Below are 56504 nucleotides of genomic sequence, written 5' to 3' on the forward strand. Positions count from 1 at the left end.
CGGCGCGGCGCCCCGCGTGCTGTTCGTCGACACCCCGCGGTTTCAGCTGCACGAGCGCTTCCTGCGCGAAACGGGCCTGTTGCGGGGCGGCAAGGCCGCGCTCAACCGCAACTACCGCGCCGCCGACCGCCGCTTCATCCTGGGCACGCTGAGCTGGCAGCCGCAGGTTCAGGGCTTCGTCTACGAGTTCTGGGAAGGCGACCAGCTCACGCCGCAGCTGCTGCGCACCACCGCCACGCAGCTGGGCCGCCACTTTTTCGCCCCGCTGCGGTTCAAGGCCAACGCCACGCGGCACGAGCAGGTGGCCCACGACGCGGGTCTGGCCGCCGTCACCCAGGCGCAGCTGATCGGCCAGCAGGGCTACCTGCCCTTGAACACCGGCCAGGCCGTGGGCCGGCTGCGCCTGGTCGACCGCGTGGACCAGGCCCGCGACCTGGGGCCGCAGGACATCGTGGTGCTGCGCGAGGTGCCGCTGGCCCTGCCGCCCGTGGCCGGCGTGATCACCGAGCGCCCGTCCACCCTGCTCTCGCACGTCAACCTGCTGGCCAAGGGCTGGGGCATTCCCAACGCCTACGTGCACGCGGCCAGCGCGCAGCTGCGCGCCCTGGACGGCCAGTGGGTGCACCTCAGCGTGGGCGACCACGCGCACACGGTGCGCGCCGCCACGCCGGCCGAACGCGAGCAGGCCAGCCGGCGCCCGGCGGTGACCGCATCCCACGCCAGCCGCACCCGCCCGAGCGCGGTGCTTGACCTGCGGTCCACCGCCATCCGGCCGCTGGCCACGCTGCGCCGCGCCGACAGCCGGCAATGCGGGGCCAAGGCCGCCAACCTGGGTGAGGTGCGCGCGGCCCGCATCGCCGGCACCGCGGTGCCCGACGGGTTTTGCATCCCGTTTGGCGCCTATGAGCGCGCCATGCAGGCGTTCGGCCTGCCGCAGCGCGTGGCGCGCATGGCGCAGCAACCCGGCTTTGCCACCGATGCCGGCGTGCGCCGCCAGGCGCTGGCCGGCTTGCGCGCGCAGATCGAGGCCATGCCCGTGGACGCCGCCCTGGTGCGCGACTGGCAATCGCGCTGGGCCACGCAGCTGCGCGGCGCGGGCGTGTTCGTGCGCAGCTCGTCCAGCTCGGAAGACCTGGCGCACTTCAGTGGCGCGGGCCTGTACACCACCGTCCCCCATGTGCGCGGCGAGGCCGCCTTGACCGACGCGGTGCGCAAGGTCTGGGCCTCGGTGTTCAATTTCGAGGCCTGGGAAGCCCGCCAGGCTGCCGGCCTGGCGCCCGGCGACGTGGTGATGGCCGTGCTGGTGCAGACCGCCGTGGACGCCCAGGCCTCGGGCGTGCTGGTCACGCGCGACCCCGTCGGCCGCACGCCGCACGCCACCTTCATCGCCGCCAAGCGCGGCCTGGGCATCCGCGTGGTCGAAGGCCAACGGGTGGCCGAGCAGGTGCTGTACGTCGGGCGCAGCGGCGCCGTGCAGCTGCTGAGCCAGTCCGGCGAAGCCACCCGCTTGCAACTGGCCCCGGGCGGCGGCCTGCGCGAGGTGCCGCTCACCGGCGAGCGCCGCGTGCTCAGCGATGCGCGCGTCAAACGCCTGGCCAGCGTGGGCCAGGCCATCGAACGCCGCTTTGGCGGCCAAGCGCAAGACATCGAGTGGGCGCTGACCGACGACGACCAGCAGGTGCTGCTGCTGCAAACCCGGCCCTTCGTGGCCGCTCCGCATCGCTGAGTGGTGCCACACCGACTTGAGCAGTATGAAGCAGCACCCGATTCAACAGCAACGAGAGCAGATGCATACCCCAAACACCTGGATGACTTGACCATGACCCCGCTCCTTGACGTCGCCCACGCCCTGGCGCAGGCCAGCCAGATCGGCCTGGCGCGGGTGGACGCCCAGATGCTGCTGTTGCACGTCATGGGCCAGCCCACGCATGCGCGTGCCTGGCTCATCACGCACGACGACACCCCCTTGAGCCCCGACCAGGCCGAGCACTGGCAACGGCTGTGCGCCGCGCGCCTGCAAGGCCAACCGGTGGCCTACCTCGTCGGCCACAAGGCGTTTCATGGCCTGCAGCTGCAGGTCGATGCGCGCGTGCTGGACCCCCGGCCCGACACCGAGGTCCTGGTCGACTGGGCGCTTGACGTGCTGCGCACCCGGCCCGGCCGGCCGGCGCCCCGCGTGCTCGACCTGGGCACGGGCAGCGGGGCCATCGCCCTGGCCATTGCGCATGCGATGGCCCCGGCGAGCACCCCCAGCACTGAACCTTTTGCGGCCCGTGCGCCTGACGCGCCGCGCGCCGCCCCTGGGCCGCTGGACGTCGAGGTCACCGCCGTGGACGCCAGCGCCGAGGCCCTCGCCGTGGCGCGCGCCAACGCCGAGCGCCTGGGCCTGCCGGTGCGGCTGTTGCATGGCAGCTGGTACGACGCCCTGGGGGACAGGCACGCCGGCGCCGAAGCGGCGGCCAAGCCACCTACCCCGGCACGTTTCGACTGCATCGTGAGCAACCCGCCCTACATCCGCGAGGACGATGTGCACCTGCCCGCGTTGCGCCACGAGCCGCGCCAGGCCCTCACCAGCGGCGCAGACGGCTTGGACGACATCCGCACCATCGTGGCGGGCGCGCCGGCGTGGCTCGCCCGCGGCGGCTGGCTGCTGCTGGAGCACGGCTGGGACCAGCACGAGGCGGTGCAGGCCCTGCTGCGGGCCGCGGGCTTCGTCGACGTGCAATCGCGCCACGACCTGGCGGACATCCCGCGTTGCACTGGCGGCCGCTGGCCGGGTTGACGCACCGGACGGGCGATTCAGGCCCGCACGCCGCGCGGGCGCCTGGACCCGCGCATTGGCGCCGCCGCAACACCGCGAGTGCAACGAGTTGTTCCCATTTCTTTCAGTATCCTTGCTTTTCCGATTCAGGAACTCAGCTGCGTGAGGAATACTCCACACCGTGAAGCCGCCAGACCGGTGCGCCGCCCTTGTGTCGGCCGCGCCTTTGGCTTTGAATGGCCCTGTTACACCTCGTCGCCCTGAATCCGCCCGCCGCCCGCCATGTCACGTCCTGCCTCGCAACGCCTGAAGATCGGCCTCTCGGCCTGCTTTCAACACGCCGACCCGGAGCGCCCCCTGTTCAAGGGCAAGACGCTTCAATACGTGGAGCAGTCGATCGCGCACTGGCTGATGTCCGCCGGCGCCATGGTGGTGATGGTGCCCTGCCCCACGGGTGAAACCGCGCGCGGCGACGTGTCGCTGGCCCACTACGCCGACTGGCTGGACGGCGTCGTCATGCACGGCGGGGCCGACGTGTGGCCCGGCAGCTATGGCGAGGAGCCGCTGCAGGCGGCCTGGATGGGCGACCGCGTGCGCGACCTGTACGACCTGGCCGTGGTCGAAGCCTTCGCCCAGGCCGGCAAGCCCATCTTCGGCGTCTGCCGCGGGCTTCAGCTCATCAACGTGGCGTTTGGCGGCACGCTGTACCAGGACATCAGCACCCAGGTGCCCGGCGCCCTGGTGCACCGCAACGCCGAGACCTATGACCACCACTTCCACGACATCGACCTGGTGCGCGGCTCGCACCTGTCGCTGCTGTACCCGGGTGTGGCGCGGGCACGCGTCAACAGCATCCACCACCAGGGCATCAAGCAGGTGGCGCCCGACTTTTCGGTGGAGGCCTGGAGCGTGCCCGATCAGATTCCCGAAGCGATCCGGCGCCGCTTCATCCGTGGCCAGGCCTTCATCGCCGCCACCCAGTGGCACCCCGAGTTCGGCTCCATCAGCGAACCCACCCTGGACCCCAACCCCATCCTGCGCGACTTCCTCAACGCCTGCGAACGGGCCAAGAACCGCCCGCTGCGTGGTCACTCGCCGTTCCGCATCCGCGACCGCGCCGCACGGCTGCTGCGCCACGCCCTGCTGCGTCGGCGCTGACCATCGCTTGCCGTGGCGGCCACGGCACCCGACGACGCCGCATGGTCGGCGCATGGTCGGCGCGCCGCGTGACCGAATTTCGGCACCACATCTGCGAGAATCGCGGCCTATGTTCACAGGCATCATCACCGCAGTGGGGCGCATCACCGCCGTCCATGACCTCGGCGCCAGCGCGGCGCATGGCAAACGCCTCACCATCGAGACGCCGCCGGACTACCTCGCCGACGTGGGGCTGGGCGACAGCATCGCCCTCAACGGCGCCTGCATGACGGTGACCAGCTTCGACGCCGACCAAGCCCGGTTCACGGTCGACATCTCCCTCGAGTCGCTGTCGCGCACCACGGGGCTGGACCAGCCCGGTGCCGTCAACCTCGAAAAAGCACTGCGCGCCAACGACCGCCTGGGCGGCCACATCGTCAGCGGCCACGTGGACGGCATGGGCGAGGTGGCGCACTTCGCGCCGGTGGGCGAAAGCTGGGACCTGCGCATCGTGGCGCCGGTCGCGCTGGCCCGCTTCCTGGCCTACAAGGGCTCCATCGTCGTGAATGGCGCCAGCCTCACGGTGAATGCGGTGCGCGACCTGGACGACGGCTGCGAGGTGCAGATCAACCTCATCCCCCACACCGTGCAGCACACCCAGCTGGGCACCTTGAAGGCCGGCAGCCGCGTGAACCTCGAAATCGACACCGTGGCGCGCTATGTCGAGCGCATGCTGCAGGTGGCCCCCGAACTCGCGCGCCCGGCCGCCCCGCAGGCCTGAGCGTCACCCACCGTCCGCCAGCCGGCCGCCCCCATGCCTTGATCCACCGGGCCTGATGCCTCCCGATGTCGCAAGGCGCGGGCCCGCTTACCTCCTCGTTCCCTGGACCCCCATGAGCACTTCAGCCATCCAACCCGTCGCCATTTCGCCCATCGAAGACATCGTCGCCGAGCTCAAGGCCGGCCGCATGGTGGTGCTGGTGGACGAGGAAGACCGCGAGAACGAAGGCGACTTGATGCTGGCCGCCGACCACGTCACGCCCGAAGCGATCAACTTCATGGCCAAGTTCGGCCGCGGCCTGATCTGCCTCACGCTTTCGGGCGAGCGCTGCGACCAGCTCGGCCTGCTGCCCATGACGGCCAACAACGGCACGCAGTTCTCGACCAATTTCACGGTGTCCATCGAGGCCGCCGAAGGCGTGACCACCGGCATCTCGGCCGCCGACCGCGCGCTCACCATCCAGGTCGCGGTCGATGCCAAGCGCGGCCGCGAAGCCATCGTCCAGCCCGGCCACGTGTTCCCCATCCGCGCCGTGAAGGGCGGCGTGCTGATGCGCGCCGGCCACACCGAAGCCGGTTGCGACCTAGCCGCCATGGCAGGCTGCAGCCCCGCCTCGGTGATCTGCGAAATCATGAAGGAAGACGGCACCATGGCCCGTCTGCCCGACCTGCAGCTGTTCGCGGCCGAGCATGGCCTCAAGATCGGGACCATCGCCTCGCTGATCGAATTCCGCAGCCGCACCGAATCGCTGATCCAGCAGGTCAGCACGCGGCCGCTGACCACGCCGTGGGGCGAGTTCACCGCCCACGCCTACCGCGACACGCCCAGCGGCTCGGTGCACCTGGCGCTGGTCAAGGGCCAATGGCAGCCCGAGCAGGACGTGCCCGTGCGCGTGCACGAACCGTTGTCGGTGCTCGACGCGCTCGAGGTCAACCGCGCCATGCATTCGTGGGGCCTGGACACCAGCCTGCAGCACATCGCCCGGCATGGCTTCGGCGTGGCTGTGCTGCTGAACTGCGGCGAATCGGGCGAACAGCTGCTGGCCCAGTTCGCCGGCCAGTCGCAGACCGCCCATGCCCCCGCCCGTGGGCGCATGGACCTGCGCACCTACGGCGTGGGCGCCCAGATCCTGCGCGACTGCGGCGTGCAGCGCATGCAGCTCATGGGCACGCCGCGCCGCCTGCCCAGCATGACCGGCTACGGCCTGGAAGTGACGGGCTACATCGCCAAAGAATGAGGGGTATGGCTGGTTTGCCGTTCATTCGATGACGGCGAACTGGGCATACTCCATTTTTATCAGCACACGCCCGCCTGTGACGCGGGCGTGAGACACGACAGGAAACGAGCATGCAAGGTGCAGACAAAGGGCAAGCCGGCCCGCTCAACGGCAGTGGCATGCGCATCGGCATCGTGCAGGCGCGCTTCAACGAAGGCGTGACCGGCACACTGGCCGACAGCTGCCTGGCCGAGTTGAACCGCCTGGGCGTCAAGCCCGACGACATCACCCACATCACCGTGCCCGGCGCGCTCGAGGTGCCCCTGGCCCTGCAGGCCATGGCGCACACCGGCCGCTTCGACGCATTGGTGGCACTGGGCTGCATCATCCGCGGCGAGACCTACCACTTCGAGCTGGTTGCCAACGAATCGGGCGCCGGCGTCACCCGCGTGGGCCTGGACCACCACCTGCCCATCGCCAACGCCATCCTCACCACCGAAGACATGGCCCAGGCCGTGGCCCGTCAGGTCGACAAGGGCCGCGACGCGGCGCAGGTCGTGGTCGAGATGGTGCAGCACCTGCGCCAATGGCCGGGTGCCGGCCGTGGCACGCGTGCAGGAGAGTCCGCATGAACACCGGCAACCCCACCACGCCGCCCGAGAGTCCCGACGAACCCCTGGACGCCCTGGCCCGCGCCATCGCGGCTGGCGAAGCCCAGGCCGTGCCCCAGCCCGACGGGCGCAAGACCAAGGCCGCGGGCGATGGCCTGCGCAAGGCCGCCACCAAGTCGGCCCGCACGCGCGCCCGCGAGTTCGCCGTGCAGGCGCTGTACCAGCACCTCGTGGGTGCCGACGACGTGGCCGGCATCGACACCTTCACCCGTGACCTGAGCGGCTTCAACAAGGCCGATGCCGCCCACTTCGACGCGTTGCTGCATGGCTGCACCGACGAGTCGGCCGACCTCGACGCCCTCATCGCGCCCCACCTGGACCGTCCCCTGGGCGAGATCTCGCCCGTCGAGCGCGCCGTGATGTGGATTGGCGCCTACGAAATGCTGCATTGCCTGGACGTACCGTGGCGCGTGGTCATCAACGAGTGCGTGGAGCTGGCCAAGTCCTTCGGTGGCACCGATGGCCACAAGTACGTGAACGGCGTGCTCAACACCATCGCCCCCAAGGTGCGCCAGGCCGAGGTCGACAACGACCGCAACCGCCGCGCCTGATCCCCGGCCACGCTGAACCCGTCGCCACCGAACGCCGTCACCGACAAGCGCAGCATGAGCCAGCAAGAAGACGAGACGAACCTGGACCCGCACCTGAGCTTCAGCCCCGGTTTTCTGGCTGCCTCGCCCGAGCTGACCGCCTGGCGCGCCGCCAACACGCGCCCTTGCTGCGTGCTGCAGGTGGGCGGCTTTCGTCCCGGTGGCGAGCCCACCGCCTCGCACCTCGGCCTGAGCCCGGTGATGCGTGCCGACGAGGACTGGCCCGTCGACCTGGCTGGCCAGCCCATGCAGTTCATCGCGCAGCTGAACGTGGCCCAGGCGCCCTGGCGCCCGGCCGCCTTGCAGGACTTGGCGCTGCTGCAGCTGTTCGTGGGCGAGCAGTTCATCGAAAGCGGCTCGGAAGCCGGCACCTACGCCATACGCACCTACCCCAGCCTGGAGGGCCTGGCAGCGCGCGAGCAACCGCCGTTTCGCGAACGCGCCTGGATCGCGCAGGGTGTCGAGGCGCGCTGGCAGGCGCCGCAGGACGATCACCCCTGCTACGACGACGGCGACATGGTCTTGCCCGAGGGCCTGGCGACGTTTCCCGACGAAGCCCACGGCGAATGCCGCAGTGGCACCAAGATTGGCGGTTACGCGACCAGCCTGCAGCACGAGGTGCAGTTCTATCGGTACGAGCTCAATGCCGACGGCGAGTGGTGCAGCTCGCCCCTGGAGCCCCGGTACGTGCTGCAGATCGACAGCGACGGCCAGGCCGGCCTCAACTGGGTCGATGGCGGCATCGTCTACCTGGGCCGGCACCCGCAAACCGGCGTCTGGTCGGCTTGCTGCCAGTTTCACTGAGCGGCCGCGTTGCATGCCCATCTGAGCGGCTGATGACCCAACACCGCTTGCTCAAGGTGTATCAAGAGGTAGTCGTGTGAAAATCGACGGCATTCGCCCCATACCCCATCGTGGCCCGCACCTGAAGGCCTTGCGGTTTCTGTTCACCATTTGACCCCATGTCCCTGACCCTCGCCCGCCGCGCCCAGCGCATCGAACCGTTCTACGTCATGGAGATGGCCAAGCGTGCCGCCGAGGTGGCGCGCGCCTCGGCCGGTGGCGATGCCCCCATGATTTACCTGAACATCGGCGAGCCGGACTTCACCGCGCCGCCGCTGGTGCAGGAAGCGGCCGAGCGCGCCATTCGCGCCGGCCGCACGCAGTACACCCAGGCGCCCGGCCTGCCCGAGCTGCGCGAGCGCATCAGCGCCTGGTATGCGCAGCGCTTTGGCGTGCAGGTGCCCGCGCGCCGCATCGTGGTCACCGCCGGCGCCTCGGCCGCGCTGCAGCTGGCCTGCCTGGCGCTGATCGACGCGGGCGACGAGGTGCTGATGCCCGACCCCAGCTACCCCTGCAACCGCCAGTTCGTGGCGGCGGCCGACGGCGTACCGGTGATGATTCCGGCCACGGCGGCCGAACGTTTTCAGCTCAGCGCCGACAAGGTTGAAGCCGCCTGGGGCCCGCGCACGCGCGGCGTGATGCTGGCCTCGCCCAGCAACCCCACGGGCACCTCCATCGCGCCCGACGAGCTGCGCCGCATCCACGACGTGGTGCGCGCCCGGAACGGCGTGACCTTCGTCGACGAGATCTACCTCGGCCTGTCCCACGACCCGCGCTACGGCCAGACGGCGCTGGCGCTGGACGAGAACGTCATCAGCATCAACAGCTTCAGCAAGTACTTCTGCATGACGGGCTGGCGCCTGGGCTGGCTGGTGGTGCCCGAATCCCTGGTGAACGCCGTCGAGATGCTGGCCCAGCACCTGTTCATCTGCGCCAGCACGGTGTCGCAGTTCGCGGCCCTGGCCTGCTTCGAGCCCGACAGCCTGGCCGAGTACGAACGCCGCCGCGCCGAGTTCAAGGCCCGGCGCGACTTCTTCGTGCCCGCACTCGAAGCCGCCGGCCTGCACGTGCCGGTGCAGCCCGATGGCGCCTTCTACGCCTGGGCCGACTGCACGGCTGCCGCGCGCAAGCTGGGGGTCAGTGGCAGCTGGGACTTTGCCGAAGCCGTGATGCAGCGGGCCCACCTGGCCATCACGCCAGGGCGCGATTTCGGCCAGCACGAAACCGCGCAGTACATCCGTTTCTCGACGGCCAGTTCGATGGCGCAGCTGCATACCGCTGCCGACCGCCTGAAAGCCCTGCTGGCCTGACCCCGACATGACGCCGTCCACCGCTTCATCCGCCGCGTCCACCACCTTGCAGGCCTTGTTCACCCTGCCCGTGCGCATCTACTGGGAAGACACAGACGCGGGCGGCATCGTCTACCACGCCAACTACCTGAAGTTCTTCGAACGCGCCCGCACCGAATGGCTGCGCGCGCGCGGCATTCACCAGCAACACCTGCGCGATGCGCTGGGTGGCGGCTTCGTCGTGTCGGACATGCAGATCCGCTTCATCCGGCCAGCGCGCCTGGACGATGAACTTTTGGCGACCTGCCAGCTCGAAAGCGCGGGGCAGGCATCGCTCGTGGTGCGCCAGCGGCTGATTCGGGCCGCCGATGCGCCGTCACCCGAGCAAGCACCCGCGCTGTGCGAAGCCACGGCACGCGTGGGCTGGGTCGATCTCCAACGCATGCGGCCCGGCCGCCTGCCTGCACAACTTCTCGAGCAGCTTCAACCATGAACCAAGACTTGTCCATCGTCACCCTGTTGTTGCACGCCAGCTTTGTCGTGCAGCTGGTCGTGCTTTTGCTGGTGGTGATCTCCGTCGCCAGCTGGGCCGCCATCTTCCGCAAGTTCGGCTCGCTCAAACGCGTGCACAGCCTCAACGACGAGTTCGAGCGGGAGTTCTGGTCGGGCACCAGCCTGAACGAGCTGTACGCCTCGGCCACGCAGAACGCCAAGAGCGCAGGCCCCATGGAGCACATCTTCGCCAGCGGCATGCGCGAATACCAGAAGCTGCGCGAGCGCCGCATCACCGACCCCAGCACGCTGCTCGACGGCGCCCGCCGCGCCATGCGCGCAAGCTACCAGCGCGAGATGGACACCGCCGAGTCCGGCCTGTCGCTGCTGGCCTCGGCCGGCTCGGTCAGTCCCTACGTGGGCCTGTTCGGCACCGTGTGGGGCATCATGCACGCCTTCACCGGCCTGGGCGCCATGGAGCAGGTGACGCTGGCCACCGTGGCCCCCGGCATCGCCGAGGCGCTGGTGGCCACGGCCATCGGCCTGTTCGCCGCCATCCCGGCCGTGGTGGCCTACAACCGCTTTGCACGCCAGATCGACCGCCTGGCCATCAAGCAGGAGAGCTTCATGGAAGAGTTCTCCAACATCCTGCAGCGCAACCTGGGCGTGCACGCCCAGCCTGCATCGTCGGCCTCGGGCCACTGAGGAGCCGCACATGCCAGGCGTCAGCTCTCGCGGCCGTGGCCGCCGCGCCATGAACGAAATCAACATGGTGCCCTTCATCGACGTGATGCTGGTGCTGCTCATCATCTTCATGGTGACGGCGCCCATGATCACCACCGGCACCATCAACGTGCCGCGTGCCGGCAAGTCGGCCAAGCCGCCCGAGCAGCGCATGGAGGTCGAGATGACCGCCGACGGCAAGCTCAACCTGCGCACCATCGAGAACAACAAGGTGGACGCCGAGGAAAGCCTGGAAGGCATCTCGCAAGCGCAGCTGCTGGCCCAGATCAAAGACGCCATCGACGCCACGCCCGGACTGCCCGTGGCCCTGGCCGCCGACAAGGACATGAAGTACGACGAGGTGATGAAGCTCATGGGCGAGCTGCAGCAGCTGGGCGTCGAACGCGTGGGCCTCACCGTCAAGAAGTGAGCCCTCATCGGGCGGTATCCAACCCCGCTCGATACCCCACCAACGGCAACCGACCTTACTGGCATCCAACCTCCGCAAGCCCCGCACCTCACAATGACCGACTTCGACGCCGATCGCGATCCCTTTGCACCGAATCCGCCACAGGGCACAGGCAAGGCCGTGGGGCTGGCGCTGCTTGTGCACCTGGTCTTGATCGGCGCCCTCACGTGGGGCGTGCATTGGCGCCGCGAGGCGACCCCGGAAGCCATCGAGGCCGAGCTGTGGAGCCCGCAGGTGCAGCGTGCCGACAGCGGCGCGCGCACGCCCCCTCCACCGGCACCGCCGCCTGCCCCGGCGCCCGAACCTGCGCCGCCGCCGGCCCCAGCGCCCGAGCCACCGCCTCCCCCGCCGCCACCTGCACCGCGTACCGATGCCGCCGCCGAGCGCGCCGCGGCGGCCGCTGCTGCAGCGGCGGCTGAAGCCAAGGCCGAGCGCGACGCCGAAATCGCCCTGGCCCAGCGCAAGAAACGCGAAGCCGAGGCCCGCAAACGCGAAGAAGCCGAGAAGAAGGCCGAACAGCGCAAACAAGACGAGGCCGAACGCAAGAAGCGTGAAGCCGACGAGCGCAAGCGCGAGCAAGCCGAACAGCGCAAAAAGGATGAGGCCGAGAAAAAGGCCGAGCAGCGCAAGAAGGACGAGGCCGAACGCAAGAAACGCGAAGCCGACGAGCGCAAGCGCGAGGAAGCCGAGCAGCGCAAAAAGGATGAGGCCGAGAAAAAGGCCGAACAGCGCAAGAAGGACGAGGCCGAGCGCAAGAAACGCGAAGCCGAGGAACGCAAGCGCGAAGAGGCCGAGCAGCGCAAAAAGGACGAGGCTGAGAAAAAGGCCAAAGCCGCGGCGGATGCCAAGGCCAAGGCCGCCGCCGAGGCCAAGGCGAAAGCCGACGCGAAAGCCAAGGCCGACAAGGAAAAAGCCGACAAGGCGAAGGCAGACGCCGCCAAGGCCGAAGCCGCTGCGCGCAAGGCCACCATGGACCGCATGATGGGCCTGGCCGGCAAGGAGAACAGCGGCAGCGGATCCGGCAAGACCGCGGGCAAGGCCACCGCCGACAAGGATGCCGGCCCGTCGGCCGGCTACTCGGCTAAGGTGGCCGCCACCGTGCGGCCGCACATCATCTTCAACGAGAACATCGGCAACCCCACGGCCATCGTCGAGGTGCGCACCGGCGCCGATGGCAGCATCACGAGCCGACGCATCAAGAAGTCGAGCGGCAGCGCCGCCTACGACAAGGCCGTGCTCAACGCGCTGGACAAGGCCGACAAGCTGCCGTCAGACAACGGCCGCTACCACAACCCGCTGGACATCCACTTCCGGCCCAAGGATTGATGAAGGCAGTATGCCACCGTGGTCGTTCATTCATGAACGGCAATGACGGCATACTGCCATCAAATCTTTTCAGCAATGCGCTGCTTCGCGGTGAACATCCCCTCGATGTGGACCGCCGTCATCCTGACGTGCCGCGATGACGGAGCTGGGCGCCTGGCGCGTGAGCGGGCATCACCCATGACGCCGTGCAGGCCTTATGCGCTGGCCACACGCCCTCGCCCGGGTGGTGCAGCCAAGCCATGACTTGCTCATGGTTTGGCTCTACTCGACCCCAGGCGCAGCGGGTTCAATGATCCACCCGGCGCCAGCGTTCACGGCAAACAGCAAGCGGCGTCACCACAACTCACGCGCAGCGTTCAACCGGGTGAACAGCCTGCGGCGCACCGCGGGGATTGCGCTCCGCCTATTCACCGACCGTGCACGACGACGTGAAAGCCCTCCTCGTCGGCGGGCGGCGTGAAGTGCTGCGTGATGGCGTCGAACTCGGCGTCGCTGGTCTGAAACGGGTGTTCGCCCGCGGCGTTGCGGGCGCGCAAGCGCGCCTTGCAGACCTCGTCGCTCACGTCGAGGTGATGCAGCACATGCGGCGCAGACGCGGCCTTGAACAGGCCGCGCATCCAGGCGCGGGAGGCGGGCGTGTTGGCCGGAAAGTCCAGCACCACCGAGGTCCCTGCCTGCAGCACGGCCACCAGGTGATCGGCCAGCGCGGCCCGCAGCCGACCGGTGCACCGCATGTAGTCCGCGATGGCCTTCACCTCGCCCGGGTACAGGCGCGAGAGCCACACGTCCTCGCTGACCAGCACGGTGGCGGTTGGCTGGCGAGCCGCTGCATCAGCGTGGACTTGCCGGCGGCGATCTTGCCGCAGACCAGGTACAGCGTGCCGGGCAGACGCGGCGCGGCGTCGGCGCTCGCCGAAGCCGACGGGGCCGAGGATGGAGTCAAAGGGGTCATGGGCATCTCCAGGTGGGTTGAGGACCCCTGGACATGGACAACCCACCTCCAGGGTGGGTTGTCTGGCTTCACGCTGCAAGCGAACCGCTATCCCACCATGTCTGGGGGGATGCGAATGCTGGAAAGCAGGTGCAGCGTCGCCATGGCCATCAGTGTAGCGAGGGCCTCAGGGCCGCGTGCCCAGCGGTGGCAGCTCGCGCACGGTGGCGGCCGGTGTGCTGTCGGGCACCTGGCTGGCATCGCTGAACTCGGGCGGCAAGGGGTCGTTGACCACCGGGGCGCCCCGCCCCGCCCCGCCGCTGCCGGAATCGATCACGGGTGGCGCAAAACCGCCGTTGTTCAACGGCGTGCCCACGGGCGTGCCGGTGCCCGGCGGCGGTGGCGTGGTCTGCACGGGCGGCCCGGGTGGCAGCGGCGTGGGCGAAGCCACAGGCGGCGGCGCCATGCCGGGCGCTCCGTTCATGCCGGCCGAGGATTCGCCCGAGGCAGGCCCCTGCCAAGGCTGGGTGTCGGTCACCACGGGGGCCGGATCGGCCGGTGGGCGCTGCGCCGCCGGGGTGGAATCGGGCACGTCCTCACTGCCTTTCCCCTCGCCCCGTTGCTTGCCGAACAGCTCGGCCAGCCAGTCGGCAATGCCACCGCCGCCCTGGCCGGTCGGGAAGTCGAGTTTGGCGTCCAGCAAACCGGCGCCCTGGGCCCTGGCCATCAGGTCGCCCACGGCTGGCAAGGCGCTTTGCGCGCCCTGCCCCCAGCGGTCGCTGCGCAGGGTGATGCGCTGGTCGTTGAAGCCGGCCCAGGCCCCCACCACCATCTGCGGCTGCATGAGGATGAACCAGCCGTCGGCGTTGCCCTGGGTGGTGCCGGTCTTGCCCGCCAGCTTGCCGCGCAGGCCCCACTGGCTGCGGATGGCGCGCCCCGTGCCCTTGTCGATCACGCCGCGCATCATGTCGACCAGCTCGCTGTTCAGCGCCGGGTTCCAGGCCTGGTCCGGCTTGGCCGTGGCGAACTCGGCCAGCACCTCGCCGTCACGGGTCGCGATGCGCGTGACGGCCATCATGGCCTGGTACTGGCCGGCATTGGCCAGCGTGGCGTAGGCCTGCACCATCTCCTGCAGCGACACCGGGCTGGTGCCCAGCGACAGCGCGGGCACCGGGTCCAGCTCGCTTTCGCGCACGCCCAGCGCACGCGCCAGGCTGGCCACGCGTTCCGGGCCGACCCGGTTCATCACCTGCGCGGTGATGGTGTTCTTGGAATAGGCCAGACCGTCGGCCAGCGTCATGGTCTGGCCGGTGGGGCCGCCGGCATCACGCGGCTGCCAGACACGCCCGCCCGACAGCGGAATCGTCACCGCTTCGTCAACGAAGGTGTCGCCGGGCTTCAGGCCTTCCTGCAGCGCTGCGCCGTACACAAAGGGCTTGAAGGTGGAACCCGGTTGGCGCCGGGCGGCGGCCACGTGGTCGAAGGCATCGTCCACATAGCCGCGGCTGCCCACCCAGGCCAGCACGTGGCCGTTGCGGGGGTCCTGCGCATACAGGCCCAGCTGGATGCGGGTCTTGTCGGTCTTGAGCTGGCGCATGAACGCCGCGTCGTGCGTGAGGCGGGCCAGGGCCGCCTCGGCGTCTTCGCCCTCGGCCTTGGCCTTGGCGAAGGCCTCGGATTCGCGCACCAGGCCTTGCACCAGATCACCGTCGACGTCCCACGCCTTGGCCCAGTTCTGGTCGGCGATGGTCTGCAGGCGCTTGCCCTGGCGCGCCACGGCCTGGTTGGCCCAGGTCTGCAGGCGCGAGTCCAGCGTGGTGTGGATGACCAGGCCATCGGCGTACAGGTCGTAGTCGTTCGCGTCGGCCCAGTTGATCAGCCATTGGCGCAGCTGCTGCGCGAAGTGCGGCGCCGGGCCCATCAGCTCGGGCTGACGCTCGAAGTCGAGCTTGAGCGGCCGCTTGGCCAGCTTGTCGTACTCGGGCTGCGCCAGCTTGTCGCGCTTGACCATCTGGCCCAGCACGGTGTTGCGGCGGTTGGTGGCGCGCTCGGGGTTCAGCACCGGGTTGTAGTAGGCCGTGCCCTTGAGCATGCCCACCAGCGTGGCCGATTCGAGCAGGCTGAGCTTGCTGGCGGGCTTGTCGAAGTAGGTGCGCGCTGCCATCTCGATGCCGTAGGCGTTGTAGAGGAAGGGCACCGTGTTCAGGTAGGTCTCCAGGATCTCGTCCTTGGAATACACCGCCTCGATCTTGAAGGCCGTGATGGCCTCTTTCAGCTTGCGGTGGATGGAGCGGCTGCGGCCGATTTCCTTGGGGTAGAGGTTGCGTGCCAGCTGCTGCGTGAGCGTAGAGCCGCCCTGCGGCCGGCCCATCAGCGTCCAGATCACCGAGCCGGCCGTGCGGCGCAGGTCCATGCCATGGTGGTCGTAAAAGCGGTGGTCCTCGGTGGCGATCAGGGCGTTCACCACATGGGGCGAGACCTCATCGAGCTTGACCCAGACCCGGTTGGAGCGCTTGTACTCCGTCAGCAGCTTGCCGTCGGCGAACAGCACCTTGGCCGGCACCTCGACCTTGGCGTTGCGCAGGTCGTGGATGCTGGGTGTCAGCGGAATCAGCACCAGGATGTAGAGCACCAGGGCGGCCAGCGCCGCCAGCATGGCCAGAACCAGGGCGCGCAGCCAGCGGCGGCGGCGCGGCGCCTGGGGATCCACCGGGGGCCACAGGCGCTTGAGGGCAGCAGAAAAAGTCATGTTGGAGGTGAGCGCGTGCTGGCATCAACAGCCCGAAAAACAAGCGCGCATGGTGCCACAGCGGCGCCGCATTCTGTTGCGATTTGCAAGGTGCATGAAGTCCAGGGGTATGACCCAGTCTTCGATACTCATGCAATAAGAAATGAGCCGTACTCCCCAACCTGTCTTGCACCTGTGTGCGCCCATGTCGCCGATGCGCCCCATGCCACGCCAGTGCGAACGGTCTGCGCCCGCCTAGAAACCCGCGCCCGGCTGGGCCAGGTAGGCCTGCTCGGCCGGTGTGGAGGCGCGCCCCAGGATGGCGTTGCGGTGCGGAAAGCGCCCGAACTCGGCGATGACGGCGCGGTGCCGCAGCGCATAGTCGTGCGTCATGTCCAGAAAGCCCTGCGACGCCGCATCGCCTTGCCGCGTGAGCTGCGCGAAAGCCGCCACGGCAGCGTCCTGGCACGCCAGGTCTTCGGCATGCTCCAGTGGCAGGTAGAAAAAGATGCGCGCCACGGGTGGCACGCGCGAGTCACCGCCCTGCGCGATCGCCAGCTTGGCCAGCGCCAGGGCCTTGGCGTCGCCCGCAAAGCTGTCGGGCGTGCCGCGCCCGATGTTGCGCGTGAACTGGTCGAGCAGGATGAGCAGGGCCAGCGTGCCCTCGGGCGACTGCGCCCAGGCGTCCAGCTCACCGGCCTTGGCCTGGTTCACGAGGTCGGCGAACTGGTGGCGGATCTCGGCGTCCACCGCATCGGATTGGGTGAACCAGAGCTGGCGCTTGTCCAGCGCCGAGGCATCGCGCAGCGGCACGTCCCCCAACCAGAATTGCAGCACGGACAAGGCCCCTGCGGGCAGGCTGGAGGGATCGGTCAACTGCAACGGCATCGTTTCCATGGGATGTGGCAAAGGGTCGGACAAGCGCGCAGTCTGCCACGCGCCAGGCGCCGTCCGCAGGGGATGGATGGCTTCACCCCGCCGGCCTCGGGTCGGCGTTGACTGTCCGCCTGGTCAGCAGCCAACGGCGCCACCGGGACGGTTCAGCCATGCCGGTGGGCACGGCCCGCTCGCCGCCCTCATCCACCACGCCGCCGGCAACGTCGTCAGCCGTGAACGGCCTCCGCGCTGTGCCGGGCATCGTGTTCCGCGGCACGTTGAAAGAACGCGGCGCTTCACCATCGCTCACGCGACCTCCGCCGTCTGCGGCAGCCACCGTGCGCCGGCGGGCCATCCCGGGCGAGTCCCACGGTCGTCAGGCATCGCGTTCAGTTGAGCCCATGAGAATGGGGTATACATCCACTGCCATTGAATTTAAATCGGCAACAGGCGTATACCCCATTGAATGGTTGCCAGGCGCTGGCAACGGCCGGGCAGCCCAAGGGGCTGGCCCTTGCCGCGGGCTGATGCTCAGTAGCCCTTGAGCTGGGCCATGCGGTCCAGCATCTGGTGCGCGTCGCCAAACAAGGCCTGCAATGCGCGGGCGCGCTTGAGGAACAGGCCGAAGTCCAGCTCGTCGGTCATGCCCATGCCGCCGTGCATCTGCACGCCTTCCAGCGCAGCGCGGTTGGTCGACAGGCTGGCGCGGGCCTTGGCCTGCGCCACGCGCAGCGGCGCGTCGGCGGCCTGCTCGTCCACGGCCTGCAGGCCTGACCAGACCATGGCGCGCGACAGCTCCAGGTCGCAGTACAGCTCGGCCGCGCGGTGCTGCAGGGCCTGGAACTCACCGATCAGCTTGCCGAACTGCTTGCGCTGCTTGAGGTACTCCAGCGTGCGGGCAAAGACCTCGTCGCCGACGCCGACCAGCTCGGCCGCGGTCATCAAACGCCCCACGTCCAGCACGCTGGCCAGCAGCTGGGCCCCGGCCTGACCGCTGGCAATCACGCCATCGGCGGCCACGGCCACGTTCTGCAGTTGCACACGGGCGGTCAGGTGCGCGTCCAGCATCGCCACGCGCTCGGTCTGCACGCCTTGCGCATCGCGGGCCACCCACAGCCAGACCACGCTGTTGGCGTCGTCGGCATCGCGCGCGGCCACCAGCAGCGCCTCAGCGGCGTGGCCGTCGATGACCAGCTGCTTGTGGCCCGTCACCACGTAGCCATCGCCCTGCTTCTTCGCCACGGTGGTCAGCGCGGCGCCTGGACGGGCGGCTTCGTCGATGGCCACGGCCAGCACCGTGTCAGCCGCCGCAATGCGGGGCAGCCACTGCGCCTTCAGGGCCTGGTTTTGACCCTTGTTCAGCACCCAGGCCGCCAGCACGGCGGTGGACAGGTAAGGCAGCGGCGCCAGCGTGTGGCCCAGTTGCTCGGCCACCAGGGCCGCATCGCGCAGCTGCAGGCCCAGGCCGCCCTGGGCCTCGGGCACCAGCATGCCGGCGTAGCCCAGGTCGGCGAAGGTCTTCCAGGCCTCGGGGCTGTAGCCCAGGGCGTCGCCGGTGTCGCGCAGCTTGCGCAGCACGGCAATCGGTTGTTGCTCGGTCACGAAGCTGCGCGCGCTGTCGCGCAGCATGGTTTGGGATTCGTCCAGATTCCAGCTCATGGTGTCTCCTTGTCGGGCAGGCTCGGCTCAGGCGCCGGGCAGCTCCAGAATGCGTTTGGCGATGACGTTGAGCTGCACTTCGGCCGTGCCGCCCTCGATGGAGTTGGCCTTGGAGCGCAGCCAGGTGCGCGGCGTGAAACCGTGGTCCGAGCGGTCGCTCTCCCACTCCAGCGCATCGCCGCCGCCCACGCTCATGAGCAGCTCGAGGCGGCGCTTGTTGAGTTCGGCGCCGTAGTACTTGAGCGCCGACGAGAGCGAGGGGTTGGCCGTGCCGGCGCGCATCTGCACCGAGGCCTGCTGCGTCCAGGCGCGGAAGGCGGCTTCATCCAGCTCGAAGCGGGCGATGTCGGCGCGCAGCATGCCGTCCTGCAGCTGGCCCTGTGCGTTCAGGCCCACCTGCTCGACGGCCGACTGGCTCAGCGTCTTGGTCAGGCCCTGGCGGTCGCCGATGCCGGCGATCATCTCGCGCTCGTGCTGCAGCAGGTACTTGGCCACGGTCCAGCCGCCGTTGACCTCGCCCACGACGTTGTCGAGCGGCACGCGCACGTTGTCGAAGAAGGTTTCGCAGAACGGCGACTTGCCCGAGATCAGCAAAATGGGCTTGGTGCGCACGCCCGGCGAGGTCATGTCGAACAGCAGGAAGCTGATGCCGGTGTGCTTGGACTCGGTGTCGGTGCGCACCAGGCAGAAGATCTTGTCGGCCTTGTCGGCGTAGCTGGTCCAGATCTTCTGGCCATTCACCACCCACTCGTCGCCGTCGCGCACCGCGCGCGTGGCCAGGGCCGCCAGGTCGGAGCCGGCATTGGGCTCGGAATAGCCCTGGCACCAGCGGATCTCGCCGCGCACGATGGGCGGCAGGTGCTCGCGCTTTTGCACCTCGGTGCCGAACCTCAGCAGCGCCGGGCCCAGCATCCACAAGCCGAAGCTGGACAGCGGCGGGCGGCAGTTCAGCGCCGCCATTTCCTCGCGCAAGACCTTGGCCTCGGCCGTGGACAGGCCGCCACCGCCGTACTCCGACGGCCAGCTCGGTGCCGTCCAGCCGCGCTCGGCCATGCGGTCCAGCCACAGCTTCTGCGCCGGGCTCTGGAACTGGGCGTTGCGGCCGCCCCAGCAGGTGTCGTCCTCGCTGCGCACCGGCTCGCGCATTTCGGGCGGGCAGTTGGCCAGCAACCAGGCGCGCGTCTCTTCGCGAAACGCCTGCAATTGAGGGTCTTGATCAATAACGGACATGGTGTCTCCGGCTGAGCCCCCTGACGCGCGCTGACGCAGGGCACTCGGTCTGTGGTGGTGATGGACGCCTGTGCTGCGCAACCGCCGTTGCGCGCCCACGGGCACCGGAGGCTGACTCTGGCACAGCGCGCAGGCGACGGCTGTCGCAGCGGTCACAGAGGTGGTGCGAGCTTTGTCGCTATCCATGGCAGTACGGTCACCTTGCCGATCAAATCGAATCGCAAGCATGGGCATACCCCAACCCGATGCCAAGCATTCCGGGCAAACGCCGGGGTCAAGCGCGGCCGTCTACAATCAATCACCGGGCCCAAGTTTCTTGCGCCTGGTTTTTTTGCGCCCGCACCCCGGTGCCGGCGCGGCCAACCAGCCCAAGCCAAGCGCTCATCGTTGAACCGGCGGCCACCGTTGACCGGCAGCCGCCTTGAAAGGCTTGAGACATGGAAATCTTCGACTACGACCAGGTGCAGCTGCTGCCCCGCAAATGCCGCGTGGACAGCCGATCCGAGTGCGACACCCACGTCACCTTCGGCCCTCGCCGCTTTCGGCTGCCCGTGGTGCCCGCCAACATGAAAACGGTGATCGACGAGTCCATCGCCACCTGGCTGGCGCAAAACGGTTACTTCTACGTGATGCACCGCTTCGACCTGGACACCGTCGCCTTCGTCGCCGACATGCAGGCCAAGGGCTGCTTCGCGTCGATTTCGCTCGGGGTCAAGGCGGCCGACCGCGCCGCGGTGGACACACTGGCCGCCCGGCGGCTGGTGCCCGACTACATCACCATCGACATCGCGCACGGGCATGCCGACTCGGTGCGCGACATGATCGGCTACATCAAGGACAAGCTGCCCGAGAGCTTTGTGATTGCCGGCAACGTGGGCACACCCGAAGCCGTGATCGACCTGGAAAACTGGGGTGCGGATGCCACCAAGGTCGGCATCGGGCCGGGCAAGGTGTGCATCACCAAGCTCAAGACCGGCTTTGGCACGGGCGGGTGGCAGTTGTCGGCGCTGAAGTGGTGCGCACGCGTGGCGACCAAGCCCATCATTGCCGACGGCGGCATCCGCCACAACGGCGACGTGGCCAAGAGCGTGCGCTTTGGCGCCACGATGGTGATGATCGGCTCGCTGTTCGCCGGCCACGAAGAGTCGCCCGGCGCCACGGTCGAGGTCGACGGCCAGCGCTTCAAGGAGTACTACGGCTCGGCCTCGGACTTCAACAAGGGCGAGTACCGCCACGTGGAAGGCAAGCGCATCCTCGAACCCGTGAAGGGCCACCTCAAGGACACCTTGATCGAGATGGAGCAGGACCTGCAAAGCTCCATCAGCTACGCCGGCGGCACCGCGCTGGCCCACATCCGCAAGGTGAACTACGTGATCCTGGGCGGCGACAACGCGGGCGAGCATCTGCTCATGTGAGTGGCCGGACGGCGGGCTGTCGCTGCGGCGCTCTGCAACAGGAGGAAAACGGGCTGGCATGGCCCGTTTTCAAACTTCTGCTGCGCCGGGCGCGCCTGGAATGCGGTCACCCGCGCTGGCCCGCAAGCCGCCTGCCGCCGCGCGCTCGAACAACCTGCTCGCCCGGCCACGCAGAACGAAATCCGCCAGCCGCACGGGTCTGCTGTGGCGCCAATGTCTTGTCCCCCTCAAGCCCACGTGTCCGTCGAGCGCCCCACACCTCCGACAGGCGGGATTCAGGAGCATCCCACGAGAAGGCCCGCAAATCGCCGCGCTGCGGGTCCGTGCGCGCCGGGTGGCACGAAAGGCTCAGGTGTCAATGCGCGGGATCGAGGTACACAACGGGCAGCGGGTGGATAGAATTTGCGCCATTTGTAACCATTTTTCAGGCCATGAACGACTCGAGACTTTCGCTGCCGGCACGTCTGCGCGCCAACCGCCCCTTGGTTCGTTCATTGCTGTTGATCGGTTTGTTCAGCAGCCAGAGCGCCTGGGCGGGCACCTGGACCATCCACTTCACCCCGCAACAAACCCTGGGGACGCCGTCCGTACCCGTCTTCGAATGGACGCCGCCCAGCGGCACCGTGATGGGCGTCCGAGTGGCGTGCAGTGGCACCGTCACGCTGAACCCCTCGAACGGCGTGTATGCCATGCCCACCGGCTTCAACAGCGAAGTCTTTGTGGCCTTCAGCAACGCCCTGGCCAGCCCCTCCAGCGCAACGTTGACGGTGACGCCCGACACCCCGGGTGGCACCGACGTGTGTCGGCTGTACCCCAGTGCACACCTCTATGAGCCTGGCTCTGAGGTCTTCCCCACCTGGGGCGTTCCCTACACGCTCCACCCAGGCTATGTGCGGCTCATCGATGCCGGCTACGACCCAGCCACCGGCTACAGCGTGAACGACTCGAATGTGACGCTCACCAACCTCTTTTTTCAGGAGGACCCCAATGCCTTGGACATCACCACCGCTGCCGGCGGCATTGGCGTGGATCTGCCTGCAAACGGCACCGCCACCACCAACCTGTTCGTGAACGCCAAGACCACAGCCGCCACGGTGGAGTATGCGCTGACCAACCCGCAGCCCACCGATAGCACCATCACCTTCACGGTTCAGGCCACGCCCCAAACCTATCAGGACAATGCCGGCAACACGGCCTACGACCCGGTGGCCCAGGGCCATGAGGCCACCTACAGCACGCCCACCCTGATCACCGTCACCATCCCGGCCGGTGCCAGCTCCGTCAGCGTCCCCATCCCCAACATCCTGCCCGGCTCGCAGGTCACCATCACACCCACCAGCAACCCGGGCACCATCGTGGGCACGCCAACCCTGGTCCTGACCACGCCGCTGCCGCTGACCTCCACCTTCAACACGACGGAGTTCTTTCCCCTGACCAACGTCGTCGCCACCCCGAACACGCCCGGTCCGTTCACCGAGACGGTCCCCACCAACGTGGTCAATTTCAGCGTGCTGCTCGATGTGCCGCCCGTGGTGACACCGCCCACGTCCCCCAAGCCCGTGCCCACGCTGGGCGAAGGGAGCCTGATCGGCCTGTCCGCGCTGCTGGCCATGCTGGGACTGGCGCGCTTTCGCAGGCGTCAGAGCTGACACGGCTTTTTGATGAGGGTGAGGCACCACTCGCTTCGCCCTCACCTGGCTGCGGTGTTTGGCCCTGCCGACCCCGGCGCACTGCAGCCAGCTGCACTGGCCGCAAGGCGCCGAGGAGCGCGATCCACTTGCTTGCTGGCTCAGGTCCACGCGCAGCCCGCGAGGAATGGGTTCGCGCTTCTGTGCACCCACAGCCTGCGGTCGCGCGTGGATCAGTCTGACCCAGGTTGGCTTGCCGCACCCAGGCCCATGCACCTCAACCCTGACGACGCCGCCAGCCCAGGAGGCCCACCAAGGCAGTCAGGCCAAAGAGAGACGGGAACGACAAGCCGGGCACAGGCTGTGGGGCGGTGACCACGGGTATGCTGACTTGACCCACCGGAGTGCACACTTCCAGACCTGGGTTGGCGCCGGCTGAGGCGATCGGCGTGACGCAGAAATAGAGGTATTGACCTTCATCAGACGCGCTGGGGCTGTACGTCACGGCACCGCCGTTCGAAGGGCCTCCTTGCGTCACCGTGCCTTCACTCGAATGGCTCAAGGTGCTGTTGGGGCTTACCACGAATGCGTAGCTTGTGCCTGCGCTGGTCGCATCCTCGGTGTTGTTGTCCAAATCGGCGTAAGTGTAGGTCCCCGTGACCGTGCCCCCCACCAAAGGCGGGCCACTGACAGCAGGCACGGCAGTCGGCACCACGTTGGGGGGCGAGCCCAGGAACAGGTTGACGCTGCCACCGATGGATGGCTTGTCGCCATCGACATCAATGCGGCAGACATTGGGCGCAGTGATGGCAATGCCGTTGACGGTGTTGGGATCGTTGCCCAGCGCAGACGTCACGCGCCAGTACTGCGCCGGCGCCGTTCCTTCGATGCCATGGCTCGGTGTATTCGACGTCGATATCCTCAGAAAATCAAAATCGCCGGCATCCACAGGGTTCCCGGCGCAGTCCAGAAAGGAGAACTTGAAATTTTCGTTGCCGTCAACATCCTGAATGAACAGGACGGAACCTTGCCGAAAAGGAACGGGAGACGAAAAGGACGCGGTTCCCCGACTGATGAACCCCTGGCCCGGAGGGGTTGACGGCGCCCCGATGTTTGCCGGCAGATAACTGGGATTTCCAAAATAATTGGTGCCCGCCCAGACGCCAGCAGTAATCAGGCGCGTCGGCGGATCAACGGTCCACGTCAACGGGTTGCCATTGAAGGCTCCGACAGTCTGCCCCCCTCCAGCCGGCAAGACATCTGCCCCGGGAAGGCCTGTAGTATTCTGGTAGTACCAGTAGGTTGTGCCTACCGCAGGACGAGGAAAAGTGCTGAAACTCCAGCCCAAAAAATAATTCGAATCAGCGGTAACGGTGATCTCTGCCGCGTGCGCACCGTTCAATACACCGATGCATGCCAAGGAAGAAAGCAACACCTCTGCGCAATACTTCATACTTACAACCCCTCGCGTTCGCTGTGCATTTTAAAAGTTGAAATGGCCAAAGGGTCATCGCTGCAGGAAACGGAAAACCATGGCATGGACCACCGCATTCCTTGGATCCTGGCGAGGAGCCATTTTTCGATTATGGGATGAGTTCGCTTCATCAACCGCGCATCGGGCGTGCTTTTGACACACGTTGCCTTTGAATCACATGCAGATGTTCTTGACGGCTACCATCAAGGCGCCAAGAAGCCTCGCTCCGTCTGCGCTCCGGAGCGCGGTCGTGCATGTGGTCCCCGCACTCGAGGTGCTTCTCCTTGGCCTCAGGTTCACGCGGCGCCCCGTGCAAGGCGCTCCAAAGCGAGATTCCGTACAACAATCTTGCAGCCAGTCGGAAAAAGTCCGCCAGTGCTGCTACAATGGCGGGCTTGCCGGAGAGGTGGATGAGCGGTTTAAGTCGCACGCCTGGAAAGCGTGTGTGGGTTAATCCCCACCGCGGGTTCGAATCCCGCCCTCTCCGCCAAATAGACAATTAAATCAATGACTTGCACGTTGTCTATTGATTTGTACCACATAAGAGCCCACATCAAGCAAACGCTGATGTGGGCTTTTTCTTTGCATGAAGGGCCATGACTGCACCTGCTGACCAGCCGGCAAGGTGCTGCCAGACAGCACGAAGGCTGCGCAGGTTGACCCGCTTGAACAGCGCTTCGGCGCTCTCGCTGTAGCGGTCCGCGCAGTCGCGCGTCAACAGGGTGAACTTCACCAGATCCTCCATCACGTCCACTACGCGCTCGTGGTGCGGCGACGGCCTTGGCCACCGACTGGTTGGGGATGGTCGGCACGCGCATCCACCTTCACCGACCAAGTCTGCCTGACCCAGCCAATTTCGACTGCACCCGATTTGCGACACCGCCCAAGTGACCGTCCCCGCTGCCCGTCATCCGCAGCGCCCCCCTGGGCCCACCCTGGGCACTTGGAGCTTGTGTCTGCTGGGCGCGCCAGACGTGCTGTTCAAGCACTCCGACCCGCACGCAATCTGGCGGGTCGCGCCAGATTCGCGCAGGTGAGCAGCGCCCCGCTCTCCCGCTACAGGGCGATGGGCAAACCGAGGTGGTCGCGCAGGGTTGACCCGGCGTAGCGCTGGCGGAACAAGCCGCGTGCTTGCAGCCGCGGCACCACCTCGTGCACCACGTCGTCAAAGCCCCCCGGAAAGTACGCCGGCATGATGTTGAAGCCGTCGGCGGCCTCGGCCTCCACCCAGCGCTGCATGTGGTCGGCGACATCGTCCGCGGTGCCCACGACGATCTGGTGGCCGCGGCTGTTGGCCACCTGGTGGTACAGCTCGCGCAGGGTCAGCTTCTGCGCATGCGCCAGCTCCAGCAACAGCTTGCGGCGGCTGAAGGCGCCGTCCACGGGCAGCTCGGGCACCGGGCCATCCAGGGGATAGGCGCTCACGTCGGCATCCAGCTCGGCGCCCAGCACGTAGTGCGCCTTGCTCTCGTCGGTGAACGACTGCAGCTGAGCCAGTTTGGCCCGCGCCTCCTCGCGCGTGCGGCCGATGATGGGCATCAGGCCCGGCATGACTTTGACCGCGCCTGCATCGCGGCCCGCTGCCACCACCTGCTGCTTGATCGCGGCGTAGAACGCCTGGGCTTCGCGCAGGTTCCATTGCGCCGTGAAAATGACTTCGGCAAAGCGCGCCCCCAGCGCTTGCCCGGGCCCCGATGAGCCCGCCTGCACCAGCACGGGTTCGCCCTGAGGGCTGCGCGTCACGTTGAGTGGCCCGGCCACCTCGAAATAGCGTCCCTTGTGGTTCAGCGTGTGCAGCTTGGATGTGTCCATGTAGATGCCGCGTTCGGCATCGCGCACATAGGGCTGCGCGTCCCACGAGCGCCACAGGCCTTTGACCACCTCGACGAACTCGTGCGCGATGGCGTACCGCTCGTCGTGCGCCGGATGAGTGGTACGCGTGAAGTTGATGGAACCGTCCTGCACCGTGGTGACGATGTTCCAGCCGGCCCGCCCGCCCGAAAGCAGGTCCACAGACGCCAGGGCGCGCGCCAGCGCATAGGGCTCGCTGTACGTCGTCGAGCCGGTCGCCACCAGGCCGATGCGCTGGGTCTGCGTGGCCAGCGCCGCCAGCACCACCAGTGGATCGGGCCGGGTGATCATGGACGGCGGCGAGTCGGCCGTGGTCACCAGCCGGTCGCCGAAGAACACCATGTCGAAGCAGGCCGATTCCGCCAGCCGGCTCATGCGCGCAATCAAATCAAAGTTCTCGGTGCCGCTTTCGGCACCCGGCATGCGCCAGCCACCGGCATGGTGACCGGCGGCCAGCAGGAACAACCCCAAATGCATATCACCCTTTCGTCCACGCAAAAAGCGGGGCTTGGCCCCGCTGCATCTCACAGCCTGTGTGTCAGCGGGCGTTGGCCACGCTCACCGATGCGTTCAAAACGCCCTGCGCGATCTTGTGCATCTCGCGCACCTTGTCGGTGGTGGCGGCCGCCCCCAGCGGTTCAGGCTTGACCTGCACATGGACCAGGGCCTGTTGCACCTCGGGGTCGGCCAGGGCTTCCAGCACCCAACGCGTGAGCTTGTCGCGCACCGCTGGCGGCAGGCCCGTGGGCGCGGTCCAGAAGAACGAGCCCCCCATGGCCGCCGTCCACTGCGGGTAGCCCTGGCTGGCGACGGACGCCACCCCCTTGACCCCTTCTGGGGGCTGATCGCTGCCGAAATAGGCCAGGGCTTTCAGCCGCCCCTCGCGCACGAAGGTCGTGCTCAACGGATCGATGACCAGGTCGACGTGGCCCGCCACGGCATCGCTCACCGCGGGCGAGCTGCCTTTGTAGGGCACATGCACCAGCTGGATGCCGGCCAGCTGCTGGAAGTACTCACCGGCCACATGGCCCGGCGTGCCGACGCCTGACGTGCCAATGGTGACCTTACCCGGGTTGGCCTTGGCATAGCTCACGAACTCCTGCAGGTTCTTGGCCGGAAAGCCGGGGCGCACGGCGAAGGTGGTGATGCCGTTGCCGATGAAGGCGACCGAGTCGAACGACTTGATCGGGTCGTAGTTGACCTTGATGAGCTGCGGCGCAATCGCCAGGTTGCCGATGGACGCGTTGAGCAGCGTGTAGCCATCGGGTTTGGCCTGGGCCACGTGCGCGGCGCCGATGGTGCCGCCCGCACCGGCCTTGTAGTCGATCACGAAAGGCTGGCCGGCTTTGTCCGATACCTTCTTGGCGATCAAACGGGCCACGTTGTCGTTGGTGCCGCCCGGCGGGTACGGCACGATCACGGTCACGGGTTTGCTGGGGTAAGCGGCTTCGGCCAGCACGGCCAGCGGCGACATCGCCAGCACGGCAGCGGCGGCAAGGAAAACTCGGCGCATGGGTCAACAATCTTGTCAGTCAAAAGAATGACGGCAAGTGTCTTGAAACCCCGCCTGCGCGTGAAGCGCGACTTTGGCACGAGCTCATGCGAAAACCAACTATGCAGATCGGCTGTTGCAGCATGAGCTATGTTCACTAGCAGTATCAGCCAATTGTCGTTGTCAAGAAATCGATCAGCAAACCATACTCCATCCACCTATAGAGATGATCAACGCTCGATTGCCCCATTCAGGCTCAGCCCCGCCAAGGGGCTGCGGCTGACAGCCCGACCGAAGCGCTTGAGCAGGAGACCGCGTGGTCAAGGACCAGGGCCAAGTGGTCACAACCGCCCTGCTCCGTGTTGCGACCGGCTGCAGTCTGTGTGAGCGCATGCGGCATCAGGCGCATCCTCGGGCGGCGCAATGGCTGGCTTCATCGCCTCCATGCTCCAACGTGCCCCTCGCGCCGACGCAGCCGGGCCATCAGAAGGCAAGCCCCTTAGGCATGGCCTGCGCAACCGGTGGCTGGTCGTGCGTCGCCCGCCGAGCCGCCGCGCGCTCACGGTCAGCCGCCCCGCCCAGCCTTGGGGGCTCTGCGTCGCCCGACCAGCGCACCGCAGGGCCAAGCTACCATGTGCGCCCTGATCGCTCTTCCCCCTGGCTTCACGCATGTCCACCCTGATCTCCCATCTGCAATCCATCGTCGGAACCCCTCACGTGCTGACCGAAGGCGACCTCTCCGCGTACGAACAGGATTGGCGCCGCCGCATCCATGGCAAAGCCCTGGCCGTGGTGCGTCCGGGCTCGACGGAAGAAGTGGCGCAGGTGGTCAAGGCCTGCGCGGCGGCCGGCGTGTCCATCGTGCCCCAGGGCGGCAACACCGGCATGGTCGAAGGCTCGGTGCCCGACGAAAGTGGCCAGCAGGTGGTGCTGAGCCTGACGCGCATGAACGCGGTGCGCAAGATCGACGCCGCCAACCTCACCGTCACCGTCGAAGCCGGGGTGGTGCTGCAAAGCCTGCAGCAGATCGCGGCCGAAGCCGGCTTTCTGTACCCGCTCAGCCTGGCGGCCGAAGGCAGCTGCACGATTGGCGGCAACCTGGGCACCAATGCGGGCGGCACCGCCGTGCTGCGCTACGGCAACACCCGCGAACTGTGCCTGGGCCTGGAGGTCGTCACCGCCCAGGGCGAGATCTGGAACGGCCTGTCGGGCCTGCGCAAGGACAACACCGGCTATGACCTGCGCGACCTGTACATCGGCAGCGAGGGCACGCTGGGCGTGATCACCGCCGCCACGCTCAAGCTGTTTCCGCAGCCGGCGGCCAAGCTCACGGCCTTTGCCGCCGTGCCCTCGATGGAAGCGGCCGTCGAACTGCTGGGCCTGGCCCAGCGCGAGCTGAGCGCGGGCCTGACCGGCTTCGAGGTGATGAACCAGTTCTCGCTGCAGCTCACCGATCAGCACTTTCCAAACCTGCGCATCCCCTTCACCGCCGACCACCCCTGGTGCGTGCTGCTCGAGAACTCCGACAACGAATCGGAAGCACACGCCCGCGAGCGCTTCGACCACGTGATGGAGCTGGCGCTGGAGCAAGGCCTGGTGCTGGATGCCGTGATCGCCGAGAGCGTGGCGCAAAGCAAAAACCTTTGGCACATCCGCGAGAGCATCCCCCTGGCCCAGGCGCAAGAAGGCCTGAACATCAAGCACGACATCTCCATCCCGGTGTCCAACATCCCGCGCTTCGTGGCCGAGACCGACGCCCTGATCGCCGCCGCCACCCCCGGCGTGCGCATGGTGGACTTCGGCCACCTGGGCGACGGCAACCTGCACTACAACGTGCAGGCGCCGCTGGGCGACGATGGCGAGGCCTTCCTCAAGCGCGAAGAAAAGCGCATCAACACCATCGTCTACGAGCAGCTGATGAAGCATGGCGGCTCGATCTCGGCCGAGCACGGCGTCGGCAGCCTCAAGGTGCACTCGCTGCCCAAGTACAAATCGCCCGTGGCCCTGCAGCTCATGCGGCAGATCAAGCAGGCCCTCGACCCCCAGGGCATCATGAACCCGGGGCGCGTCCTCGAGGCTTGATGACCAGCAGTATGCATGGGTTTTCGATGCACGCCGAACGGAAAATCATGCATACCCCATGCCATGCGAATCAAACGCATTCAACAGATGCATGGCTTCTGCACGGGGGCATGCGACGGACACGCCCAGAAGCCGGCAAGCCCATCACGACCGAAGGCCCATGACCGCATGGCGCTCGACATCTCTGGTGCAAGGCGGGCAACCGAACCGCCTTGCACCGCAAACCGGCCTCATGCCACCCGCAGCACGCGCCCGCTGGCCTTGCTGATCAGCACGCGCTGCCGGTCCAGGCGCAGCCATTGCTGATCGCGCCCGGGTGCCCGCAGACCCTGGCGGCGCCAGTCCAGCGTCACGGCACGCGCCAGCTGACCCCGCGTCAGGCGATCCCCCGTGCGCACGCCGTGTGCCGCCACGACGCGGCCCGGGCGGTGGTCAACCGGCTTCAGGCGGTCAGCCTGAACCAGCACGGGGGTGAGCACGATGGCGGAACGGCCTCGATCCTGGGCGTGGGCCTGGGCCGCGGTGGTGCCCAGCATGGCCGCCAGGGCCAGCGTCACGGCCATGCGCACGGTGTTCAACGACATGAGGTTTCCTTTCAGCGGCCGCCCTACGGCCATGGGTGAATCCTCGTGCCGCTGCGTCAAGCCGCGCTGAACCTGTGCAAAGCGCCGGTGAAGCTGTGCAAACCCGCTGCGCTCAGGCGCCGGCCCTTGTGGCCTGACGTGCGGGCCCGCACATCGGGCCGCGACGGCAACCGTCACGGGCTGGACGGATCCGCCAACCCGAGCGCACCGCATCCCTGGCCGGCACACGCAGACAACAGGGCTCCGCAGGGTGAGAAACGCTGGACCCGCGGCCCGCTGACGTGGATGGCGCCGTTGAACGACGCGGGGCCATGAGCGGCGCAGTGAGGGGCATGGAGCAAGGTCGCACGCCAACGGCGTCGGCATGCCTTGGGCCACACGTTTGGGGAAACACAACGCCTGCAGCGGCAAGGCAACTCAGGCCGCCTCCCACATGTTCGCCTCAAGATCATTGAGTATGCCGCCACTTCCGTTGACCAAACAACGGAGAAACAGCAATACCCCTTCAATCAAGTTTGCCGACGGGCAGAGGATCGGGCAATCGCGGCGTTGATTTCGGCAATCGAGCGCTCGATGGCGTCGTCGTCGAGGTCATCGTAGCTGGAGTCGACTAGGCTGGCCTGGATGGTCGAGGCAAACACGTCCTCGCTGATCAGGTCGGTGGTGATGCTGTCCAGGTGCGAATCGACCACCGTGGGCATTTGCCACTCGGCCGAGATGACGGTGACGTTGTCGCCCGTGCTGCCCCCGCGCACCAGGGCCAGCTCCACGAGATCGGGCACGGCTTCCGACACCGGCTTGCTGGCCAGCTGGCCGGCGATCTCATCGTCTTCGACGGTGCCCCACAGGCCATCCGAGCACAGCAGGAAGCGGTCGCCCTGTTGCAGCTTGATAGGACCGCCGACGTCGAACACCGGCCGGCTGGGCGAGCCCAGGCAGGTGAACAGCACGTTGCGGTTGACGTTGCCCAGCTTGAACACGCCGCTGGCCTGCTGCTCGGCATACGAATGGTCGCGCGTGCGGGTCAGCAGGCTGCCATCGCGCACCACGTACAGGCGCGAGTCGCCACAGTGCACCCAGGTGACCTGGTTGTCCTGCAGCAGGCAGGCGACCAGCGTGGTGCGGGGCGAGTCGAGAAACCCGCGTTCGGCCGCATACCGGATGATCTGATGGTGCGCGGCCAGCAAGGCAGCGCCCAGGAACTCTTCGGGATTGGCCACCGTGGGCTTGGCATCGCGCTGGAACATGGCCGACATGGCCTGCAACGCCAGCTGAGCCGCCACTTCGCCCTCGGGGTGGCCCCCCATGCCATCGGCGAGCACGAACAAGGCCGCTTCGCGCGTGTAGCAATAGCCCATGCGGTCTTCGTTCTTGTCGCGGCCGCCGCGGCGCGTCAGCTGAAACACAGAGAACTTCATGGGCCTGCCACCGTGGATGAAAATGACTGGATCTGCTGGCGGCCGCCTCAGCGGCCCAGCACCGTGGCGCCGCTGCCGCCGCGCTTGACCACGCTGTCGAACTTGAGCCGCATGCGCTCGCCCATGGTGAGCTGCGTGTAGCGACGCTCGCCCTCGCGGCCCAGCTCTTTCTGCAGCGCAAAGACCGACTGCGGCCGGGACAAGGGGTCGAGTGACATGCACCACTCGACGACCTCGATCAGGTTGTCCGAGTAGACGTCGCGCAGCCGTGTCAGCGAGAGGGCCAGGCGGTCCTTTTCCTGGCGTTGCGGCGCATCGTTGGGCGGATAGCCCTGCATGCAGGCGTAGATGCAGGCGCCGATGGCATAGATGTCGGTCCACGGGCCCATGGTCGCATCGCGGCGGTACATCTCGGGCGCGGCAAAGCCGGGCGTGTACATGGGCCGGGTGAAATGGCCTTCCTTGTTCAGCACCTCGCGCGCGGCGCCGAAGTCGATCATCACGGCGCGGTCGTCGTCGGTGATGAAAATGTTGGCCGGCTTGATGTCCAGGTGCAGCATCTTGTGCTGGTGCACAATGCGCAAGCCGCGCAGAATTTCATCGAACAGGGAGCGAATCGTGGATTCGCGAAACACCTTTTTCTTCTTCAGCTCGCGCGCGGTGACGATGAAATCCTGCAAGGTGGCGCCTTGCAGGTAGTTCATCACCATGTAGACGGTTTCGTTTTCGCGGAAGAAATTCAGCACGCTCACCACAGAACCGTGCGAGATTTGCGCCAGCGACCGGCCTTCTTCAAAAAAACTTTTCAAACCCAGGCGATAGAGCGAGAGCTTCTCGGGCAACACCTGCGGCACCAGCTGCCCGGCGTCCCGTGTGGCCAGGGCCGACGGGAGGTATTCCTTGATCGCCACCTGCTGGCCATCCTTGTCGATGGCCAGGTACACCACCCCAAATCCCCCCGAAGAAAGCTTGCGGATGATGCGATATCCACCGATGAGCGTGTCCGGCGGCAGCGGAGCTGGTTTGACCTTTGACATAATTTGACCCACTCGACGCGAAGTTGCCGATTTTTTGACAACTTTGCACAAGAATCTACGCGCGCGTTGTCCCGGCATGGAATGCCTGGGCAGGCAAAGAACTGGGTGAATAGGAAAATGGCAGTTTACAGCATGACCGGATATGCCAATGTGCAAAAAAGCACCGCATCCGGAACCGAATCCAGCGCCGTCAACGCCCAGCAAATCGGGCTGGAGCTGCGCTCCGTCAACAGCCGTTTTCTGGACATCAGCTTCCGCCTGCCGGACTCGGCGCGCCACCTGGAGGCCCTGTTCCGCGATGCCCTCACCCGCTCACTGCGGCGCGGCAAGGTCGAGCTGCGGCTGACGGTGAACCGCTCGCGGCAAGACGGCCCGGAAGACCCGTCCGCCGCCCACATGCACCGCCTGGCCGCGCTGCAAAACCACGTGCGCAACTGGATGCCCGACGCCAAGCCGCTGTCGGTGGCCGACGTCCTGCGCCTGTGCTCGGCCGATGACAGTGCCGAGGTGTCGATCGAGGCCGACGACGCCACGGCCCTGGTGCAAGACGCCATTGCCCAGCTCAAGAAGGCCCGCGCCAGCGAAGGTGAGCGCCTCAAAAGCATCTTGCTGGCCCAGGTGGGCCAGTTGCGCGAGCTGGGCCTGCGGGCGCAGCCGCTGATCCCCAAGCTCGTCGAGCAGCAGCGCGAGCGCTTCCTGCAACGCTGGAACGAGGCCCTCAAGGTCGGCAACGGCGCGCCATTGCCCGAGGCCGCCAACGACCGCGCGCTCGCCGAGGCGACGGCCTATGCCATCCGCATCGACGTGGCCGAGGAACTCAACCGCCTGCAGTCGCACCTGACCGAAATCGAGCAGCTGCTGGGCAAAGGCGGCGAGATGGGCAAGCGCCTGGACTTCCTGATTCAGGAGCTGCACCGCGAAGCCAACACGCTGGGGTCCAAGTCCGCCGCGCTGGAACTGACCCAGATCTCGGTCGACATGAAGGTGCTGATCGAGCAGTTGCGCGAACAGGTGCAGAACCTGGAGTGAGCGCCCAAGGCCTGCGCCCTGCAGGCCACCGAGGCGCGTCCCCACACCTGTTCAACCGGATGGTCAGGTGTGGAGCCCGAGCAGCAGCAACGCCTGGAACCAGGTCTCCCGCGCCAGGAACTGCGTTTTTCGCCACAGGCCCACATAGCGCGTGTGGGGCGTGGGCGCGGGATGCGCATCCAGCCCCAAACGGCGCGCCAGGGTGACCGCGCGGCGCATGTGCAACGGGTCGCTGACCAGCAGGATCCGTTGCGCCCCGGCTGCCTGCAGCAGCGGCTTGGCCAGGCGCAGGTTGTCGGCCGTGGTGCGCGACTGTGTTTCGACCCGCATGACTGCCGGCGGCACGCCCTGCGCCAGGGCGTGCTGCTGCGCCACCTGCGCCTCGCTCAGCCCCTGCCCCGACGAGCCGCCCGTGAACACCAGCAAAGGCGCCACGCCGCGCTGGTACAGCTGCACGCCGTGGTCGATGCGCGCCGCGAACACCGGGCTGGGCCCATGGCCCTGCACCGCCGCGCCCAGCACCACGATGGCATCCGCCGCCTGCGGGTCATGCAGCCCGGCATAGCGCCAGATCGAGGCCGCCACGGCGGCCACCCACAAGGCCAGCGCCAGCAGCAGGCAGGCCAGCCAGCGCACGGCGCGCCGTGGCCACGGGGACGTTGTTGAAGGGCTTGGTGATGCGCTCATGCAAAAGAAAAGGTGAAGCCACGTGCGCGCGCGCTGCACACGTGTAGGGTTGACAGAACCACGGTGCCACCGGCCCGGCTGCCCGCGATGCATGCCCGCTGCAGCGGCTTTCGAGATCTGGCCTCGTGGCCAAAGCTCCCGCGCGAGGCGCAACCGCGGCCCATGAAAAAAGCCGCATGGGCGGCTTTTTCAGTCATCTGGCAGCAGTATGCCAGGCGATTCGTTTATCAGCCAAAGTTCTTGGCCGCAAACTCCCAGTTCACCAGCTTTTCGAGGAAGGTCTCGACGAACTTGGGACGCAGGTTGCGGTAGTCGATGTAGTAGGCATGCTCCCAGACGTCCACGGTCAGCACAGCCGTGTCGCCCGTGGTCAGCGGCGTGCCGGCGGCGCCCATGTTGACGATGTCGACGCTGCCGTCGGCCTTCTTCACCAGCCAGGTCCAGCCCGAACCGAAGTTGCCCACGGCCGAGGCCACAAAGGCCTTCTTGAAGTCGGCGTACGAGCCCCACTTCTTGTTGATGGCGTCAGCCAGCGCACCCGTGGGCTCGCCGCCGCCATTGGGCTTCATGCAGCTCCAGAAGAAGGTGTGGTTCCAGATCTGGGCGGCTTGGTTGTAGATGCCGCCCGAGGACTTCTTGATGACGTCTTCGAGTTCCATGTTTTCGAACTCGGTGCCCACTTGCAGCTCGTTGAGCTTCACCACGTAGGCGTTGTGGTGCTTGTCGTGGTGGAACTCCAGCGTTTCCTTGCTGTAGTGCGGTGCCAGGGCGTCGTGGGGATAAGGCAGCGGAGGCAAAGTGCGTTCCATGTGGAATCCTCGTGGTTGGGTTTTGGAGTTGGCGCGGCGTGAGCCGCCTGGCCTGAGCCAGGCAACGCTGGCCGACCCGGTGATTCTAGGAACTTACAGCGGCCCCATGACGGACGCGGTTACGAAATGCGCCGCCATCGTCCCGCTGACCACCGCGCCTGCGGCGCATCGGCCTACAGCAGGCGCGGCTGCGTGACCGAGAGGTCGACATGGCCGTCCGCCACGTGCGCCCGCACGGGCGTACCGGGCCGCAGCTGCGCCACGTGCGACAACACCTGCCCTTGCTCGTCCACCAGCAGGCTGTAGCCGCGGTCCAGCACGTGTTGCGGATCCAGCAGGCTCAGGCGCAGGCCGATGCGCGTCAGCGCCTCGGCGCGCCGCTCCAGATCGCGCCCGCGGCCATGCTGCAGGCGCTCGTCCAGCCGCTGCAGGCGATCCTCGGCCCGGCTGGCCTGGGTGCGAACGGCCTGGTCCAGCCGGCGGGCCAGTTGGTCCAGCCGATGGCCCTCGCGCTCGCGGTGGCGCTGCACACCATGGCGCAGGCCGGCCTGCGCCTCGGCCAGCCGCAGGCGCTGGCCCTGCAGCCATTGCGCGGGCCGCGCCAGGCGCGACGCCGCGCCGTCCAGGCGCTGGGCCTGCTGCTGCACGCGCCGCTCCAGGGCGCGTGACAAACGCGTCTGGCAGGCCTGCAGCTCGCGCCACAGGGCTTGGCGCGAGGCGCTGACCAGCTCGGCCGCAGCCGTGGGCGTGGGGGCACGCACATCGGCGACGAAATCGGCGATGGTGAAGTCGGTCTCGTGCCCCACGCCGGCGATCAGCGGCACCGGGCTGCGCGCGATGGCGTGGGCCAGGTGCTCGTCGTTGAAGGCCCACAGGTCCTCCAGGGAGCCGCCCCCGCGCACCAGCACAACGACATCGATCTGGGGGTATGCCGGGTTTTGCGATGAATCTGCATCGGCAACCGCCTGATACAGCGACTCGAGCGCAGCCTGGATGGAGGCCGGCGCCTCGGCACCCTGCACCCGCGCCGGCGCCAGCCACACCGGCACGTGCGGTGCGCGGCGGCGCAAGGCGGTCAGCACATCGTGCAGGGCGGCGGCGCCCAGCGAGGTCACCAGGCCGATGCCGCGCGGCATGGCCGGCAGCGGGCGTTTGCGGTCGGCGTCGAACAGGCCCTGGGCCTGCAGCCGCGCCTTGAGCTGCAGGAAACGCTCGTACAAGGCGCCCTGCCCCACGGGCCGCATGCGCTCGACCACGAGCTGCAGGTCGCCGCGGGCCTCGTACACCCCGAGCCGGCCCTGCAGCTCGACCGAGTCGCCATCGCGCGGCGCGAAGCCCAGGCCCTGCGCCGCGCGCCGGAACATGGCGCAGCGCAACTGGCCCTGGCCGTCCTTGAGCGTGAAGTAGCAGTGCCCGCTGCCTGCGCGGGAAAACCCGGACAGCTCGCCGCGCACCGACACCGCCCCGAACCGCATGGCCAGCGCCTGGTCGGCCGCCTTGCACAAGGCCCCCACCTCCCAGACCACGGGCTTTGTCCCCCAAGCCTCAGCCATGAGAAACCGCTCCGCAGGGCCGGCCCAAGGCGGTTTTGTCATCCAAATGTCGTAATGGCAAGGCGTACAGCGCCATGGCAGGCGCGGCAGGCACCGTGAAACACTCCACAGCCGTCACACCACTGTCAACGCCCCCCAAAAACACGGGGGAAGTGACGGGTTTACATGGTAACCCATTGATTTTAAACATTTTTTATTTGCTTAAATTTTCATCATTCTGTCGCCAACCGTGTATTGGCGTGCTTTTGGCGCTCACCGACTCGGCTTGTTCACAAAGTTATCCACAGATTTTGTGGGCGACCGCGGGCGTTTGCGGTGTGAAACACGGGTGCTGCGCCCGACCCCCGATTGTCGGCCATGCGGGGCCGTCGCCCGCCTGAGGCGCCCAGCGCCTGGGCCATAATCGCCGCTGCTTTTCGTTGCCAACCCCCGCCTGGGAGCTCTCAACCTTGTGGTCCATCATTCAAGCCGCTGGCTGGCCAATCTGGCCCTTGATCCTGTGTTCCGTGCTGGCGCTCGCGCTGATTGTTGAACGCTTCCTGTCCCTGAAGACGGGCAAGGTCGCGCCCCCCAAGCTCGTGGATGAGGCCATGACCGCCAGCCGCAACGGCGTGCCTGGGCCCGATGTGGTGACGCAGCTGGAGCAGCATTCGGTGCTGGGCGAGGTGCTGGCCAGCGGCCTGCGCCTGCTGAACGCCAACCCCAAGGCCAGCGACGAGACCATCCGCGTCACGCTCGAGGCCGCCGGGCGCCGCGCCGCCGCCAAGCTTGAGCGCTTCCTGCCCGCGCTGGCCACCATCGCATCCGCAGCGCCGCTGCTCGGCCTGCTGGGCACGGTGATCGGCATGATCGTGATCTTCGGCTCGCAGGCGCCCACGCAGGGTGCGGCCGTGAGCGGCAACCCGGCCGAGCTGGCCCATGGCATCTCCATCGCGCTCTACAACACCGCCTTCGGCCTGGTGGTCGCCATCCCGGCCCTGATCTTCTGGCGCTACTTCCGCGCCCGCGTTGACGGCTACCTGCTGACCATGGAGCTGTCGGCCGCCCAGTTCGAGCGCCACCTGATCGCGCTGCGCAACGCCGGGGGGCAGAAATGAACTTCAGGCATGGCTCGCGCGAGGAGCCCGAGATCAACCTGATCCCCTTCATCGACGTGTTGCTGGTGATCCTGATCTTCCTGATGCTGACCACCACTTACAACAAGTTCACCGAGCTGCAGCTGACCCTGCCCACGGCCGACACCGAGGCCATGAAAGACCGCCCGCGCGAGATCATCGTCACCGTGGGCGCCGACGGCCGCTACATGGTGAACAAGCAGGTGCTGCAGGGCCGCAGCGCCACCGAGCTGGGCTCGGCCCTGGCGATTGCCCACCAGGCGCTGGGCGCGGGCAAGCCGCCCGTGCTCATCATCAGCGCCGATGCGCAGACGCCGCACCAGGCCGTCGTCACGGTGATGGAAGCAGCGCGCAGCCGCGGCCTGTCGCAGATCACCTTTGCCAGCCAGGCCAGCGGCCGCGCACGCTGACCCACAGGGGTATGCTCAAGCTGGCGTTTGGAGATGAACGACCGTTGATGCATACCCCATACACCCCTCGGCATGCCCGAATCCCCTGACTTCAGCGCCGCCGCCCGCCGAGAGGCGCACTGGCGGCGCGTCTGGCAATCGCGGACCTGGCCGGCATGGGCCTGGTGGCCGCTGGCGCAGGTCCATGGCGGCCTGGTGCGGCTGCGTCGCCTGGCCTACGCGACCGGCCTCGTCCGGTCCGAGCGCGTGGCCTGCCCCGTGCTCGTCATCGGCAACGTCTTGGTCGGCGGTGCCGGCAAAACCCCGACGACGCTGGCGCTGGTGCAACACCTGCAGGCGCGCAGCGTGCGTGTGGGCGTGGTCTCACGCGGCCACGGCCGCGAGGGCCATGCCCAAGCCGCCCTGGCCGTGATGCCCTCCTCGGATGCCCGGCAGGTCGGCGACGAGCCGCTGTTGATCCACCTGCGCACCGGCGCGCCCGTGTTCGTGGCCCGCCAGCGGGCCGCTGCCGCGCGTGCGCTGCTGGCGGCCCATCCCGACACCCAGCTCATCGTCTGCGACGATGGCCTGCAGCACCTGGCGCTGGCGCGCGATCTGCAGCTGTGCGTGTTCGACGAACGTGGCGTGGGCAATGGCTGGCTGTTGCCGGCCGGTCCCCTGCGCGAGCCCTGGCCGGTGGCCGTCGACTGGGCCCTGCAGATTCACGACGCCGGCCGCAGCCCCAGACCACTTCCCCCCAGCGCGGCTCCGGTGTTTGCCGCCACCCGCCAGCTCGCGCATCACGCGCTGGACGCCCGCGGCCGGCGCGTGCCGCTGGCGGCCCTGGGCCAGCGCGCGGTGGTCGCCTTTGCCGGCATCGCCAAGCCCGAGGTGTTTTTTGCCGCCCTGCGCGCGCAGGGCCTGGTGCCGGCGCGCGAAATCGGCCTGGGCGACCACGGCAACGCCGACGAGCACGCCGAGCTGGCCGCCCTGTTGCGCCAGGGGGTTCACGAGGCGGCTGCCGCCCCGAAGCCGCCGCTCCGCGCTGCCGCGGGCCATCCGGGTGAGCCGGGCCTGCACCAGGCTGCACGGACCGAGACGGTCATGGACACCGACACCAGCGCCCGTGATGCCCAACCCCTCGATGCACGCGACGCCCCGCCAGGCGGTGACCTCGTGGGCGGCGTAGGAAATCCGGAGTATTCATCCAATCTCGTTTTTTCAACAACGGAGATTGATCCATACTCCTCATCACCAGATTCAGAAGCGCCGATTCTGCTGTGCACCGAGAAAGACGCCGTCAAGCTCTGGCCCCGCTACCCGCAGGTGCTGGCCGTGCCGCTACAGCTGTCGCTGCCGGCCGAGCTGCTGGCCGCCGTCGACGCCCGCGTGGATGCCTTGATGCGCCGCGGGTGAACCCCGACCGACTGCCGGCGCTCGATGGGCGCGCCCGGCGCTGGCGGCCCCACGCCATGGTCTCCTCAGCGTCATCACCGCCCGCCATAGGCGCATCCAGCCCCGCGAGGAGGAGGTGCCCATCGCCCTGCAACGGCTACCGCCGCGCCTGCCGGGCAGCCTCGCTCCGCGCATCGTCGCGCCCGGGACGGCTGCCTTCCCGGTGTACGCCAGCGCGCCCAACGCCAGCCCCCGACCAGCAGCCAGCCCAATGCCGGAATCACGCGTTTCATGGTTTCCCCTGGTTTCAAGCCCCGTGGCCACGAGGCCAAGCCCGGTGACAACGAGGATCACCGGGGCCCACCGGTAAAATTGCCCCATGGATCCCAAACTGCTCGCATTGCTGGTCTGCCCCGTGACCAAGGGCCCGCTCGACTTCGACGCCGAGCGGCAAGAGTTGATTTCTCGCAGCGCCCGCCTGGCCTACCCGGTGCGCGATGGCATCCCCATCATGCTCGAGGTGCAGGCCCGCGCCGTGAGCGAGGACGAGCTGAGCGCCCTGCCTGCTCGCACGCCGCTCGTGGGCTGAGGCATGCGGCGTTTCCTGCCCCTGGCGGCGGTCAGCCTGTTCGTCCTCTTCATCTGCCTGGGCAACTGGCAGGTGCAGCGCTACTTCTGGAAGCAGGACCTGATCGCCCGGGTGGACGCCCGCGTTCACGCCGCCCCCACGGCCGCACCCGGTCCCACCGCCTGGCCGGCGCTGGTGCCCCAGCAGTTCGAGTACCAGCCGGTTCAGGTCAAAGGGCAGTTCGACTTTGACCACCAGCTGCAGGTGCAGGCCTCCAGCACGCTGGGGGCCGGTTTCTGGGTGCTGACCCCCCTGAAAACCGAAGCCGGCTGGTGGCTGTGGGTCAACCGCGGGTTTGTGCCGCCGGCCCGCGAGATGGGCACGCCCATGACCCAGCCCAGCGGCCTGGTCACCGTGCAAGGGCTGATGCGCGTGACCGAACCCAAAGGCGGCTTTCTGCGCCACAACGACGCCCAGGCGCAGCGCTGGTTCTCGCGCGATGTGGCCGCGATGACGGCGGCCCGCGGCCTGCCCGGCGATGCGGTGGCGCCCTACTTCATCGACGCCGCCGCCAACGCCAGCGCCAAACCCGGCGAGTGGCCCGTCGGCGGCCTCACGGTGATCCGCTTTGCCAACAACCACCTCGCCTACATCTTCACCTGGTACACCCTGGCCTTGATGGTGCTGGGCGCATCCTTCTATGTCTGGCGCCAGGATCGCCGTGGCCCCGCGCCCGACGATTTCGACGATGCCCGCTGACCCCGGGGGTGGCGCACCGCTGGCCGACACGCGTGTGCGGACCGCATCCACCGCTTCGGCAACGTTCGGCACGCGGGCCGGCAAGCCGCCGCTGACCTCCTCGGGCATCGACCACAGCACCCAGATCAAGAACCTGCAGCAGCTGGTGCAGCTGCGCTGGCTGGCGGTGTTCGGGCAGCTGTTCACCATCCTGGTGGTGCACTTCGGGTTCGGCATCACCATCCCCATCGAGCAACTGCTGTTCGTGGTCTGGCTGCTGGTGCTGTTCAACGTGCTCAGCATGCTGCGCCTCAAGGCGCCCATCCGCGTGACCAACGGCGAGCTGCTCGCGGCCCTGCTCGTGGATGTGGCGGCGCTGACGGCCGAGCTGCACCTGGTGGGGGGCGCGGCCAATCCCTTCGTGTTCCTGTACCTCCTGCAGGTCATGCTGGCCGCCGTGCTGCTGCCGCGCTGGGGCGCCTGGATCGTGGTGCTGATCACCGGCCTGTGCGTGGGCGGCCTGGCCCGGCTGGCCCACCCGCTGCCGCTGCCCAACGACCCACGCGACGGCTTGTCCAACCCCTATGTGGCGGCGGTGCTGGTGTGCTTCGGCCTCATCGCGGCGCTGGTGGTGTTCTTCATCGTGCGCATCGAGGCCAACCTGCGCGAGCGCGATCAACTGCTCATCCAGGCCCAGCGCCGCGTGCTGGAACAGGACCACATCGTGCGCATGGGCCTGCTGGCGACGGGCGCCGCGCACGAGTTGGGCACGCCGCTGTCCACGCTGGCCGTCATCCTGGGCGACTGGCGCCACCTGTCGCAGATCCAGGCCGATGCCGACCTCATCCAGGACGTGACCGACATGCAGGAGCAGGTGGCCCGGTGCAAGTCCATCGTCACCGGCATCCTGCATTCGGCTGGCGAGGCGCGCGGCGAGTCCTCGCGCCGCACCACGGTCTGCGTGTTCCTGGACGAGGTGGTGGCCGACTGGCGCCAGCGCCGCCCGGACAACCGCCTGGTCTACGACAACCGCTTCGGCGCCGACCTGCCCATGGTGTCGGACTCTGCGCTCAAGCAGATGATGGGCAACGTGCTGGACAACGCCCACGAAGCCTCGCCCCACATCGTCTGGCTGAGTGCGGAGCGCAGTGGCGACGACCTGGTGCTGGCCGTGCGCGATCAGGGGCCTGGCTTCGCCCCGCAGGTGCTGGAGCGCCTGGGCACGCCCTACCAGTCCACCAAGGGCCAGCCAGGACGTGGCCTGGGCCTGTTCCTCGTGCGCAACGTGGTGCACAACCTGGGCGGCACCCTGGAGGCGCGCAACCTCACCCAGGGCGGCGCCCTGGTCCAAATCACCCTGCCGCTGGCAGCGATTGCGCTCGATGCGCATGATGCACCCCATGAGTCCTGAAGTCCCCACCCATGACGGCCCGCCACAGGGCCCCGTCGACGAGCGTCGCTTGATGATCGTGGAAGACGACGCGGCTTTTGCGCGCACGCTGGCCCGCTCGTTCGAGCGCCGCGGCTACCAGGTGCGCCTGGCCGCCAGCGCCGAAGCCCTGCAGGCCGAGCTGGCCTACTACCGGCCCACGCACGCCGTGGTGGACCTGAAGCTCAACGGCGAGGCCTCGGGCCTGCAATGCGTGCAGATCCTGCACGAACACCACGCCGACATGCTGATCGTCGTGCTCACGGGATTTGCCAGCATCGCCACGGCGGTCGAGGCGATCAAGCTCGGCGCCTGCCATTACCTGGCCAAGCCCTCGAACACCGACGACATCGAAGCCGCGTTCGGCCGCACCGAAGGCAGCACCGACGTGCAACTGACCAACCGCACCTCGTCGATCAAGACGCTGGAGTGGGAGCGCATCCACCAGACCCTGGCCGAAACCGGGTTCAACATCTCGGAAACCGCGCGCCGCCTGGGCATGCACCGGCGCACCCTGGCGCGCAAGCTGGAAAAGCACCAGGTCAGCTGAGCGCCGCTGGCCATGCTCACTGCAACGCACGGCCGTTGAGCGCATCGTCAAGCCCAAAGAATGGGAGTATGACCGCACGCCCGTTTGAAAAACAACGGGTATTGCTGCATACTACCCGCCTATGGCACAAGCGTGGCGCAGTGCGTCAGGTCTGCCGCGCAGCCCCCAACAGCGCCAGTCCGACGTGGCGAGGCCGCAGCCGCCCACCCGGGCGCACGCAGGGCGCGGCCTGGACAGCAAGCCCGCGCGCTCGCCCATGTCGCCCACCGTCCCTAGAATCAAAACGCCCGGCTGTGTTCACCGCGTGGTCGCCGCGCCGGTCCTTCCCCGTTTCAGGAGCACCTTCATGCGCCGATTGACAGCCCAGGACTTCCACCCCGAACTGCTCGAACTCTACGACGGCTATGTGCACGGGCGCCTCAGCCGCCGCGACTTCCTCGACCGGGCGTCGACCTACGCCGTGGGGGGCCTCACCGCCGCGGGCATCCTGGCATCGCTCAGTCCGGACTACGCGTTGGCCCAGCAGGTCAGCTTCACCGACCCCGACATCGTGGCCGAGTACATCCGCTACCGCTCGCCCAACGGCCACGGCGACGTGCGCGGCTACTTGGTGCGCCCGGCCAAGGCCAGCGGCAAGCTGGCGGGCGTGGTGGTGGTGCACGAGAACCGCGGCCTCAACCCCTACATCGAAGACGTGGCGCGCCGCGTCGCCAAGGCTGGCTTCGTGGCCCTGGCCCCCGATGGCCTCAGCTCGCTGGGCGGCTACCCCGGCAACGACGAACAAGGCCGCACGCTGCAGCAGCAGGTCGATCCGCAGAAGCTGATGAACGACTTCTTTGCCGCCATCGATCACCTCAAAGCCAGCGCGCTCACCACCGGCAAGGTCGGCATCACGGGGTTTTGCTATGGCGGCGGCGTGTCGAACGCGGCCGCGGTGGCCTACCCCGAGCTTGCCGCGGCCGTGCCCTTCTACGGCCGCCAGGCCAAGCCCGAAGACGTGGCCCGCATCCGGGCGCCGCTGCTGCTGCACTTCGCCGAGACGGACCCCAACGTCAATGCCACCTGGCCAGCCTACGAAACGGCCCTGAAAGCCGCCGGAAAAACGTACGAAGCGCACATCTACCCCGGCACCCACCACGGCTTCCACAACGACTCCACCCCGCGCTACGACCAGGCCGCCGCCACACTGGCCTGGGACCGCACCCTGGCCTGGTTGCGCCGCTACCTGGCCTGAGCGAGCCGCCGCCGTGCGTTGTGGCAGAACGTGCAGCGCAACGCCTTCGGCAGAGCGAGTCCTGTCGGTTCGCCGTCAGGAGTGCTCATGAGGGCCCCAGCTGAGGCCGCGAAGTTGGGCACGGCATCACCGGATCCGGCATCACGTCGGCATTTGATCGGGTGACACGCAGCGACCGAACTTTGCGCGGGCGCTTCATTGGCGCAGCAGGGCGTCAGGGCCTGACTCCCCACAGAGGGCGCTGCAGGACAAGCGCGGCTGCGCGCCGGTCTTCCCCCGTCTTGACGCAGGCCTGGGTGTCGGCATTTTCAAGTTTGGTAGCAGTATGCACACCTTCCCGTTGATTGAAAAACGGAAAAGCATGCATACTGCCAATCACCTTCCAAAGCCTGCGGGCACATCCTGAGCGAAACGCCGAAACGCCAATGCGCGGAGGCGTCCTGCACCACTGCCCGCCTCGGCAGGCGCGCGTCCCGCCCACGGAATCGCCGGGGCGACGCGCGGCAGCTGCCCACCACGCATCGGCGCCGCTAAGCCGCGGCGGCGCTGCTCAAGCGCCGCTGCACCCAGCGGGTTGCCGCCCCCAGCACGGGCAGCTTGGTGAAAATTTCATCCAGGGGATCCCAGAAGTCCCGGTGCACGGCGACCAGGCCCTCGGCATCGAACTGCAGGTAGCTGGTGCCGCAGATGGTCATGGGCCGACCGGACTGGCGCTGGAACCGCAGCTCCCACAGCAGGAAGGCGTCGTTGCCCTGGGCCACGCCCTGGTGGACGGCGAACCGCGGTTGGTCGAGTTGTTCAAACATGTGGGCAAACACGCGCTCGATGGGCGCCCGGCCATGCACCTCGTTGAACGGGTCCTTGAACAGGGCGTGCTCGCCATACAAGGCCAGCAGCGTGGCCAGGTTGTCGGGCCTCAACACCTCGTAGGCGTGGGCCAGGCGGATCAATCGGGGATCGGAGATGGCACTCCTCATCGGTTTCAGACTCCAGTGATGCGGCGGACGGCCGAGAAATACCAGGCGTCGGGCAGGCAGCGCAGCAACCGCACCCAGCGCGTGAAGCGGCGCGGGAAATTCATCTCGAAGCGGCCCTGGGCCCAGCCTTGCAGGATGTGGCGGGCCGCCTCGTCGGCCCCGATGAGGGCCGGCATGCGGAAGGGGTTCTGCGCCGTCAGCGGCGTCTCGACAAACCCCGGGTTGATGATGGACACGCCCAGGCCCAGGCCGTGCAGGTCCAGGTAGAGGTTTTCCGCCAGGTTGTTGAGGGCCGCCTTGGTGGGACCGTAGGCCAGGGACATGGGCAGGCCGCGGTAGCCGGCCACCGAGCCGACCAGCGCCAGATGGCCTTGGCCAGCGGCCAGCAGCATGGGCAGCACGGCGTCCAGCAGGTGCAGCGCGCCGCCGTAGTTCACGGCCAGGTGGCGCTGCATTTCGGCCAGGTCGAACTGCGTGGCCCGCAGCGGCTGGTAATGGCCCGCGCAGTAGAGCACCAGGTCCGGCGCCCGGCCCATATGGGCCTGCACCGCCCGGGCGGCCGCAGCCACGGCGGGGCCATCGGTCACGTCCAATGGCAGGGCCAGGCAGCCCTCGCGGCCACGCACCACCTCGCGCAGCGCATCCTCATGGCGCGCCGAAACCACCACGCGTGCGCCCTGTGCCTGCAGGGCCTCGGCCGTGGCGCGCCCGATGCCCGAGGAGGCCCCCAGAACCCACGCCGAGCGGCCCCGCCAATCGACCAACGGCGGGTTCAACCCGCGCGAGCGCAGCGGCATGGCCATCACTCCTTGACGAAGGCCAGCGTGACGTCGCCCAGGTGCAGGCCGAACTTGCTCATGGCCGTGCGGTTGAGCAGGATGCGCTCGTCCATGAGGAACATCCAGTCGTCCATGTGGACGTTCCAGACCCGGCCGTTCACGGGCAGGGCCAGCACATACCGCCAGCGGATGGCGTTGCCCGCACTCTCGCCCTGCGCCTCGCCCACCACGTCATCGGCCCGGCCGCTGTAGCGGCCATCGCCCAGATGCCGGATGTGCCAGACACGCTGCTGCGTGCTGCCATCGCTGTAGACGAAATGCTCGTCCAGCGTGCCCTCGTTGCCCTGCCAGCTGCCGGTCATGCGCACGGTGAAGCGCTTGACCACCTGGCCCGAGCGGTCGGTGAACATGCCGTGCGCGGTCAAGGGGCCGTTGAAGTACTGGCGCAGGTCCAGCCGGGGCTGCTCCTGGGCGTAGTCCTGGATCGAGGGGCCGGCGCAGCCCGCCAGCGACAACGCGGCCGTCACCCCCAGCGCCGCGCGGCGCAGCAGAGACATGGAACGGGACAAGGACACGGGGCTCATGGTTGCCTCCAGGACGAATGCAGGCGCTCGGCGCGCCAAAGCAGCGCAGCCGCCGCCAGCTTGAACAGGCAAGGCAGGCCGCCATAGGCCCAGGCCAGTGCCTGCAGGCTGGTGGGGTCGCCCGCGCCGCTGCGGTAGCCGGCGACGGCCAGCAAGGGCAAGGCCAGGCCCGCGGCCAGGGCCAGGTTCAGCTTGCTGGCGCAGGTCCACCAGCCCAGGTAAAGCCCTTCGCCGCGGCCGCCCTCGCCGGCTTCGTGAATCACGCCCGTGAGCAGCGCGCCCGGCAGGGCCAGGTCCGCCCCCAGGGCCAGCCCGCTGGCCAGGCAGATCACGGCAAACACCATGCCGTCGCCCGCGCCCAGCCAGGGCGTGAAGCCGAAGGCCAGCACGCTCGCCAGCATGCCCACCCGCCAGCTCGGCGCCAGGCCCCACCGGGCCACGGCCTTCACCCACAGCGGCAAGCCCAGCACGGCGGCGCCGAAATAGCACAGCAGCAGCACCGGCTGCAGCTTGGGCATCTGCAGCTGGTCGGCGACGAAGAAAGGCAACAGGGTGGCGGCGATCGCCGCGGCCACGCCATTGAGCATGAAGACAGCCAGCAGCCGCCGAAAGCCGGCGTTCGACCATGGCGAAACGGTGTTGGCAGTACCCGGCACCACCGATGTCACGACAATCGCTTTGAGCCGATACAGCCCTGCCAATCCCAGCACCAGGCCCAAGGTCAGCACGGCAGTGGTCGCATTCAGGCCCAGCCAGACCGGCAGTGCGCTGGCCAGCAGCACCCCGGCCAGCGCGGCGCCCTCGCGCCATGCGGTCACGCGCGCCCGCCAGCCCGGCTCGCCGCCCCAACGCGTGCCCCAGGCCTGGTGCACGATGGTGACGAAGCTGTAGGCCAGCGTGCACACCAGCAGGCTGCAGGCCAGCCACCCCAACAGGGCAGCGTCGCCCTTCGCCGGCGGATGCCACAGCGCGCCAAAGCCCAGCGCCATGATCAGGCTGCCCAGCGCAGCGGCCCCCCAGGCGGGGCGCACACCGCGGCGCAGCAGCCGGTCGGCCAGGCGGCCGATGGCGGGGTCCACCACGGCGTCGAACGCGCGCGTGGCCAGCAGCACGGCCCCCAACCCCGCCAGCGGCGCACCCGCGACGCTGGCGTAGTGGTAAGGCAGGTTCACATACAGCGGCAGCGAGACGAAAGCCAGCGGCGCGGCCAGCCCGCCATAGGCCAGCCCGGTGCGCCAGGGCAGCGTGTGAACGGGGGCAGCGTGCGGGCTCATGGCCAATTCGGATGCGGTCAGCCCAGGCCCAGCAGCGAGGTGCGCATGGCGGGCGCCGAGGTCTGGGGCGACAGCCAGATGCCGAAGAACAGGCGCGTGTACTCGGCATCGCGCAGCTGCGCCGTCTGTTGGCCGTTGTGGAAGAAGCGCACCTCGCCCTGGCCGTCGTGCAGGCCCAGCAGGCGGTCCTGCGCCTGCACATCCGGGAAGGCCTGCTTCATCAGCGTTAGCCATTGCCGGCTCTGTGCGTCGGTGAAGCTGCCCACCCGGCGCATTTCGGCGATGGAGCGCTCGGCAATGGCCAGGCCCTCCAGCTTGCGGTCGTAGACCAATTCCAGCGCAAACGGGTGGCGCTCATAGGCTTCGGGCTGGAACTCGGGGCCGGCCCACAGCCGCCCCTCGTAGACGCGCAGACCGAAAAAGCGCAGCACGCCCGTGCCCACCAGGCGCGCAGCCGGCAAAGCGCTGCGCAGTTCGGCGGGCGGGGCTGGGGTGGATGGCGCGGCGTGAAGGGCGTTGGGCATGGCGATCAGGGTTGGGGTGAGGACGCAGGCCACGCCCCAGGCCAGGGCTTGGCGACGCGCACAGGGTTGCGGGGCGGTCATGGCACGGGCTTGCGCAGCGTGAACTGCACGACATCGGTGTTGCCAGTATCGAACGCGGCCTCGCAGTAGGCGAGGTAGAAGGTCCAGGTGCGCACGAAGCGCTCGTCGAACCCCAGGCTGCGCACGGCTTCGAGGCGGTCGTTGAACGCCTGGTGCCAGCGCCGCAGCGTCTCGGCATAGTCGCGCCCGAAGGCCATGCGCCCCTCCACCACCAGGCCGGCGCGGCGCGCCTCTTGCTCGAAGGCCGGAATGCTGGGCAGCAGCCCGCCCGGGAAGATGTACTGCTGGATGAAATCGGTGGACCGCAGGTAACGCGCGAACAGGTCTTCGCGCAGCGTGATGGTCTGTATGCAGGCCAAGCCGCCCGGCTTGAGGCAGTCGCGCAGCATCTCGAAGTAGCCGCGCCAGTATTCGCGCCCCACCGCCTCGAACATCTCGATGGAGACGATGGCGTCGAACGGCTGACCCGCGTACAGCGCAGGCAGGTCGCGGTAGTCCTGGTAACGCAGGTCCACGGCATCGGCCAGGCCGGCCTGCTGCATGCGGCGCTGGCCCCAGGCCAGCTGCTCGCGCGACAGCGTCACCCCCGTCACCCGGGCGCCAAACGACCGGGCGGCGGTTTCAGCCAGCCCGCCCCAGCCGCAGCCGATCTCCAGCAGGCGCTGGCCGAACTGCAGCTGCACCTCGTCCAGGGCGCGTCTGAACTTGGCCTGCTGAGCCTGCTGCAGGTCGGCGTGGCGCAGCGAGGCGCCAGTGCGCCCCTCGAACCAGGCTGCGCTGTAACTCATGCCGGGGTCCAGCCACAGGCGGTAGAAATCGTTGCCCAGGTCGTAATGGGCGTGGATGTTCCTGGCGCTGCCGGCCCGGCTGTTGCGTTGCAGCAGGTGACGCAGCCGGTAGCCCAGCCGGCCCCACCAGCTGCCGTAAATCAGGCGGTGCATGTGGTCGCGGTTGACCATGCACAGCCGCAGCAGCGCGGCCAGGTCCGGGCTGTCCCACTCACCGGCGATGTAGCCCTCGGCCAGGCCGATGTCACCAGCTTTCCAGGCGCGCTCGAGCGCCTGCCAGTGGTGCAGCACGCAGCGCGCGTCGGCAGGGCCGGCCTGCTGGCGCGGCAGGTGCCGCTGCGGGCCGCCGGGCAGCTGCAGATCCAGCTGTCCATGCGGCAGGCGTTCCAGCAGGTTCAGCACGCGGCGCGCAGGCGCAGGCATGCGGGGCGGCGCAGCGGTGGCGGGGCTCAGCAGGGGTGCGGCGGTGGTGTTCATCGTGTGACGAAGTGCTTGGGCTCTGAGGGTTTGCCATGGAACGGCACGCGCTTGGCCCAAAGGCGCAGCGCCTGCCAGTGAATGCGGGCGACGACTCCGAGCGTCATCAGCGGCATGCCGAAGAAGGCACGGCGCACGGTGGCGGCCCCCAGCGGGTGCAGCACGCCGGCCACGCCGGTCTGCAACAGCGGGCCATGCTCGTCGTGCAGGTCCACGCGGGCCAGGGTGCGGTCCTCGCCCCGCTCGAAGCGGAAGCGGTACTCGCCCCGCACCTCGCAAAACGGCGAGACATGGAACTGCTTGCATGCAATCTGCTCGCGGCCCCAGGCCAGGTCGGGCCCGGCCAGCAGGTAGGCGTGGCGTTCGCCAAAGGTGTTGTTGACCTCGGCCAGCACGGCGGCCAGCGAGCCATCGGCGCGGTGGGCATACCAGAAGCTCACCGGCTTGAACACGTAGCCCAGCACGCGCGGGAAGGTGTGCAGCCAGACTTCGCCATCGGCGTCGTCAATGCCCTCGCCGCGCAGCAGCTGTTCGAACCAGGCCAGCGCATCGGCCCCGCCCTCGCCATGGTCGCGGTCGTGGAAGCTGATCCAGCCCCACCGGTTGCGCCTGAGCACGGCCTGAGGCTGCGCGCGCAGGCTGCGCATGGGCAGCATGAGGAAGTAGCCGGGGTAGCGGAAGGCGTGCTCGACCGGCCGCAGCCGGCGGTGCCAGACCTGACCAAACCCGATCAGCGGCCGTGCGTTCATGCGGCCCCCTTGAGGGCGGGGCGTTGAGCCAAGCTCGGCAAGGCATTCAGCAGGCCCTCCGCCGCCTCCACGCCGGCGCGCAAGCCATCTTCATGGAACCCGTAGCCGCACCAGGCGCCGCAGAACCAGGTCCGGCGCACCCCCTGCAAGTCCCCCACCCTGGCCTGGGCCTCGATGGCCGCCAGGTCGAACACCGGGTGGCTGTAGGCGATGCGCGCATGAACCTGGCGGTCGTCGATGGCGCGCACCGGGTTCAGCGACACCACCACCGGCTGCTGCCAGGGCAGCGGCTGCAGGCGATTGAGCAGGTAATGCAGGCAGACCCCGGCCTGATCCTGCCTGCGATCGGCCGCGCGCTCGTAGTTCCAGGCCGCCCAGGCGGCCTGGCGGCGTGGCAACACGCGGGCATCGGTGTGCAGCACAGCCTCGTTGGCCTGGTAGCGGATGGCGCCCAGCACGCTGCGCTCCTGCGGCGTGGCGTCGTTGCCCAGCAGTCGCAACGCCTGGTCGCTGTGGCAGGCCAGCACCACGGCATCGAACTGCTCCGTGCCATGGGCCAGTTGCAGCAGCACGCCATGCGCCGTGCGGCGCAGGCCCAGCACGGGCGCGTTCAGGCGCGCCTCATGGCCACCGTGCTGCAGCGCGGCCACCAGGCGCCGCACATAGTGGCGCGAACCGCCGCGCACCGTGTGCCATTGCGGCCGGTGGGTGATCTGGATCAGACCGTGGTTGTGGCAAAAGCGGATCAGCGTGGCTACCGGAAAACGCAGCATCTGATCGGTGGGGCAGGACCAGATGCAGCCCATCATGGGCAACAGGTAGTCCTGCCGAAAGGAGGCGCCGAACCCGTGCGCGTCGAGGAAGCCGCCGATGTCACTGTGCAGCGCCGCGTCGCTCCCCGCCTCGGCCAGGCGCGTGGCCAGGCGGTTGAAGCGCACGATGTCCGCCAGCATGCCCACAAAGCGCGGCCGCAGCAGGTTGCGCCGCTGCGCGAACACGCCGTTCAGCGAGCTGCCGCTCCACTCCAGCCCAGCCCCGCCATCGGCATGGGGCACCTGCACGGAAAACGACATCTCGGCTTCCGCCGTCACCACCTGCAGGTCCTGGAACAAGCTCGTCAGCAGCGGATAGGTGCGGTGGTTGAACACCAAAAAGCCGGTGTCCACGCCCTGGCTCACACCGTCCAGCGTCAGGTCGACGGTGTTGGCATGGCCGCCGAAATGCGCCCCAGCCTCCAGCAGTGTCACGACATGCTGACCTGGGGCCGTGGCCAGGCACCGAGCGGCCGACAGACCCGCAATCCCCGACCCGATGACAGCAATGCGACACATGGGAGAGCCTTTCCTGAAGGAGTCAGCACATCTATACGAAGAAGATCAGTATGTGAACTGATGAGTTCAAATTATATACAGATCATACTCAATACGGACTACGTGGTATCGACCCTAACCCCAGAGGTCTAAAATCACCCCCATGACAAGTCGCTCCATCAAAGAACAGATACAGCGCGTGCGCGAGCAGGCCATCGTGGCCGCCGTCAACCGGCTGCTGGCGACCAAGGGCTACGACGCGATGACGGTGGACGAGGTGGCCGCCGAGGCCGGCATGGCCAAGGCCAGCCTGTACAAGCTCTTCACCTCCAAGGAAGAACTGGCGGGGGCCGCCATGGTCGGCGTGCTGGACCGCGCCCTCGCCTTTGTGGACGGCCTGCGCGAGGCGGCCAATCAGGCAGCCGAAACAGGCACACCCACACGTGCGCTGGACCAGCTGAAGGCCGTCACCCGCTGGGCCATGCAGACGCAGCTAGAAGGCGAAATGCCCTCATTGCCGGCGCAGAACTCCACCCTCAGCGCCTCGCTGCAATCCAACGACGCCTACATGGACCGGCTGATCGCCCTGAGCAACCGGCTCAGCATCTGGATCGCCGAGGCGCAGACCAGTGGCCAGCTGCAGGCCGCCCTCCCCGCCGAACTGGTGCTCTACACGCTGTTCGCGCGCGCATGCGATCCCGTGGTGGCCCTGCTCAAGGAGTCCGGCCAGTACACGCATGCGCAAATCGTCGACTGGGTGTGCAGCACCACCTTCGATGGGCTGGCAGCCCCTGCTTCGCCGGTGTAGAACAAAGCCCGCTGCGTTGCGGGCCACACGTTGAAACGGCGGGCGTGCCAGCATCGTCGGCCTACTCGCGAAACGCCAAGATGGCCCCATGGGCACTTGCCACTTTCGGCCATGGAGTATGGCGTCATCACCGATGGTTAGGAAACGGCAATCCATGCATACTGCCGCCCAACACGCCATCCGTGAGCATGATTTTCCGAGTTGCCTGGATGGCACTCAAACTCATCAAACCGCGCTGATGGGCCCAGTGTCCAAGCGTAGGTTTGAATTTCTCCGCCTTGGCGAGTTCTGCGTCGGCGTTCGAACACGGCGACCGGCGATGCAGCGCCGGCGATCAGGCCCGCTCACGCGGTGCTGGATGCCCTCGCGCTGCGGCATGGGTGCATCGCCCAGCATGGCAGCACGATAGGGGCGCCGCAGTAGTGCGTGACTCCGTGCTTGCGAATCAGGTCGAAAACGACCACGGTGTCGATGCGGCGCAGGCATACGCTCGGTCCACAGACAAACGCAAGGGGCGGGCAGGCCTTGAACTGGCGGCGCGTTGGCGATAGCCATCGATAATCGTGACTTATCTTCTTTTAAATCAAGAGGTTACGATGGCTTAATCGATAGCTGGCGAGGGTCCCCCGAAGGACCCAATTTCACTCCCACTCGATCGTCGCCGGCGGTTTGCTGCTCACGTCGTAGGTCACGCGGTTGATGCCGCGTACCTCGTTGATGATCCGACTGGACACTTTTTTGAGCAGCGCATAGGGCAGTTCGGCCCAGTCGGCCGTCATGAAGTCGCTGGTCTGCACGGCGCGCAGCGCGACCACGTAGTCGTAGGTGCGGCCGTCGCCCATCACGCCCACGCTCTTGACCGGCAGGAACACGGTGAAGGCCTGGCTGGTGAGGTCGTACCAGGTCTTGCCCGTGGCTTCGTCGCGGAAGTTGCGCAGTTCCTGGATGAAGATGTCGTCGGCACGGCGCAGCAGGTCGGCATACTCCTTCTTCACCTCGCCCAGGATGCGCACGCCCAAACCCGGACCGGGGAACGGGTGGCGGTAGACCATCTCGGGCGGCAGGCCCAGGGCCACGCCCAGTTCGCGTACCTCGTCCTTGAACAGGTCGCGCAGCGGCTCCAGCAGCTTGAGGCCCAGCTGCTCGGGCAGGCCACCGACGTTGTGGTGGCTCTTGATCGTGACGGCCTTCTTGCTCTTGGCACCGCCGGACTCGATCACGTCCGGGTAGATGGTGCCCTGGGCCAGGAAGGTCGCGCCCTTCACGCCGTTGCCGCCCGCCTTCAGCTTGGCAGCCTCTTGCTTGAACACGGTGACGAACTCGCCGCCGATGATCTTGCGCTTGGCTTCGGGGTCGCTGACGCCGGCCAGCTTGCCGAGGAACAGATCGCTGGCGTCGACGCGGATCACTTTGGCGTGCAGCTTGCCTTCGAACATGTCCATGACCATGTCGCCCTCGTTGAGGCGCAGCAGGCCGTGGTCCACGAACACGCAAGTCAGCTGGTCGCCGATCGCGCGGTGGATCAAGGCCGCGGCCACCGACGAGTCGACGCCGCCCGACAGCCCCAGGATGACCTCTTCATCGCCCACCTGCTCGCGGATCTTGGCCACGGCTTCCTCGATGTGGTCCTTCATGATCCAGTCGGGGTTCGCGCCGCAGATCTCGCGCACGAAGCGCTGCAGCATGGCCGCCCCCTGCACGGTGTGCGTCACCTCGGGGTGGAACTGCACGCCGTAGTAGCCACGCGCCTCGTCAGCCATGCCGGCGATCGGGCAGCTGCCGGTGCTGGCCATCAGCTTGAAGCCGGGCGGCAGCTCGGTCACCTTGTCGCCATGGCTCATCCAGACCTTGAGCATGCCGTGGCCTTCGGCCGTGCTGAAGTCTTCAATGCCGTCCAGCAGACGCGTGTGGCCGTGGGCCCGCACTTCGGCATAGCCGAATTCGCGGTGGTCCGAGCCCTGCACCTGACCGCCCAGCTGGCTGGCCATGGTCTGCATGCCGTAGCAGATGCCGAGCACGGGGATGTTCAGCTCGAACACGGCATCGGGTGCACGGTCATCGACCTCGTACACGCTGGCGTGGCTGCCCGACAGGATCACGCCCTTGAGCTGGCCATCGGCCGCGAACTCGCGCACCCAGTCGCTGCTCACGTCGCAGGGGTGCACCTCGCAGTACACATGGGATTCGCGCACGCGACGCGCGATCAGCTGCGTGACCTGGGAGCCGAAATCAAGGATGAGGATTTTGTTGTGTTGCATGGCGAGTCTGCGGCCTGCCGCAATCGGTGAATGAAATGAGTATGGCCTTGTTGCCGTTGATGAACCAACGGCAACAAGGCCATACTGCCTTTGACGGACTCAGTCAGCGCGGTAGTTCGGCGCTTCCTTGGTGATCTGCACGTCGTGCACGTGCGACTCGCGCACGCCGGCACTGGTGATCTCGACGAACTCGGCCTTGTTCTTCATCTCGTCGATGGTGGCGCAGCCGCAGTAGCCCATCGAAGCCCGCAAGCCACCCGCCATCTGGAAGATGATGGCGACGACCGAGCCCTTGTAGGGCACGCGGCCTTCGATGCCCTCGGGCACCAGCTTGTCGGCGTTGGGGTTGCCGGTGCTGCTTTCCTGGAAGTAGCGGTCCGCGCTGCCTTGCTGCATGGCGCCGATGGAGCCCATGCCGCGGTAGCTCTTGTAGCTGCGGCCCTGGAACAGGATGACCTCGCCCGGCGCCTCTTCGGTGCCGGCGAACATGCCACCCATCATCACCGTGCTGGCGCCGGCCGCGATGGCCTTGGCGATGTCGCCCGAGAAGCGGATGCCGCCGTCGGCGATCAGGGGCACGCCGGTGCCGTGCAGCGCCTTGGCCACGTTGTCGATGGCCATGATCTGCGGCACGCCCACACCGGCCACGATGCGCGTGGTGCAGATCGAGCCCGGGCCGATCCCGACCTTGACCGCGTCGGCACCGGCTTCAACCAGCGCGCGCGCCGCATCGCCCGTGGCGATGTTGCCGCCGATCACCTGCACCTGCGGATAGTTCTGCTTGACCCAGCGCACGCGCTCGATCACGCCGCGGCTGTGGCCGTGCGCGGTGTCGACCACGATGGCGTCGACGCCGGCTTTCACCAGCAGCTCCACACGCTCTTCGGTGCCTTCGCCCACGCCCACGGCGGCGCCCACGCGCAGCCGGCCCGAGTCATCGCGCGCTGCATTGGGGAAGGTGGTCTGCTTGGTCAGGTCCTTCACGGTGATGAGGCCGCGCAGCTCGAACTTGTCGTTCACCACCAGCAAACGCTCCAGGCGGTGCTTGTTCAGCAGCGCCTTGGCTTCGGCGGCCGGCGTGCCTTCCTTCACGGTGATGAGCTTGTCGCGCGCCGTCATGATGGCCGACACGGGCTGGTCGTAGCGCGTCTCAAAGCGCAGGTCGCGGCTGGTCACGATGCCGACCACCTGGCCGCCGTCGATGACGGGAAAGCCCGAGATGCCCAGCTCTTCCGACAGGCGCAGCACGTCCAGCACGGTTTGCTGGGGCGTGACCACCACGGGCTCGCGCACCACGCCGGACTCGTAGCGCTTCACGCGCGAGACCTCGGCCGCCTGCTCTTTGGCGGTCATGTTCTTGTGCACGATGCCGATGCCACCCTCTTGCGCAATGGCGATGGCCAGGCGCGCTTCCGTCACCGTGTCCATGGCGGCGGACACGAGCGGGATGTTGAGCTGGATGTTGCGGGTGAACTGGGTGGCCAGAGAGGCGTCCTTGGGCAGGACTTCGGAGTAGGCCGGGACGAGGAGGACGTCGTCAAAGGTGAGCGCTTTGCCGAGGAGGCGCATGGGTGAAAGCTCCAAAAACGCGATTTTACCCGGGTCTACCCCAGGGGCGCCAAGCCCGGTCGCCGCATGACCCCTGAAGGGCCTCACGCGCGATGCGGCTTCACGCCACACACTCAGGCAGTATCGG

Annotated in this window: 49 protein-coding genes, 1 tRNA gene and 2 pseudogenes (1 of these 52 running past the window's edge); 27 read left to right on the top strand and 25 right to left on the bottom strand. The window is 67.8% G+C overall.

From position 1 onward, the window contains the following. The 13 genes from CCO03_RS10600 to tolA all read left to right on the top strand — a co-directional run. Window positions 1-1726: the 3' portion of a PEP/pyruvate-binding domain-containing protein gene (locus tag CCO03_RS10600; RefSeq protein WP_087280873.1), read on the top strand. Its footprint begins 272 nt before the window's first position; the window shows 1726 of its 1998 coding nt (coding positions 273-1998); its start codon lies off the left edge, out of view; its stop codon occupies window positions 1724-1726. 93 nt (window positions 1727-1819) lie between these two features. Further along, window positions 1820-2782, top strand: coding sequence for a peptide chain release factor N(5)-glutamine methyltransferase (gene prmC, locus CCO03_RS10605; RefSeq protein ID WP_087284545.1), 963 nt, complete (start codon window positions 1820-1822; stop codon window positions 2780-2782). Between the two features lie 261 nt (window positions 2783-3043). After that, window positions 3044-3919: a gamma-glutamyl-gamma-aminobutyrate hydrolase family protein gene (locus CCO03_RS10610; RefSeq protein ID WP_087280875.1), complete on the top strand. Its 876-nt coding sequence runs from the start codon at window positions 3044-3046 to the stop codon at window positions 3917-3919. Window positions 3920-4028: 109 nt separating this feature from the next. Beyond that, on the top strand, window positions 4029-4679 hold the full coding sequence (locus tag CCO03_RS10615; RefSeq protein ID WP_087280877.1) for a riboflavin synthase: 651 nt from the start codon (window positions 4029-4031) through the stop codon (window positions 4677-4679). A 112-nt stretch (window positions 4680-4791) separates the two neighbouring features. Then, a complete protein-coding gene (ribBA, locus tag CCO03_RS10620) occupies window positions 4792-5916 on the top strand; it encodes a bifunctional 3,4-dihydroxy-2-butanone-4-phosphate synthase/GTP cyclohydrolase II (RefSeq protein WP_087280880.1) in 1125 nt (374 codons plus the stop codon). A gap of 110 nt (window positions 5917-6026) precedes the next feature. Further along, window positions 6027-6527, top strand: a complete 501-nt coding sequence (gene ribH / locus CCO03_RS10625; RefSeq protein WP_087280882.1) for a 6,7-dimethyl-8-ribityllumazine synthase — start codon at window positions 6027-6029, stop codon at window positions 6525-6527. Further along, window positions 6524-7117 (top strand): transcription antitermination factor NusB, encoded by a 594-nt coding sequence (gene nusB, locus CCO03_RS10630; protein WP_087280884.1) that lies wholly within the window; start codon window positions 6524-6526, stop codon window positions 7115-7117. The genes ribH and nusB overlap by 4 nt, the downstream gene beginning before the upstream one ends. 54 nt (window positions 7118-7171) lie before the next feature. Next, on the top strand, window positions 7172-7960 hold the full coding sequence (locus tag CCO03_RS10635) for a DUF1963 domain-containing protein (RefSeq protein ID WP_087280886.1): 789 nt from the start codon (window positions 7172-7174) through the stop codon (window positions 7958-7960). A gap of 158 nt (window positions 7961-8118) precedes the next feature. After that, window positions 8119-9309, top strand: coding sequence for a pyridoxal phosphate-dependent aminotransferase (locus CCO03_RS10640; protein ID WP_418236017.1), 1191 nt, complete (start codon window positions 8119-8121; stop codon window positions 9307-9309). A 7-nt stretch (window positions 9310-9316) separates the two neighbouring features. After that, window positions 9317-9781, top strand: coding sequence for a YbgC/FadM family acyl-CoA thioesterase (locus CCO03_RS10645; protein WP_087280888.1), 465 nt, complete (start codon window positions 9317-9319; stop codon window positions 9779-9781). After that, the gene (gene tolQ / locus CCO03_RS10650) at window positions 9778-10485 is read left to right on the top strand and encodes a protein TolQ (protein ID WP_087280890.1); all 708 of its coding nucleotides are present in this window, start codon (window positions 9778-9780) and stop codon (window positions 10483-10485) included. Before CCO03_RS10645 ends, tolQ begins: the two co-directional genes overlap by 4 nt. 49 nt (window positions 10486-10534) lie before the next feature. Beyond that, a complete protein-coding gene (locus CCO03_RS10655) occupies window positions 10535-10933 on the top strand; it encodes an ExbD/TolR family protein (protein ID WP_236903773.1) in 399 nt (132 codons plus the stop codon). Between the two features lie 93 nt (window positions 10934-11026). Further along, the gene (gene tolA, locus CCO03_RS10660; RefSeq protein ID WP_087280895.1) at window positions 11027-12298 is read left to right on the top strand and encodes a cell envelope integrity protein TolA; all 1272 of its coding nucleotides are present in this window, start codon (window positions 11027-11029) and stop codon (window positions 12296-12298) included. A gap of 407 nt (window positions 12299-12705) precedes the next feature. Here tolA and CCO03_RS10665 read toward each other — a convergent pair. The 5 genes and pseudogenes from CCO03_RS10665 to CCO03_RS10685 all read right to left on the bottom strand — a co-directional run bounded on the left by CCO03_RS10665 (window position 12706) and on the right by CCO03_RS10685 (window position 19722). Continuing rightward, window positions 12706-13250 (bottom strand): annotated as a pseudogene (locus tag CCO03_RS10665) (P-loop nucleotide/nucleoside kinase family protein). Between the two features lie 166 nt (window positions 13251-13416). After that, on the bottom strand, window positions 13417-15978 hold the full coding sequence (locus CCO03_RS10670; protein WP_087280897.1) for a penicillin-binding protein 1A: 2562 nt from the start codon (window positions 15976-15978) through the stop codon (window positions 13417-13419). A gap of 234 nt (window positions 15979-16212) precedes the next feature. Then, on the bottom strand, window positions 16213-16845 hold the full coding sequence (locus tag CCO03_RS10675; RefSeq protein WP_087284549.1) for a DUF924 family protein: 633 nt from the start codon (window positions 16843-16845) through the stop codon (window positions 16213-16215). A 519-nt stretch (window positions 16846-17364) separates the two neighbouring features. After that, a complete protein-coding gene (locus CCO03_RS10680) occupies window positions 17365-18492 on the bottom strand; it encodes an acyl-CoA dehydrogenase family protein (RefSeq protein WP_087280899.1) in 1128 nt (375 codons plus the stop codon). A gap of 27 nt (window positions 18493-18519) precedes the next feature. Continuing rightward, window positions 18520-19722, bottom strand: a complete 1203-nt coding sequence (locus tag CCO03_RS10685) for an acyl-CoA dehydrogenase family protein (protein WP_087280901.1) — start codon at window positions 19720-19722, stop codon at window positions 18520-18522. Between the two features lie 437 nt (window positions 19723-20159). Here CCO03_RS10685 and CCO03_RS10690 point away from each other — a divergent pair, with 437 nt between their 5' ends. Both CCO03_RS10690 and CCO03_RS10695 read left to right on the top strand, forming a co-directional pair. Then, window positions 20160-21137 (top strand): GMP reductase, encoded by a 978-nt coding sequence (locus CCO03_RS10690; RefSeq protein WP_087280902.1) that lies wholly within the window; start codon window positions 20160-20162, stop codon window positions 21135-21137. Between the two features lie 431 nt (window positions 21138-21568). Next, window positions 21569-22786, top strand: a complete 1218-nt coding sequence (locus tag CCO03_RS10695; protein WP_087280904.1) for an IPTL-CTERM sorting domain-containing protein — start codon at window positions 21569-21571, stop codon at window positions 22784-22786. A gap of 256 nt (window positions 22787-23042) precedes the next feature. Here the strand turns inward: CCO03_RS10695 and CCO03_RS19755 are convergent, their stop codons facing one another. After that, the gene (locus CCO03_RS19755; protein WP_169717465.1) at window positions 23043-24197 is read right to left on the bottom strand and encodes a hypothetical protein; all 1155 of its coding nucleotides are present in this window, start codon (window positions 24195-24197) and stop codon (window positions 23043-23045) included. A 442-nt stretch (window positions 24198-24639) separates the two neighbouring features. On the opposite strand from CCO03_RS19755, the gene CCO03_RS10705 reads away from it, so the two are divergent. Next, window positions 24640-24729 (top strand) — tRNA-Ser (locus CCO03_RS10705). A 153-nt stretch (window positions 24730-24882) separates the two neighbouring features. Here the strand turns inward: CCO03_RS10705 and CCO03_RS10710 are convergent. The 3 genes and pseudogenes from CCO03_RS10710 to CCO03_RS10720 all read right to left on the bottom strand — a co-directional run. Beyond that, window positions 24883-25063 (bottom strand): annotated as a pseudogene (locus CCO03_RS10710) (arsenical resistance protein ArsH); the annotation flags it as partial. Window positions 25064-25295: 232 nt separating this feature from the next. After that, window positions 25296-26567, bottom strand: coding sequence for an LLM class flavin-dependent oxidoreductase (locus CCO03_RS10715; protein WP_087280908.1), 1272 nt, complete (start codon window positions 26565-26567; stop codon window positions 25296-25298). 61 nt (window positions 26568-26628) lie between these two features. After that, window positions 26629-27603 (bottom strand): Bug family tripartite tricarboxylate transporter substrate binding protein, encoded by a 975-nt coding sequence (locus CCO03_RS10720; RefSeq protein WP_087280910.1) that lies wholly within the window; start codon window positions 27601-27603, stop codon window positions 26629-26631. Window positions 27604-28251: 648 nt separating this feature from the next. Here CCO03_RS10720 and CCO03_RS10725 point away from each other — a divergent pair. Beyond that, window positions 28252-29664, top strand: a complete 1413-nt coding sequence (locus tag CCO03_RS10725; protein WP_087280912.1) for an FAD-binding oxidoreductase — start codon at window positions 28252-28254, stop codon at window positions 29662-29664. 230 nt (window positions 29665-29894) lie between these two features. On the opposite strand, the gene CCO03_RS19760 is transcribed toward CCO03_RS10725, so the two are convergent. The 3 genes from CCO03_RS19760 to CCO03_RS10740 all read right to left on the bottom strand — a co-directional run bounded on the left by CCO03_RS19760 (window position 29895) and on the right by CCO03_RS10740 (window position 32703). After that, window positions 29895-30248 carry an RcnB family protein gene (locus tag CCO03_RS19760; RefSeq protein WP_157667637.1) on the bottom strand — a complete coding sequence of 118 codons (354 nt, stop codon included), beginning with the start codon at window positions 30246-30248 and terminating at the stop codon, window positions 29895-29897. A 509-nt stretch (window positions 30249-30757) separates the two neighbouring features. Beyond that, entirely contained in the window at window positions 30758-31666 is a 909-nt protein-coding gene (locus CCO03_RS10735; protein ID WP_087280916.1) for a PP2C family protein-serine/threonine phosphatase, read from the bottom strand. Between the two features lie 47 nt (window positions 31667-31713). Then, a complete protein-coding gene (locus CCO03_RS10740; protein WP_087280918.1) occupies window positions 31714-32703 on the bottom strand; it encodes a serine/threonine protein kinase in 990 nt (329 codons plus the stop codon). Window positions 32704-32820: 117 nt separating this feature from the next. Here CCO03_RS10740 and CCO03_RS10745 point away from each other — a divergent pair, with 117 nt between their 5' ends. Beyond that, window positions 32821-33732 (top strand): YicC/YloC family endoribonuclease, encoded by a 912-nt coding sequence (locus CCO03_RS10745; RefSeq protein ID WP_087280920.1) that lies wholly within the window; start codon window positions 32821-32823, stop codon window positions 33730-33732. A gap of 63 nt (window positions 33733-33795) precedes the next feature. On the opposite strand, the gene CCO03_RS10750 is transcribed toward CCO03_RS10745, so the two are convergent. The 3 genes from CCO03_RS10750 to xseA all read right to left on the bottom strand — a co-directional run bounded on the left by CCO03_RS10750 (window position 33796) and on the right by xseA (window position 36781). After that, window positions 33796-34419 carry a YdcF family protein gene (locus CCO03_RS10750; protein WP_087280922.1) on the bottom strand — a complete coding sequence of 208 codons (624 nt, stop codon included), beginning with the start codon at window positions 34417-34419 and terminating at the stop codon, window positions 33796-33798. 227 nt (window positions 34420-34646) lie between these two features. After that, on the bottom strand, window positions 34647-35228 hold the full coding sequence (locus tag CCO03_RS10755) for a superoxide dismutase (RefSeq protein WP_087280924.1): 582 nt from the start codon (window positions 35226-35228) through the stop codon (window positions 34647-34649). A 173-nt stretch (window positions 35229-35401) separates the two neighbouring features. Further along, window positions 35402-36781, bottom strand: coding sequence for an exodeoxyribonuclease VII large subunit (xseA, locus tag CCO03_RS10760; RefSeq protein WP_087280926.1), 1380 nt, complete (start codon window positions 36779-36781; stop codon window positions 35402-35404). Between the two features lie 449 nt (window positions 36782-37230). Between xseA and CCO03_RS10765 the strand changes: the two genes are divergently transcribed. The 8 genes from CCO03_RS10765 to yghX all read left to right on the top strand — a co-directional run bounded on the left by CCO03_RS10765 (window position 37231) and on the right by yghX (window position 44199). After that, window positions 37231-37878, top strand: a complete 648-nt coding sequence (locus CCO03_RS10765; protein ID WP_087280928.1) for a MotA/TolQ/ExbB proton channel family protein — start codon at window positions 37231-37233, stop codon at window positions 37876-37878. Continuing rightward, window positions 37875-38306, top strand: a complete 432-nt coding sequence (locus CCO03_RS10770) for an ExbD/TolR family protein (protein WP_087280930.1) — start codon at window positions 37875-37877, stop codon at window positions 38304-38306. The genes CCO03_RS10765 and CCO03_RS10770 overlap by 4 nt, the downstream gene beginning before the upstream one ends. 72 nt (window positions 38307-38378) lie before the next feature. After that, window positions 38379-39701, top strand: coding sequence for a tetraacyldisaccharide 4'-kinase (gene lpxK / locus CCO03_RS10775; RefSeq protein ID WP_087280932.1), 1323 nt, complete (start codon window positions 38379-38381; stop codon window positions 39699-39701). A gap of 358 nt (window positions 39702-40059) precedes the next feature. Then, a complete protein-coding gene (locus tag CCO03_RS10780; RefSeq protein ID WP_087280934.1) occupies window positions 40060-40269 on the top strand; it encodes a Trm112 family protein in 210 nt (69 codons plus the stop codon). A gap of 3 nt (window positions 40270-40272) precedes the next feature. Beyond that, the gene (locus CCO03_RS10785; RefSeq protein ID WP_087280936.1) at window positions 40273-41007 is read left to right on the top strand and encodes an SURF1 family protein; all 735 of its coding nucleotides are present in this window, start codon (window positions 40273-40275) and stop codon (window positions 41005-41007) included. Next, entirely contained in the window at window positions 40997-42397 is a 1401-nt protein-coding gene (locus CCO03_RS10790) for an ATP-binding protein (protein WP_087280938.1), read from the top strand. Before CCO03_RS10785 ends, CCO03_RS10790 begins: the two co-directional genes overlap by 11 nt. Further along, window positions 42387-42965, top strand: a complete 579-nt coding sequence (locus CCO03_RS10795) for a response regulator transcription factor (RefSeq protein ID WP_087280940.1) — start codon at window positions 42387-42389, stop codon at window positions 42963-42965. The genes CCO03_RS10790 and CCO03_RS10795 overlap by 11 nt, the downstream gene beginning before the upstream one ends. Before the next feature lie 346 nt (window positions 42966-43311). After that, window positions 43312-44199 (top strand): YghX family hydrolase, encoded by an 888-nt coding sequence (gene yghX, locus CCO03_RS10800; RefSeq protein WP_087280942.1) that lies wholly within the window; start codon window positions 43312-43314, stop codon window positions 44197-44199. Window positions 44200-44729: 530 nt separating this feature from the next. Here yghX and CCO03_RS10805 read toward each other — a convergent pair. From CCO03_RS10805 to CCO03_RS10840, 8 genes are read right to left on the bottom strand one after another with little or no spacing between them, the layout of a single operon-like run. Next, a complete protein-coding gene (locus CCO03_RS10805) occupies window positions 44730-45176 on the bottom strand; it encodes a nuclear transport factor 2 family protein (protein WP_087280944.1) in 447 nt (148 codons plus the stop codon). 5 nt (window positions 45177-45181) lie between these two features. Beyond that, window positions 45182-45973, bottom strand: coding sequence for an SDR family NAD(P)-dependent oxidoreductase (locus CCO03_RS10810; RefSeq protein ID WP_087284550.1), 792 nt, complete (start codon window positions 45971-45973; stop codon window positions 45182-45184). 5 nt (window positions 45974-45978) lie between these two features. Then, complete coding sequence (locus CCO03_RS10815) at window positions 45979-46539, bottom strand: DUF3833 domain-containing protein (RefSeq protein ID WP_087280946.1); 561 nt, start codon at window positions 46537-46539, stop codon at window positions 45979-45981. After that, entirely contained in the window at window positions 46536-47813 is a 1278-nt protein-coding gene (locus tag CCO03_RS10820) for an MFS transporter (RefSeq protein WP_205690289.1), read from the bottom strand. The genes CCO03_RS10815 and CCO03_RS10820 overlap by 4 nt, the downstream gene beginning before the upstream one ends. 17 nt (window positions 47814-47830) lie before the next feature. Further along, the gene (locus CCO03_RS10825) at window positions 47831-48418 is read right to left on the bottom strand and encodes a hypothetical protein (protein WP_087280950.1); all 588 of its coding nucleotides are present in this window, start codon (window positions 48416-48418) and stop codon (window positions 47831-47833) included. After that, on the bottom strand, window positions 48415-49683 hold the full coding sequence (locus CCO03_RS10830; RefSeq protein ID WP_087280952.1) for an SAM-dependent methyltransferase: 1269 nt from the start codon (window positions 49681-49683) through the stop codon (window positions 48415-48417). The genes CCO03_RS10825 and CCO03_RS10830 overlap by 4 nt, the downstream gene beginning before the upstream one ends. Further along, on the bottom strand, window positions 49680-50432 hold the full coding sequence (locus CCO03_RS10835; protein WP_087280954.1) for a DUF1365 domain-containing protein: 753 nt from the start codon (window positions 50430-50432) through the stop codon (window positions 49680-49682). Before CCO03_RS10835 ends, CCO03_RS10830 begins: the two co-directional genes overlap by 4 nt. Next, the gene (locus tag CCO03_RS10840; RefSeq protein WP_087280956.1) at window positions 50429-51763 is read right to left on the bottom strand and encodes an NAD(P)/FAD-dependent oxidoreductase; all 1335 of its coding nucleotides are present in this window, start codon (window positions 51761-51763) and stop codon (window positions 50429-50431) included. Before CCO03_RS10840 ends, CCO03_RS10835 begins: the two co-directional genes overlap by 4 nt. A gap of 142 nt (window positions 51764-51905) precedes the next feature. On the opposite strand from CCO03_RS10840, the gene CCO03_RS10845 reads away from it, so the two are divergent. Then, window positions 51906-52550 (top strand): TetR/AcrR family transcriptional regulator, encoded by a 645-nt coding sequence (locus CCO03_RS10845; RefSeq protein ID WP_087280958.1) that lies wholly within the window; start codon window positions 51906-51908, stop codon window positions 52548-52550. 641 nt (window positions 52551-53191) lie between these two features. Here CCO03_RS10845 and guaA read toward each other — a convergent pair. Beyond that, entirely contained in the window at window positions 53192-54808 is a 1617-nt protein-coding gene (gene guaA / locus CCO03_RS10850; protein WP_087280960.1) for a glutamine-hydrolyzing GMP synthase, read from the bottom strand. Window positions 54809-54907: 99 nt separating this feature from the next. Further along, a complete protein-coding gene (guaB, locus tag CCO03_RS10855; protein ID WP_087280962.1) occupies window positions 54908-56377 on the bottom strand; it encodes an IMP dehydrogenase in 1470 nt (489 codons plus the stop codon). Window positions 56378-56504 lie beyond the last annotated feature (127 nt).

The sequence above is a fragment of the Comamonas serinivorans genome (assembly GCF_002158865.1).
Taxonomy (GTDB): Bacteria; Pseudomonadota; Gammaproteobacteria; order Burkholderiales; family Burkholderiaceae_C; genus Comamonas_E; species Comamonas_E serinivorans.

Excerpts from the sequence above, each read along its gene's own strand:
- prmC (WP_087284545.1), top strand. The coding sequence starts at position 1,820 with ATGACCCCGCTCCTTGACGTCGCCCACGCCCTGGCGCAGGCCAGCCAG.
- CCO03_RS10610 (WP_087280875.1), top strand. The coding sequence starts at position 3,044 with ATGTCACGTCCTGCCTCGCAACGCCTGAAGATCGGCCTCTCGGCCTGC.
- CCO03_RS10615 (WP_087280877.1), top strand. The coding sequence starts at position 4,029 with ATGTTCACAGGCATCATCACCGCAGTGGGGCGCATCACCGCCGTCCAT.
- ribBA (WP_087280880.1), top strand. The coding sequence starts at position 4,792 with ATGAGCACTTCAGCCATCCAACCCGTCGCCATTTCGCCCATCGAAGAC.
- ribH (WP_087280882.1), top strand. The coding sequence starts at position 6,027 with ATGCAAGGTGCAGACAAAGGGCAAGCCGGCCCGCTCAACGGCAGTGGC.
- nusB (WP_087280884.1), top strand. The coding sequence starts at position 6,524 with ATGAACACCGGCAACCCCACCACGCCGCCCGAGAGTCCCGACGAACCC.
- CCO03_RS10635 (WP_087280886.1), top strand. The coding sequence starts at position 7,172 with ATGAGCCAGCAAGAAGACGAGACGAACCTGGACCCGCACCTGAGCTTC.
- CCO03_RS10640 (WP_418236017.1), top strand. The coding sequence starts at position 8,119 with ATGTCCCTGACCCTCGCCCGCCGCGCCCAGCGCATCGAACCGTTCTAC.
- CCO03_RS10645 (WP_087280888.1), top strand. The coding sequence starts at position 9,317 with ATGACGCCGTCCACCGCTTCATCCGCCGCGTCCACCACCTTGCAGGCC.
- tolQ (WP_087280890.1), top strand. The coding sequence starts at position 9,778 with ATGAACCAAGACTTGTCCATCGTCACCCTGTTGTTGCACGCCAGCTTT.
- CCO03_RS10655 (WP_236903773.1), top strand. The coding sequence starts at position 10,535 with ATGAACGAAATCAACATGGTGCCCTTCATCGACGTGATGCTGGTGCTG.
- tolA (WP_087280895.1), top strand. The coding sequence starts at position 11,027 with ATGACCGACTTCGACGCCGATCGCGATCCCTTTGCACCGAATCCGCCA.
- CCO03_RS10670 (WP_087280897.1), bottom strand. The coding sequence starts at position 15,978 with ATGACTTTTTCTGCTGCCCTCAAGCGCCTGTGGCCCCCGGTGGATCCC.
- CCO03_RS10675 (WP_087284549.1), bottom strand. The coding sequence starts at position 16,845 with ATGCCGTTGCAGTTGACCGATCCCTCCAGCCTGCCCGCAGGGGCCTTG.
- CCO03_RS10680 (WP_087280899.1), bottom strand. The coding sequence starts at position 18,492 with ATGAGCTGGAATCTGGACGAATCCCAAACCATGCTGCGCGACAGCGCG.
- CCO03_RS10685 (WP_087280901.1), bottom strand. The coding sequence starts at position 19,722 with ATGTCCGTTATTGATCAAGACCCTCAATTGCAGGCGTTTCGCGAAGAG.
- CCO03_RS10690 (WP_087280902.1), top strand. The coding sequence starts at position 20,160 with ATGGAAATCTTCGACTACGACCAGGTGCAGCTGCTGCCCCGCAAATGC.
- CCO03_RS10695 (WP_087280904.1), top strand. The coding sequence starts at position 21,569 with ATGAACGACTCGAGACTTTCGCTGCCGGCACGTCTGCGCGCCAACCGC.
- CCO03_RS10715 (WP_087280908.1), bottom strand. The coding sequence starts at position 26,567 with ATGCATTTGGGGTTGTTCCTGCTGGCCGCCGGTCACCATGCCGGTGGC.
- CCO03_RS10720 (WP_087280910.1), bottom strand. The coding sequence starts at position 27,603 with ATGCGCCGAGTTTTCCTTGCCGCCGCTGCCGTGCTGGCGATGTCGCCG.
- CCO03_RS10725 (WP_087280912.1), top strand. The coding sequence starts at position 28,252 with ATGTCCACCCTGATCTCCCATCTGCAATCCATCGTCGGAACCCCTCAC.
- CCO03_RS19760 (WP_157667637.1), bottom strand. The coding sequence starts at position 30,248 with ATGTCGTTGAACACCGTGCGCATGGCCGTGACGCTGGCCCTGGCGGCC.
- CCO03_RS10735 (WP_087280916.1), bottom strand. The coding sequence starts at position 31,666 with ATGAAGTTCTCTGTGTTTCAGCTGACGCGCCGCGGCGGCCGCGACAAG.
- CCO03_RS10740 (WP_087280918.1), bottom strand. The coding sequence starts at position 32,703 with ATGTCAAAGGTCAAACCAGCTCCGCTGCCGCCGGACACGCTCATCGGT.
- CCO03_RS10745 (WP_087280920.1), top strand. The coding sequence starts at position 32,821 with ATGGCAGTTTACAGCATGACCGGATATGCCAATGTGCAAAAAAGCACC.
- CCO03_RS10750 (WP_087280922.1), bottom strand. The coding sequence starts at position 34,419 with ATGAGCGCATCACCAAGCCCTTCAACAACGTCCCCGTGGCCACGGCGC.
- CCO03_RS10755 (WP_087280924.1), bottom strand. The coding sequence starts at position 35,228 with ATGGAACGCACTTTGCCTCCGCTGCCTTATCCCCACGACGCCCTGGCA.
- xseA (WP_087280926.1), bottom strand. The coding sequence starts at position 36,781 with ATGGCTGAGGCTTGGGGGACAAAGCCCGTGGTCTGGGAGGTGGGGGCC.
- CCO03_RS10770 (WP_087280930.1), top strand. The coding sequence starts at position 37,875 with ATGAACTTCAGGCATGGCTCGCGCGAGGAGCCCGAGATCAACCTGATC.
- lpxK (WP_087280932.1), top strand. The coding sequence starts at position 38,379 with ATGCCCGAATCCCCTGACTTCAGCGCCGCCGCCCGCCGAGAGGCGCAC.
- CCO03_RS10780 (WP_087280934.1), top strand. The coding sequence starts at position 40,060 with ATGGATCCCAAACTGCTCGCATTGCTGGTCTGCCCCGTGACCAAGGGC.
- CCO03_RS10785 (WP_087280936.1), top strand. The coding sequence starts at position 40,273 with ATGCGGCGTTTCCTGCCCCTGGCGGCGGTCAGCCTGTTCGTCCTCTTC.
- CCO03_RS10790 (WP_087280938.1), top strand. The coding sequence starts at position 40,997 with ATGCCCGCTGACCCCGGGGGTGGCGCACCGCTGGCCGACACGCGTGTG.
- CCO03_RS10795 (WP_087280940.1), top strand. The coding sequence starts at position 42,387 with ATGAGTCCTGAAGTCCCCACCCATGACGGCCCGCCACAGGGCCCCGTC.
- yghX (WP_087280942.1), top strand. The coding sequence starts at position 43,312 with ATGCGCCGATTGACAGCCCAGGACTTCCACCCCGAACTGCTCGAACTC.
- CCO03_RS10805 (WP_087280944.1), bottom strand. The coding sequence starts at position 45,176 with ATGAGGAGTGCCATCTCCGATCCCCGATTGATCCGCCTGGCCCACGCC.
- CCO03_RS10810 (WP_087284550.1), bottom strand. The coding sequence starts at position 45,973 with ATGCCGCTGCGCTCGCGCGGGTTGAACCCGCCGTTGGTCGATTGGCGG.
- CCO03_RS10815 (WP_087280946.1), bottom strand. The coding sequence starts at position 46,539 with ATGAGCCCCGTGTCCTTGTCCCGTTCCATGTCTCTGCTGCGCCGCGCG.
- CCO03_RS10820 (WP_205690289.1), bottom strand. The coding sequence starts at position 47,813 with ATGAGCCCGCACGCTGCCCCCGTTCACACGCTGCCCTGGCGCACCGGG.
- CCO03_RS10825 (WP_087280950.1), bottom strand. The coding sequence starts at position 48,418 with ATGACCGCCCCGCAACCCTGTGCGCGTCGCCAAGCCCTGGCCTGGGGC.
- CCO03_RS10830 (WP_087280952.1), bottom strand. The coding sequence starts at position 49,683 with ATGAACACCACCGCCGCACCCCTGCTGAGCCCCGCCACCGCTGCGCCG.
- CCO03_RS10835 (WP_087280954.1), bottom strand. The coding sequence starts at position 50,432 with ATGAACGCACGGCCGCTGATCGGGTTTGGTCAGGTCTGGCACCGCCGG.
- CCO03_RS10840 (WP_087280956.1), bottom strand. The coding sequence starts at position 51,763 with ATGTGTCGCATTGCTGTCATCGGGTCGGGGATTGCGGGTCTGTCGGCC.
- CCO03_RS10845 (WP_087280958.1), top strand. The coding sequence starts at position 51,906 with ATGACAAGTCGCTCCATCAAAGAACAGATACAGCGCGTGCGCGAGCAG.
- guaA (WP_087280960.1), bottom strand. The coding sequence starts at position 54,808 with ATGCAACACAACAAAATCCTCATCCTTGATTTCGGCTCCCAGGTCACG.
- guaB (WP_087280962.1), bottom strand. The coding sequence starts at position 56,377 with ATGCGCCTCCTCGGCAAAGCGCTCACCTTTGACGACGTCCTCCTCGTC.